Raw genomic sequence first — 57,671 nt, 5'->3', positions numbered from 1 at the left:
CACACGGGCAGCAGGTAGAACGCGCGGTGCTCGTCGCCCGGCGTGATCGTCTCGGCGCTCGACTCGCGCGCGTCCTGCACCAGGCCGCGGAAGAACCCGGTCGAGTCCTCCTTGGCGTGCTCGCCCTTCGCCGGCGGGAACATGCCGATCATCGAGATGTAGCCGCCGAACGGGATGGCCTTCACGCCGTACTCGGTCTCGCCGCGGCGCCGCGACCAGATCGTCGGCCCGAAGCCGATCATGTACTGGGTGACCTTGACGCCGAACAGCTTCGCCGGAACCAGGTGCCCGATCTCGTGCAGGCCGATCGACACGGCGAGGCCCACGGCGACGATCACGACGCCGATCACGAACGCGAGCACGGAATCCACCCGACGAGCGTACTGCCGGTTGCTCCGCGTGGGCTGAGCCCGCCGTCAGCCCTTCGCGATGCGCGCGCGAGCGGCGCGGCGGGCGGATGCCTCCGCCTCGGCGAGCGAGCCCACCGTGAGGGCTCCGTCGGAGGCCTCGTGCGCCTCGACGACCGTGCGCACGGTGTCGACGATGTCGGTGAACCGGATGCGCCCGGCGTGGAACGCCGCCACGGCCTCCTCGTTGGCCGCGTTGTAGACCGCGGGGTACTCGCCCCCCGCGCGGCCGACCTGCTTGGCCAGGGCCACGGCCGGGAACGCCGCCTCGTCGAGCGGCTCGAAGGTCCACGACTGCGCGCTCGTCCAGTCGAGCGGGCGGCCCACACCGCCGACGCGATGCGGCCAGTCGAGCCCGAGCGAGATGGGCAGGCGCATGTCGGGCGGCGAGGCCTGCGCGATCGTCGACCCGTCGATGAACTCGACCATCGAGTGCACGATCGACTGCGGGTGCACGACCACGTCGATGCGGTCGTAGTCGACGTCGAAGAGGAGGTGCGCCTCGATCACCTCGAGCCCCTTGTTGACGAGGGTCGCCGAGTTGGTGGTGACGACGAGGCCCATGTCCCACGTGGGGTGGGCGAGCGCCTCGGCCGGGCTGACCTCGTCGAGCTCCTCGCGGCGACGGCCGCGGAACGGACCGCCCGACGCCGTCAGCACGAGCCGGCGGACCTCGTCGGCGGCACCCGAGCGCAGCGCCTGGGCGATCGCCGAGTGCTCGGAGTCGACGGGCACGATCTGGCCCGGCCGCGCGAGGCGCGTGACGAGGTCGCCGCCCACGATGAGCGACTCCTTGTTGGCCAGCGCGAGGGTCGTGCCGCGCTCGAGCGTCGCGAGGGTCGGCGCGAGGCCGACCGAGCCCGTGATGCCGTTGAGCACCACGTCGGCGTCGACGTCGCGGACCAATTGCACGGCCTCGTCGATGCCGACGGCCGTGTGCTCGACGCCGAACGCGGCCGCCTGCTCGGCGAGCCGGGCCCGATCGGTGCCGACGCCGAGGCCGACGACCTCGAAACGGCGCGGGTTCGCCCGGATCACGTCGAGGGCCTGCGTGCCGATGGAACCGGTCGAACCGAGGATGATCACGCGCTTCACGCGTCCCACCTTAGGCCGGGCGCGGCCGGGCGCGATCGGCTCGGGCCGGGCGCGACCGGCTCGGGCGCGACCGGCCCCGGCGCGCTCACGGCAGCACGGCGACCGCGGCGGCGACGCGCCCGTTGCCCGGCACGTCGTGCACGAGCACATCGCGCCAGGCCGCGCCGAGCTCGGGGATGCCGCGCTCGAGCCGCACACGCGCGTCGCCGTCGGGTGCGCCGAGCTCGACGCGCGCGGGCTCGAGGAACGCCCCGTGCCCGAGGGCCCGGGCGAGCGCGGCCTTGCGCACCCACATCGCCGTGCGCAGCGCCGCCCGCTCGCCCTCGGGGGCGGCAGAGAGGCGCTCGAGCTCGCCGGGGTGGAACGCGGCCGCATCGACGGTCGCGCCCTCGGGGCCCGCCGCGCCGACCGCGACGCCGAGCCGATGCGTGCCGACGGCCGCGACGGCCAACCCGCCGTCGGCGGCCACGTCGGCGATCCAACGCCCGCCCGAGGGCGTCGCCGGGTAGTCCACGACGGGCACGCCGTGCCGGGCGCCGCAGACGGCGCACCGCATCTCGAGCTCCACGTCGCCCTCGGGGACGCCCGCCACCGTGCCCACGAGGCGCGCCAGGATCTGGGTCGTGGACGCGCCCCGGTCGACCGCGATCCTGGCGAGCGTCAGCCGGGGGGACTCGAGGGTCCACGTCCGCGCACCGGTCGCCTCGTCGACTCCGTCGAAGGCCTGCATGGGTCCATCCTCGCCGAAACGCCCGGATCTCCGATATGCCGGAGTTCGCATATCCCCGCGCGTAGCGTCGGAGGGTGAGCGAGATCGAGGCTGCCGCCGTCCCGAGCCCGCCGAAGCGACCGGGGCCGCTGTACCGCACCGTCAGGGGCATCCTGAAGCCGCTCGTGCACGTCGTCTACCGACCGACCATCCTCGGCACCGAGCATGTCCCCGCGCGCGGGCCGGTCATCCTCGCCTCGAACCACCTGTCGTTCATCGACAGCATCGCGATTCCGCTCACCGCCCCGCGCCCCGTGCAGTTCCTCGCGAAGTCGCACTACTTCACCGGCACGGGCCTCAAGGGATGGGTCTCGCGGACCTTCTTCGGCGCGATCGGCGCGGTCTCGGTCGAACGAGGCGCCGGTTCGCAGGCGCAGGAGGCGCTCGACCAGGGCCGACGCATCCTCGAGGCCGGCAACGCGTTCGCGATCTACCCCGAAGGCACCCGTTCGCTCGACGGGCGGCTCTACCGCGGCCGCACCGGCGTCGCCTGGCTCGCCCTCACCACGGGCGCCACGGTCGTGCCGGTCGGCCTCGTCGGCACGCAGGAGATCCAGCCCGTCGGCGCGAAACGGCCCCGCATCCGCCCCGTCACGGTCCGCTTCGGCGAGCCCCTCGACCTGTCGCACCACGGTCCGGCGACCTCGGGTCGCGCCCGCCGCGCGGCGACCGACGAGATCATGGCCGCGATCCACGCGCTGACCGGGCAGGAACTCGCGGGCACGTACAACGAGGCGCCGCCGTCGGGCACGCTCGCCAAGCTCGCCGACCGTATCGCCCCGCACGAGCGGGTCTGACCTGCACGAGCGGGTCTGCCGAGCACGAGCGGGTCTGACGGCCACGAGCCGGTCTGAGCGCGCCGAGGCCCTTGTTCGATTCCCAGCGCGACGTGAGGCTCTGCCGCTACGGTCGTCGGGTGGGAAAGACCTCGCTCGCCGCCGCCGTCGCCGCGACCGCCGCCGCGCTGCTGCTGGCCGTGGCGGGCTGCACCTCGCCGCCGCCGGCCGAGCGCGCGAGCGCCGGCGCGACCGCGAGTGAGCCGGCCGAGCCGCCGACCTCCGAGTTCGACCCCGGCTACATCGTCAGCGACGACAGCTTCTACAACGCCGACGCGATGGACGAGGCCCAGATCCAGGACTTCTTCGAGTCCGTCTCGTGCCGCCCCGACGCGGGCATCGCGTGCCTCGCCGACTTCCGCCAGACCACCGCCGACCAGCCCGCCGCCGGGCCCGGCCACTGCGAGGAGTACCGTGGCGGCATCCGCGAGCGCGCGAGCCGCATCATCGAGAAGGTCGCCGACGCCTGCGGCGTGAGCCCCGAGACGCTCATCGTGTTGCTGCAGAAGGAGCAGTCGCTGCTCACGCGCCCCAGCGAGCACGGCTACACGCGCGCGACCGGCTACGGCTGCCCCGACACCGCCGACTGCGACCAGAAGTACTTCGGTTTCTTCAATCAGGTGTACAACGCCGCGTGGCAGTTCCGGCAGTACACCGAGGAGCCCGACCGCGCATACCGCATCGGCACGATCGACGTTCGCTACAACCCCGACCAGGCCTGCGGCGCCTCCCCCGTGGTGATCGCCAACCAGGCGACCGCGAACCTGTACAACTACACGCCGTACCAGCCGAACGCGGCGACGCTCGCCGACCCCGATGCGGGCGACGGATGCTCCGCCTGGGGCAACCTCAACTTCTGGCGCATCTGGCATCGCTGGTTCGGCGACCCGACCGCCGAACGGTACCCGGGATTCCTGCCGGCCTGCACGCGGCTGATCGGCGGAGATCCCTGCCCCGAGGGCGTCGCGACGCTGCCGGCCGTGCCGGCGACCTGACCGCCCGGTTCACGCGGGCGCGACCTCGATCGTGGGCTCGTGCCGCACCGGGAACGCGACCGACGAGGCGATGAAGCAGAGTTCGGATGCCTCGGCGTGCAGGTCGGCCGCGCGCTCGAGCATCGACGCGTCGGCGACGAGCACGTGCGGCCGCAGCACGACCTCGACGATCGCCCCGCCGCCCCGCCCGTCCTCGCGCAGGGTCGCCGTCGCGGCATCCTCGTAGCCCGTGACCACGATGCCGTCGCGCGCCGTCACGTAGAGGTAGCTCAGCAGGTGGCAGTCGGCGAGTGCGGCGAGCAGCAGCTCCTCGGGATTCCAGCGCGCGGCGTCGCCGTGGAACGCCCGTGCGGCCGAGCCCTCGATGGCGTGCATCTTGCCGTCGGCGCGCACGACGTGGGCGCGGCCCGCCGCGCGCGGCGGGCGCGGCTCGCCCGTCCACTCCAGCTGCACCCGGAATACGTGCTCGCCTGGCGTCATCGTGCGCTCCCGTCGTTCGTGGTCGATTCTGCCGGTTGGCGGCCGCCCTGCCGGTTGCCCGCTCCGACGCGGCGATAGGCTGTGGGGATCATGACTGACACCACCGACGCGCAGGATGTCGCGGCCCCGGTCTACACCGTGGCCCAGGAACGCCGGATCGTGACCGAGATCCCCGGCCCGAGGTCGCGGGAGCTGCACGAACGCCGACGCGCCGTCGTCTCGGGCGGCGTCGGCAGCGCGCTGCCGGTCTACATCGAGCGCGCGAACGGCGCGATCCTCGTCGACGTCGACGGCAACCAGTTCGTCGACTTCGGTGCGGGCATCGGCGTGACCACGATCGGGCACACCGAGGCGAGCGTCGTGCAGGCCGCGGCCGACCAGCTCCAGGACGTGATCCACACCCTCTTCACCGTGACGCCCTACGAGGAGTACGTGCGCGTCGCCGAACTGCTCGCCCGGCACACCCCCGGCGGCTGGGAGAAGAAGTCGGTCCTCGTCAACTCGGGCGCCGAGGCGGTCGAGAACGGCGTGAAGATCGCCCGCAAGCACACGGGCCGGCGCGGCGTCGCCGTGCTCGACCACGCCTACCACGGCCGCACGAACCTCACGATGGCCATGAACTTCAAGGCGAACCCGTACGGCGCCGGCTTCGGGCCGTTCGCGGGCGACGTCTACCACGCGCCGAGCTCCTACCCCTACCGCGACGGCCTCTCGGGCGACGACGCGGCCGCGCGCACCATCGGCTACCTCGAGAAGATCGTCGGCGCCGAAGACCTCGCGTGCCTCGTCGTCGAGCCGATCCAGGGCGAGGGCGGTTTCATGGTGCCCGCCGACGGGTACCTGCCGATCCTGCAGCGCTGGTGCACCGAGCACGGCGTCGTCATGATCGCCGACGAGATCCAGAGCGGCATGGCCCGCACGGGCCGCTACTACGCCAGCGAGCACTTCGGCTGGGAGCCCGACCTCGTGCTCACCGCCAAGGGCATCGCCGGCGGCCTCCCGCTCGCGGCCGTCACCGGCCGCGCCGAGATCATGGACGCCTCGCACGCCGGCGGGCTCGGCGGCACGTTCGGCGGCAACCCCGTCGCCTGCGCCGCTGCGATCGCGGTGTTCGAGGCGATCGAGGCAGGCGACCTGCTCGCCGAGGCCGAGCGCATCGAGCGCGCGCTCACGAGCGGCCTCGAACGCCTCAAGGCCCGCTACGACGTGATCGGCGACATCCGCGGCAAGGGCGCGATGGTCGCGATCGAGGTCGTGCAGCCCGGCACCGGCGACACCACGAAGCAGCCGAATCCCGACGCCGTGTCCGCGCTGGTCGCGTACGCCGCCGAGCGCGGCGTGCTCTTCCTCAACGCCGGCACGTGGGGCAATGTCCTTCGGTTCCTGCCCAGCCTCGCCGTCAGCGACGTCCTCATAGCGGATGCCCTGCAGGTGCTCGACGATGGCCTCGCGGCCCTCGGCTGAGCCGTGGCCGGCACCTTCTCCGTCAGCGACGCCGTCGAACTCGCCGTGGTCGAACGCAATGGTTTCGTGGAATCCCGTCATGCCGGCTCGGCCATCGTGCTGGGCCCCGAGGGCGAGGTCGTGCGCGTGCTCGGCGACGTGCGCACCCCGATCTTCCCGCGCAGCACGCTGAAGCCGTTCCAGGCGGTCGCGGTCATGACCTCGGGCGTGACGCTCCGGGGTGAAGACGCCGCGATCGCCACCGCGAGCCACTCGGGCACCGCGGCGCACGTGGCGCTCGTCCGGGGCCTGCTCGCGCGCGCCCGTATCCCCGCCGCGGCCCTCGGCTGCCCGCCCGCGATGCCGATCGACTCCGCGGCGCGCGACCAGGTCGTGCGTGCGGGCACCGGCCGCGACCGGGTCTACATGGAGTGCTCGGGCAAGCACGCCGCGATGCTGCTCGCCTGCGCCGCCAACGACTGGCCGCTGCAGGGCTACCTCGGCCTGGAGCATCCACTGCAGCGCAAGGTGCTCGACGTGCTCGAGCGCTTCACCGGCGAGCGGCCCGCCGCGAGCGGTGTCGACGGCTGCGGCGCGCCCGTGCACGCGATCAGCCTCACGGGCCTCGCCCGTGGCATCCAGAAGCTGACGACCTCGCAGACGTCGTCCCCGTTCGCGTTCTTCCGTGAGGCGGCCGTCCTCACCGAGGCGGCGCGCGAGCACCCCTGGGCGGTCGGCGGTCCGGGCCGCCCCGACACCGTCGCGATGGAGCGCCTCGGGGTCTTCGCCAAGATCGGCGCCGAGGGCGTCATGGTGATGACGGCCCCCAACGGCACGTCGACCGCCGTCAAGGTGCTCGACGGCAGCCCGCGCGCGACGACCGTGATCGCCCTGCGCCTGCTCGCCGACTCGGGCGCGCTCGAGCACGATGCGGTCGACCAGGTGCAGGCCGAGCTCGACCTCTGGGTCATGGGCGGCGACCGACCCGTCGGCGAGATCCGGGCGACCGTCTGACGACGTCGTGAGCGGGGCGACCGCGATCGCGGTCGCCCCGCTCACGACGGCCGGGCGCGGCCCAGCGCTGCTCAGGTCGGCTCGGCTCGGCTCAGCGCGGCTCAGCCCAGCTTCGCGAGGCGCTTCGCTCGGGCCGCGCGTGAGACCTGTGCGGCGATCACGAGCACGATCGCGAACAGGAAGACCGCGGAGGCGATCACGTTCGCCTCGGCCGGGATGCCGCGCGACGCCGAGATGTACACGTACTTCGGGAAGGTCGAGACCGAGCCCGAGTTGAAGTTCGTGATGATGAAGTCGTCGAAGCTCAGCGCGAACGACAGGAGCGCGGCCGCGAGGATGCCCGGGGTCAGGAGCGGGAAGGTGACCCGCCAGAACACCTGCGACGGTGACCCGTACAGATCGCGACCGGCCTCCTCGAGTGCGGGGTCGAGGCTCGCGACGCGCGCCTTCACCGTCACCACGACGAAGCTGATGCAGAACATCGTGTGCGCGAGGATGATCGTCAGCATGTCCTTCGGCACGCCGACCGCCAGGAACTGGGCGGCCAGGCCTGCGCCGAGCACGACCTCGGGGGTCGCCATCGGCAGGAACAGCAGGAGGCTGATCGCCGAGCGGGCGCGGAACCGGTAGCGAACGATCGCGATCGCGATCATGGTGCCGAGCGTGGTGGCGATGAGGGTCGAGACCAGCCCGATCACGATGCTGTTGCCGAACGCCTCGCAGACCGCGCCGCCCTCGACGTTGCACACGTTCAGCCACTTGTCGAAGGTGAACCCGCGCCAGGAGATGTTCGACTTGATCGAGTCGTTGAACGAGAACACGAACGTGTAGACGATCGGGATCAGCAGGAACACGAGCGCGATGACCGCGTACGCCGGCAGGAGCCAGTCGCCGAGGCCGATGCGCCGCGGGCGCGCACCGCGGCGCCCGCCCGCGCGACGCGGACCGCCGTCGAGCTGCTGCTCCTCGGCGAGGCCGCCGAGCACCGCACCCGCCTGCACCTCACCGCTCACAGCAGGTCCTCCGTTCCGGAACGCTTCACGTACACGCCGACGATGACGAGGATCGCGGCCATCAGGATGATCGACAGCGCGGCCGCGGCCGGGTAGTTCAGCGTCACGAGGAAGTTCGCCTCGATGACGTTGCCCATCATCTGGGTGTCGGGCCCGCCGAGGAAGTCGCGACTGGCGTTGATGTAATCGCCCGCGGCGGGGATGAAGGTCAGCAGCGTGCCCGCGACGATGCCGGGCATCGACAGCGGCACGGTGACCTTGCGGAAGACGGTGAACGGGCTCGCGTAGAGATCCGAGCCGGCCTCGAGGTAGCGCAGGTCGAGCCGCTCGAGCGTCGTGTAGAGCGGCAGCGTCATGAACGGGATGAAGTTGTACGTGAGGCCGAAGATCACCGCGAACGGCGTGCCCGTGAAGTGGGCGTCGGGGGCGAGCAGCGACAGCGCCTTCAGCGACGTGATGATGAACGACTCGTCGGAGAGGATCTGCTTCCACGCGAGCGTGCGCAGCAGGAAGCTGATGAAGAACGGGGCGATCACGAGCACGAGCATGAGCCCCTGCAGCAGCGGCCATCGCCGCGCCGTGACGCCGATGAAGTACGCGAGCGGATAGCTGAACGCGAGCGCGAGCACGGTCGCGACGAGCGCGTACCCGAACGAGCGCACGATGTGCTCCCAGTACACGGACACCACGTCGACGTAGTTCTGCCAGTTGAACCCGTAGTCGTAGACCCCGATGTCGCCGAACTCGTTGGGCTGCTGCAGCGAGGTCAGCAACAGCGACACGAGCGGCGCGAGGAAGAACAGGATGAGGTACGCGATGCCGGGCAGCAGCAGGAACAGCGCGATGCGGCTGCGGCGACGGGGCGCCTGCGGCTGGGCTTCCGTGGTCGCGAATGCGGCGAAGGCCATTCAGCTCTCCCCGAGCTCCGCGACCAGCTCCTCGCGCGCCTGCACCGCGAGGGAACTCGTCGAGTCGTCGGCGGCGAAGCGGCCCTCGTCGGGTGCGAGGTCGGCCAGGCCGAAGCCGTGCTCGACGCTCCAGCCGATCCACACCTCGTCGCCGAGCGCCGCGACCGGACCGATGCCGATGTTCTGGGCGAACACGAGCAGGGTGCCGATGCCCGCGACCTCGACGAGGTACTGGGTGCTCACGCCCGAGAACGAGACGTCGATCACGCGGCCGGGCCCGAGCACGTTGCGATCGGATGCCTCGGCCGGCGCCTCTCGGTGCAGCGAGACCTTCTCGGGGCGGACCCCGACCGTGATGCGCCCGCGGTGCACCTGGGCGCGGTCGACCGGGACGACGACGCGGTGGCCGCCGGCGTCGATCGCGATCGACGTCGGGGTCGTGCCGACGACCTCTCCGGTCAGCAGGTTGGACTGGCCGAGGAAGTTGGCGACGAACGCGGTGCGGGGCAGGTCGTACAACTCGGCCGGCGCGCCCATCTGCTCGATCGCGCCCCGGTTCATCACGGCGACCGTGTCGGCCATGGTCATGGCCTCCTCCTGGTCGTGGGTCACGTGGAGGAAGGTCAGTCCGACCTCCTCCTGGATGCCCTTGAGCTCGAGCTGCATCTGCCGGCGCAGCTTCAGGTCGAGCGCGCCGAGCGGCTCGTCGAGCAGCAGGAGCGCGGGCCGGTTGACGATGGCTCGCGCGAGCGCCACGCGCTGCTGCTGGCCGCCCGAGAGCTGCTGCGGTCGGCGCTGGGCGAGGTGATCGAGCTCGACGAGCTTCAGCGCCTCGTGGGCGCGGCTCGTCGCGTCGCCGATGCGGCGGCGGCGCAGCCCGAACGCGACGTTCTCGATCACGGTCATGTGCGGGAAGAGCGCGTAGCTCTGGAACACGGTGTTGACCGGTCGCTGGTGGGCCTTCGTCGCGGTGACGTCGGCGCCGCCGATGAGGATGCGCCCCTCGGTCGGCTCCTCGAGGCCCGCCACGAGGCGCAGCGTCGTCGTCTTGCCGCAGCCCGACGGGCCGAGCAGGGCGAAGAACGAGCCCGCCGGGATCGTGAGGTCGAGGGATTCGATCGCGGTGAATCCGGGGAACCGCTTCTGGATGCCGACGAGTTGGAGGTCGGCGCCGCGCTCGGCGAATTCGCGTACGGCCATGTTCGGGGTCCGCGTCACGAGCCGAGCAGGATGCTCTGGAACTCGGCCTGGTACTTCTGTTCCTCGGCACCCGTCAGCGACCGGAAGATGTGCGCGGTCGAGAGCGTCTCCTCGTTCGGGAAGATCAGCTGGTTCTCGGCGAGTTCGGGGTCGATCTCCATCGCCGCCTCCTTCGCGCCGGCCACGGGCGTGATGAAGTTCACCCACGCGGCGACCTCGGCGGCGACCTCGGGCCGGTAGTAGTAGTCGATCAGCGTCTCGGCGTTGGTCTTGCGCGGGGAGCCGATGGGCACGAGGAAGTTGTCGTTCCAGAGCGTGCCGCCCGCCGACGGGATGGCGAACTCCCACTTGTCGCCCGCCTCGGCGTTGATCACCGTGATGTCGCCCGACCACACGATCGCCGCGAGGGTGTCCTCGCTCTTGAGATCCTCGAGGTAGGAGTTGCCCTTGATGTTGCGCACCTGTCCGCTCTCGACCTGCTCGCGGAGCAGGTCGATGGCAGCGCCGTACTCCTCGTCGCCCCAGTCGCCGGCGATGTCCACGCCGTTCTCGAGCATGATGCAGCCCATGGTGTCGCGCATCTCGGAGAGCACGCCGACGCGGCCCTTGAGCGAAGGGTCCCACAGGTCGGAGACGCTCGCGAGACCGCCGGGGATCGCCTCCTTGTTCCAGGCGAGGCCGGCGAAGCCGCCCTGCCACGGCACGGAGTGCGCTCGGCCCGGGTCGAAGTCGGGGTCGCGCAGCGACGGCACGAGGTTGGCGAGGTTCGGGATGTTGTCGTGGTTCAGCTCCTGCGTGTAGCCGAGGCGGATCCAGCGCGAGACCATCCAGTCGGTGAGGCACACGAGGTCGGCGCCGATGTCCTGGCCGAGCGCCAGCTGGTCTTTGACCTTGCCGTAGTAGGTGTTGTTGTCGTCGACGGCGACCTCGTAGTTGACGCTGATGCCGGTCTCCTCGGTGAAGCGCACGAGCGTCGGGTAGTCGCCGGCGTCGTCTTCGTCGATGTACGCCGCCCAGTTCGCCCAGTTGAGCGTCGCATCGGTCTTGGAGGCGTCGGCCGCCGCGGTGGGCTTGGCCTGGCCCCCTCCGCCCGAGCAGGCCGCGAGCGCGAGCGCGCCGAGGCCGGCGCCGCCGCCGGCGAGGAGGGTTCGGCGATTCAGCTGCGCCTTGCGGGCCTGGACGATCAGGGATCGGACGATCGGGTCCTGCGGAAGGGGCCGTACGGTCACGGGTGCTCCTATCGGGTTCGCCACACTGCGGGGGTGGGAAGATACTGCCACACTGCGTGATGCATTTCACGATTCGATATCTGATTCGTTAACTTCTGGGAACATTCGGCACTGATTCCGTGCGTCCGCGCGCCGAATCCACACGGAATCCTCCGTTCGGGCGTCACCCTCGCGGAGGCTCGCGCAGGCCCGGATGCGCGCTCCGATCGGGGCCCGCCGGGACGGCCGGGGCGGCCGGCCAAGCCCGGCGCACCGGAGCGGCCCCGGCTTCGAGCAGCCAGCACTGGGAGCGTCCGTCGTCGAGCAGCGGCGGCACCCGCCGGTCGCGCACGACCGCACGGTACTCGGCCGGGCCGCCGTGCACGACGAGCGGTCCGCGTTCGCGGATGCCGGCCAGCAGCGCCCAGTTCATCGCCCACGCGTCGCCGTCGCCGACGACGATCGGCGCTCCCCCGGCCTCGACCGCGGCAGCCGCGTGGCGGGCGGACGCTGGGTTCGCCCCGAGCTCGACGACCTCTCGCCCTGCGCCCGGCCGGAGCGCGGCAGCATCGGCGACGACCGAGTCGGTCACGACCGCGAGCGGCCGGTCGCTGGGCGGTCGGAGCGGGGCGACGGGCCGCTCGGCCGACGCCGGCGGCGGTCCGGTGCGCACGACCTGCACCCGGCCGCCGCGCCACTGGCCGGCCCCCGGCGGCTCGTCGGCCCGCCAGAGGTCGCCGACGCCGCCGGCGTGAACGAGCTCGCCGCGATTCGGGTGCCGCAGCAGCAGGGTCGAGGAGAACCCCTCGCGGATGCCGGAGCCCAGCGCCTGCACGCTCGTCGCCGAGGCCGCGAGGCGAAGGCCCGTCGCCCGTCCTTCGCGCAACAGCGCCTCAAGCGTCGCCGCGACGGCGTGGCGATGCTCCTCGGGCCACGCTCGGTGGCGCGAGTCGAGGTCGTCGGCGACGAGCAGCCGTGGGCCCGAGTACGCGGCCGCGCGGACCCTCGCGAGCTCCTCGTGGAGGCGGTCCCACTCTCCGCTTCGCGGACCGCCGAGCACGACCACCGCGTCACCGCCGTGTCGCGCGGCGAAGCTGCGGGCCACCGATCCCAGCGCGCCGGATCGTCCGCTGCCGGCACCGCCGACGACGAGGAGGTGGCCATCGGCCTCCGGATGCCACTGCGCGAGGCTCCGGCGCTGCCGCTCGGGCTCGTCGACCACGCCGAAGACGACGCCCCGGCCGGCCGCCGTCGTGTCGGCTGGGGTCGCCTCGGCATCGGTGCCGCGAACGCCCGCTGCGTCGGCGACGACGAGCTTCGCCAGATCGGCGGGCTCGACGACCCTCGGCAGCGGGTCGAGCCACGGACGGCGCGCGGGCGCACCGTCCGCCGCGGCTCGGATGCGCTCGAGCGCGCCGCTCGAGGTGAAGGCGGCCTGGAACTCGATCGGCCTGCGTTCGGCGGTCGCGAGCACCGCGCGGCCGGGCGACTCGGCATCGAGCGACGCGGCGGCGGGAGTGCCGATCACGGCGATGCTGTCGGCCCGGTCGAGGACGCGCAGCGACACCCGCACGCCGCAGTTCGCGGTCACCTGCTCGCGCACGACGCCGTTCGGCCGCTGCGCGGCCAGCACGAGATGCACCCCGAGGGATCGGCCCCGGGCGGCGATGTCGGCGATCACCTGTCCGACCTCGGGGAATCGGTCGACCATGGCCTGGTACTCGTCGATCACGATGACCAACCGCGGCAGCGCGACCTCGGGAGCGAGCGCGGCGATCTCGCGCGCGCCGGCGGCGCGCAGCACGTGCTCGCGGTGCCGCAGTTCCGCGCGCAGGCTCTCGACCGCCCGACGAGCCTCGGCCTCGTCGAGGTCGGTCACGATGCCGGCCACGTGCGGCAGGCCGCGCAGCGGCTCGAAGGTCGCACCGCCCTTGAAGTCGATGAGCAGGAACGCCGCGCGCTCCGGAGGGTGCGCCACCGCGAGGGCGGCGAGCCAGGAGATGAGGAACTCGCTCTTGCCGCTGCCGCTGGTGCCCGCGACGAGCGCGTGCGGACCCTCGCGGACCAGGTCGAGCTCGACGGATCCGTCCGCCCCGGGCGCGGAGGCGCCGACGACCGCGGCGAGCGAACCACGCCCGGCGGGGTCGGGCGCGGGCTGGGCCAGCGTCTCGAACGGTACCGAGCGGGGCAGCCGCGCAGCACCCGCCGCGAGCCCCGCGCGATCGGCGGCGGCCGACGCGGCGCTCGCCCAGGCCGACGCCTCCTCGATCGAGACGAGGTCGGGCACCAGCCGCCGACCGGCCGGAAGCCCGCGCTCGCGCTCCAGGACGCCGTCGCGCGGCGAGTGCAGCCGGAGGACGGTGCCAGCGCCGGGAGGCAACTGCGCCGCATCGGATGCCACGGCGACGAGCCATCCGTCGGAGTGGTCGGCGGCGGTGCGCGCGGCCGACGCCTCGTCGGATTCGATCACGTGCACCAGCGGGTCGCGGCCTCCGTGCGGAAGCCCGGCCGCCCAGGACCACTCGGGATCCTGGGGGAACCGGAACCCGACTCCCCCGGGCGCGCAGCGGGCCGCCAGCTGCACCACGACGGCGCGCGCGGCCGCGCGCGCGAGCAGGCGCGGGCCGACGATGCCGATGCCGGCGCCGGGTTCCACGGTGATCGGCGCCCGGTCGAGACGCCGCGCGAGCGCCAGCAGCTCGCGGTCGGCATCATCGACGGGCGTGCCCGTGACGCGGACGCCGCTGGCCGCCCGGCCCGTGCCGAGCACCACGGCGGCGGGTGCCGCCGGGCGCCAGAGCGCGCCCGGCGGAGCCGCGAGCGCGCGTCGCGCCGAAGGATGCAGCCGCCGGGCGTGTTCGAGCTCGCGGGCCTGCCGCCCGCCCAGCTCGTCTCGGAGCGCCGCGAGCGCGGACTCGCGGTCGCGCCGCGCGCGCCGCAGCCGTTTGGCGACCTGCCGCCTCGCGTCGAGCATCGAGGCGACGGCGACGATCGGGCCGAACGCCGCGAAGGCGAGCGAGAGCGGCGACCCGGTCACGAACCAGAGCGCGAGCGCACCCGCGACCGGCGCCAGGGAGGCGAGCACCGGGAAGCCCGGGCGCGGCTCGTCGGGCGGCGCCGGAGGAAGCGCGAGCGGGAGGTCGAGGTCGTCGTTCGGGTCCGGCATCCGATCATCCGACCGCATCCGCGGAGGTGACCGGCGTCGGGCCACCCGTTCCGTGGGCGCCGCAGGGCGGCCGCGACCTGTGCAGAAGCGGTGCGCGCGACCGGCTACTCGACCTCGAACGACTGGTCGGCGAGCTCCACGGTGCTGCCACGGGGCACCAGATAGCGGCGGCCCGGCTCGCAGCGGAGGGCCCCGTCGTCGGGTCGACGCACGATCGTGCCGTTGCCGGAGAACCGGTCGGCGATCCACAGCACACCGTCGTGCTCGCCGAACTCGAGATGCGTCTTGGAGACCGACAGCGTGCGGTCGCCGATCTGCACGAGATGGTCGAACTGCTCACCGGGTTGCGGCACCGGCCGGCGGCCGACGAGCCCGCTGCCCGAGACGGTGCGCGTCTCGCCGGTGCTGAACCGCAGCACGAACCGTGCCGGCGACGGCGTCGCGGCGGGTTCGGCGATCGGGTGGAAGCCGGCGACGGGCACGCTCACCACGCCCGTCGTGAGCGCCTTGCGATCGAGGATCTCGGTGTCGCCCGGTCGCGGGTCGCGCCGACGGGACTCGGGGGTCGCGCTCGTCGACGAACCGCACTCCCCGCAGAACATCGCCCCTTCGGGCAGGTCCGCGTCGCAGATCCGGCACCTCACTCGCGCGCTCCTCTCCGAGACACAGCGTAGCCGCCGAGCGATCCGAGCGAGACCGCGGCCAGCAGCGCCCGGCGTCGCCCCACCTCGGCCGCGAGCCGGCGCCGGAGATCGGTCACCGCGGCCCACACCCGATCGTCGTCCCCGTCGGCGGCCGCGCCCGGTCCGTACAGCGCCCGGTCGACCACGCCCGCCAGCACGATCGCATCGAGCCCTCCGATCGCGGCCGCCTGCTCGGCCCGCGTGCCCGGCGGGACGCGGAGCCCGTGGTCGGTCGCGGCATCCGCGAACTCCTGCCAGGCCCCTTCGATGCGCCGACCCGCCGAGTCGGCCCGACGCCGGATGCGCCTCCGCCGGGCCTTCGCGGCGAGGATGAACAGGAACGGGCTCGCGAGGACCGCCCCCGCGAGCACGATGAGGCCGAGCCATCCGACGATCCCGAGCAGCACCGCGATCCACGCGTCGTCGGCGTCGTCGCCGTCGTCGGGGGTGAGCGCGGGATCCTCGCCGAGGTCGTCGACCGGCGTGCGCTCCTCGGGGGGCGGCACGATCGACTGCGGCCGCGAGACCACCGTGGGGTCGTCGGGTTCGCGCTCCGGGATCTCGCGAACCTCGGGGTTGGGGTCCACCTGCACCCACGCGCCGCCGGCGTCCTGCACCTCGATCCACGCCTGCAGGTCGTCGCCCGTGAAGACGACGGCGTCACCCCCGTCGGCGGCATCCGCCGACCCGCGTGCGGGCCCCCCGGCATCCTCGTCACCGGGCAGGTAGCCCACGACGACGCGGGCGGGGAACCCGATCTCGCGGGCCATCAGCGCGGCGGCGACCGCGTACTGCTCGCCGTCGCCGACGATCGGCCGCTCCGCGACGAGGTCGTCGAGACGCTCCAGCGCATGTCCCGACCGGCTCGCCACCTCGCCCGCCTGGCCGTGGCTCACGTAGCCCTCGGCGTGGAGCGCGTCGACGACTGCCTCGAGCCGTTCGCCCGGCTCGCTCGACGCGGGCGCCCGGGCGGCGAGCCACTGCCGGAGCTGATCTGGCAGCTCGGGCGTCGGAGGCAGCACCGTCGTGCCGGGTTGCAGCGCCGCGAGGTCGGCGCGGGGCTCGGGCACCACCGACCAGGCCGTGAATGCGTCGCCCGACACGAGCCCGCCCCGCACCGCGCCGGTGCCCGTGACGTCGTTGAGCACGAAGCCGTCGGCGAGCGTCGCCGCCCGGGCACCGCTGAACTCGATCCGCTCGAGCAGCCCGGCGCCGGGCACCCAGACATCGTCGTAGCCGAGCACGTGCACGTCGAGCCGAGTCGGCTCGCCGGCGACCTCGCTGCGGTCGATCCGGTACGGCAGTCGCGTGAACCGCCCGGACAGCGCCCGGCCGTCGTCGCCGCCCACCGAATACACGATGCCGTCGTACGTGTCGAGTACGGCGAGGCGCAGGCCCGTCTCCGCGGGCAGCCCGCGCACCTCGAGCATCGGGCGGTCGTCGGCGGCCGGCCCGAAGGCGGTCCGGAATCCCGCGAGCGGACTGCGGAGGTCGCGGGGTTCGAACGGCGGCTGCAACTCGGAGCGGATCACGGTGCGCTGCGGGGTCGGCATCGCGATCGCGACGACCGACGCGCCGACCAGGGCGACGGCGAGGATCACGGTGGCGCCGACGACACGGCGCGCGTCGGCCAGGGCGACCTCGACGCGGCCTGCGGCGCCGGCGTCGATGAGCGCCCGGCGCCGGGCGATCGCGACGCGCACGAACCAGGCCACCGTCGCCGCGAGGAAGGCGAGCCCCGCTGCGGCCGCGAACTGCTCGTGCACGACCCCGAACGCGATGCCCGTCACGAACACGGCGGCCGGCGGCAGGGCGGCGGCGATCGGCACGCGGGTGCGCAGCGCGAGCGTCGCCGCGACGGCTGCGCCCACGAGCGTCGACAGGAAGACCGGCACGAGCAGCGCCTGGTAGGCGCCGACGGGTGGCGCGACCGTCACCAGTTCCTTCCACGAGAGCGCAGTCCCGGCGAGCAGGTCGACGAGGCCCGCAGGGGTGGGCAGCACGATGAGGACCGCGCGGCTCGGTACCGCCGCGGGAACGCCGAGGACGAGGAAGGCCGTCGCGATCGCCGTCGCGACGAGCCAGGCCGGCCAACGCCGCGACGCACCGGCCACGCCGATCGAGAGGCCCGCGAGCACACCGACGGCGGCGCACACGAGGAAGGCGGCGCTCTCGTAGATCGGCCACCACGGCACCAGCGCGGCGGCGAACATGAGGATGAGCAGGGCCAGCGTCGCGACCCGGCTCAGGCCCCCGCGGGCCGCGTACGAGCGGCCGTGCCCGCCCGGCCGACCCGGCCGACGCGGCGCGCCAGGCCGACCCGGCAGATCCGGCCCCACCGCCCCAGCCGGTGCCCGCGCCGACGCCGCTCGGGTGCTCATGCGACCGACGCCTGACGAGCCAGCATCGCCTGCAGGTCCTCGAGGTAGCCGATGCCGAACACGATCATGCCGCCCGCCTGTCGCACGGCGGCCTCGCCCTCGGGGGCGCAGCGGATGCCGATGGTCTCGACGTTGAGCGGCAGGCGCGCCGCGGCGGCGCGCAGCGGGGTCACCGGTCGAGCCGAACCCGTGACGAGGAACGCGAGCGAGACGCCCGACAACACCTCGGAGGCCGCTCGCGCGACCGCGGGCAGCGCCGCCATGCGCGGTCGCCGCTCGACGAGGCACATCGCGTCGAGGAGCCGGTCATGCGACACCGTGGGCAGCTCGCGGACGGGCGACCGCTCGCCCACCTCGCCGGGCACGATGAAGGCGAGCGAGCGCACGTCGCGCAGCGCGCGGGCGCCGAGCGATGCGGCGGCGCTCACCGCGAGCTCGAACTCCTCGTCGCTCGTGTACGCGTCGTGGTCGAGGTCGAGCAGCACGAGCAGCCGGCTGCGCCGGGTCTCCTCGAACTGGCGGACCATGAACGTGCCCGTCTTCGCGGAGCTGCGCCAGTGGATGTGCCGCCGGTCGTCTCCCGCCACGTACTCGCGAAGGGCGTGGAAGGCGATGTCGCTGGCCGTGAGGTCACGGGTGGGCGTGCCTTCGAGGTCGCGTACGAAGCCCGTGCTGAGCGTGGAGATCGGCACGGTGCGCGGATGCACGTGCAAGGGCGAGGCGTCCGACCACACGATCTCGCGGCGCACGATGCCGACCGGGTCGGCGCGCACCGTGCGCGCCGGGCCGACGGTCACGACGCCGCGGCGATCGGTGGGGATCGGCAGCCGCTCGTCGACGAGTCCGCCGCGCGGCAGGGCCGGAAGCACGCGCTCGATCACCCGATCGCCGACCGGCACCTCGATCTGCACGCCGCCGAAGCGACGCCGGCCGGGGTTCTCGGCGACGATGCGCGCCTCGGCGTGCTCGCCGACCGACACGCGCGGGGTCGGCAGCGTGAGCGTCACCCTCGACGCCCCCGTCCCGACCAGCCACAGCGCCCCGAGCGCCGCCACGAACGCGAGCCCGCAGCCGAGGGCGATGAGCTCCAGCCATCCGAGCGCGACGCCGGCGACGAGCGACAGGGCTCCGCAGGCCAGCACCACCCAGCCGGTCGGCATGACCACCTGCCGCGCCCAGGCGGCCGCACCGGCTGCGAACGACGCCGCCCGCCCGACGGCGCGCACCGCTCGCGCGATCACCGTCGCGAGCAGGCCCTGCCGCGCGGCATCCTCTGGGATCCCTCGGCGCGTGTGCGGGCTCACCTCACCCCGCCTGCCTCGCCGAGGGTGGCGGCGTCTCGATGAGCACCTGGGCGATCAGGTTGGAGGCGGTCACGCCGTCGAACTCCGCCTCGGCGTCGAGGATGAGCCGGTGCGCGAGCACGGGCTCCGCGAGCGCCTTGACGTCGTCGGGTACGACGTAGTGCCGGCCGCGGCCGGCCGCGTAGGTCTTCGCCGCACGGATCAGGCCGAGCGCTCCGCGCACGCTCACCCCGAGGCGCACCTCCCTGGCGGTGCGCGTGGCCTCGACGAGCCGCGAGACGTAATCGTGGATCGTCGGGTCGACGTGCACCGTGCGCGCGAGGTCGGCCATCTCCACGATCTGCGCGGGGGTGAGCTGCGGATGCACGATGTGCTCGTGGGCGCGCTGGTCGGCACCCTCGAGGATGCGGATCGTGGATGCGTGATCGGGGTAGCCGATCGAGCTGCGCATGAGGAACCGGTCGAGCTGCGCCTCCGGCAGCCGATAGGTGCCCGCCTGCTCGATCGGGTTCTGGGTCGCGATCACCATGAACGGATGCCCCACCGGATGGGTCTGCCCGTCGACCGTGACCTGCCCCTCCTCCATCACCTCGAGCAGGGCCGACTGGGTCTTGGGGCTCGCCCGGTTGATCTCGTCGGCGAGCACGATCGAGGCGAAGACGGGACCCGGGTGGAAGTCGAACCGCCCGGTGCGCTGGTCGTAGACGGTGACGCCCGTGATGTCGCTGGGCAGCAGGTCGGGCGTGAACTGCACGCGGTTGCTCGAGCCCGAGACCGACTGCGCCATCGCGCGCGCGAGCGAGGTCTTGCCGGTGCCCGGGACGTCCTCGAGCAGGAGGTGCCCCTCGCTCAGCAGCGCGGTGAACGCGAGTCGCACGATGCGGTTCTTGCCGAGCAGGACCTCCTCGACCGCGTCGACGAGCCGATCGAGATCGGCCGCGAAGCGGGTCGCATCCTCGGGGGTCATGCTCATACGGGGCTCCTCAGCGATCCGGACAGGTCAGCGGTTCCAGAACCTCGCGGTCACGCCGGCCACCTCGACATCCAACCAGACGCGGTCGCCGGGGCGCGCGCCCGGCACCTCGCACGAGCCGTGGCCGGTGCCCGCGCGTCCCGCCTGGTCGCCGTCGAGCCCGCAGCTGAACGAGGCGCGGAGGCCCCCGTTGTCGGGCTGGCCGGCCCACACCCAGCGGCGTTCGCCTTCGATCCACGCTCGCCCGGGCATCTGGAAGGTGAGCGACGGGCTCTCGCCGGCCGGTGTCGTGGCCGACCACGGTCCGCACGAGCCCCACGCGGCGCACCCCCGCACCTGGAAGTAGGCCGTGTCGCCGTAGGGGCGCCCGAGCAGTTCGCGCAGCCAGCCCGAGCCCGCGAAGGCGCGCGGCGCGCCGAGGTGCACGCCGTTGCGGTCGACCGAGACGATCTGCACGGTCGGCGCCGTGGTCTGCACGCCCGACACGTAGCGATCCCAGGTGCTGTCGCCGAGCCAGGCCATCTCGCTGGTCACCCCGGAGACGGGCGCCGGCGCATCGCGCACGACGGTGCCCGCCACGTCGGTGTGCACGCAGCCCGCGCGGTTGTACCCCCAGACGATGAACGAGTAGGTCGTCGCCTCGGCCGTCGTGCCCGTGAACTGCACGCTCGTCACCTCGGGCCCCACGCGAACGGAGGCCGCGACGCTGCCGCCGTTCGTCGGCGCCACGACGGTGCCCGGGGCCGGCGTCGTCACACCGCACGCCTGCGGTCCGCCGGGGGCTCCGGTCGCGCCGGGCACCAGCTGCTGCACGAAGTAGCCGCCGATCGCATCGCCGTTGCCGTCGAACGGCGACCAGACGACGGTCACGGCGCCGGCCGCGGGATCGGCCGCGACCTGGATGGCGCCCGCGATCGGCGCACCGAACGGCGTGCCGACCGCGCCGGCCGAGTTCCACGCCGTCAGCGCCGGGTACGCCTCGTTGCGCGCGCTGACCGACACGGGGACCTGGCCGCCGTTCGCGAGGGCCTGCGAGTCGACCGAGCAGAGGCTGCTCGTGCACGCGGCGCCGCTGGAGACCTCGGTCGCGACGCCGGCGACCGTGACGACGTAGGAGCGCACGGGGCTGCCCGAGCCCGGGTCGACCGGTCGCCACTGCACGCGCAGCCGCCCGTCGAGCGGGAGCGCCTGTACGCCGGCCGGCGCGCCGGGCACGACGTCGGACCACACCGCGCCGGCGACCTCGACGGCGTCGGAGAGCCCGATGGCGTTGCGCGCCTGCACGCGCACGAGCACGGCGGCGCCTTGGCCGTTGCCGCGGGTCGGCACCGCGCAGGTCGTCGTGGCGCAGTCGCTGCGACCGACGACCTCGCCGTCGACCGCGTCGACGAGTGTGATCTCGTAGCCCGAGATCGGCGCGTTGTTCGACGGCCCGGCGCCGAACGCCACGCTCAGCGAGCGGTCGCCGAACGCCGTGACCCGCGCGTCGGTGACCGGCTCCGGCCGGTCCTGCACCGAGATCACGACCGTGCCCCAGGCGTACCGGCTTGGGTCGCCCGTCGCGTCGGCGACCTGGTACTGCACCGTCGTGTTGCCGGGTCGCGCCGACTCCGAGACCGTGACCGTGAGCCTCGATCGGTCGTCGCTCGGGGTCACCCGGACCGCGCCCGACGAGCTCCCGGCCTCGGCTCCGCGCACGCCGATCACGCGCAGCGGCGTCTGCGGGAACGGATTGCCGACCTGGTCGTTCTCGAGCACGTCGATCACCGTGGTCCGCCCGCGGGCCGCGACCGCGTGATCGGGCACGGGCTCCGCGAGCGGTCGCGTCGACGGCACCACGCGCAGCTCGATGGTTCCCGGCGTGCCCTCGCCCGAGGCATCCGCCACGGCGACGCGCAGCGAGGCGCGCAGCCCGTGCGGTGCGTCGCCGTCGGCGCGCACCGTGAGCTCGTTGTCGTCATCATCGAAGTCCACCGTGAATCCCTCGGGTACCGGTCCCAGCGTGTACGCGAGATCGGATGCCTCGTCGCCGTCGCCGTCGGCGCGGCTCGTCAGGCGATCGAGGCCGAGGCGCTTCGACTGGTCGGGTTGCAGGTCGACGACGGCGCCGGTGAAGGCCGGCGGCAGGCCCTCGGCCGGACGCACCTGGATCGGGATCACGATGGTGCCGCTTCGCGCATCGGGATCGCGTGACGGGTCGCCGTCGGCGGCGACGAACGAGATCGACGCCGGACCGAAGTAGCCCGCCTCCGAGCGGAATCGCACGGTGTCCTCGTCGACCACCAGGTCGCCGCCGTCGCCGTGCGAGGCGAGCACCGACGAACGATCGGCGATCCGGACGGGCCGGCCGGACGCCGCGATCACGTAGTCGTCGAGGTCGAGCCGCACCTCCTCGCCGCTGTCGACGCGCACCGCCGGGGCATCCCGCCGCAACTGCGGCACGGCGTCGTCGCGGCCGGGCACCAGGATGAAGGCGGTCGCCGTGAGGGTCGGGTCGTCGGGGTGGCCGATCGTGAACGGCACGATGCGCCGGCGGTCCTGGATCTCGATCCTGACGTCGCCGCGCTCGCGGACCACGGCTCCGTCGTCGTAGCCGCGCACCAGGCCGACGCGCGGGCGCGACTGGGGCGCATCCGCGATGAACGTCGACTCGAGCACGTCCACGTCGACGTGGTCGCGTCCGACGATCTCGCTGAGGCCCAGCACGACGTCGGAGACCTCCGGTGCCGACAGCGGCGCGTCGGCGTCGGCGTCGATCTGGATGTACGAGGAGGCGGTCGCCTGCTGCTCGTTCCGGATCTCGTAGACGAACGAGTACCGGCCCTCGCGCGGCGGGACCTGCACGACCACCGCGTCGTCGACGACCTCGGCCTCCGCGTCGCCGGCGTTCGATTCGACGCCGACGATCGACAGCGGGCCGCCGTCGGGATCGGTGTCGTTGGCGAGGGCGCGCACGGCGACCGTCCGCCCGGGCCGCACGGTCAGCACGTCGCGCGACGCGACGGGAGCACGGGCGCCGTCGGGTCGCGGCGCGATGCCCACCCGCACGGTCGCGGTGGCGCGCGCGCCGAGCGCGTCCATCACCTCGTACCGGAAGGTGTCGGTGCCCGACGAGTACTCGCCCGCCGTGTACTCGAGCTGGTCGGCGCCCGTGGCCACGACGGTGCCCCGCTCGGGCACGCTCACCTGGCCGAGCAGCTGAACCGAGTCGCCGTCGGGGTCGATGCCGGTCAGCGGCACGGGGATGCGCACCGTCTCGCCGGCGAGTGCGCGCGCGGTCACCGTGGAGGGCACCGGCGGACGGTTCGAGGCCGGGTCGGCGTCGGTCACCGAGATCACGACGACCGCGCTCGCGTTCTGGCCGTCGGGACCGTCGACGCGGTACTCGGCGCGGTACTCGCCCGGCCGGTCGGGCGCGAGGTAACGCAACCGGTCGTCGGAGACGAACGCGAGGCCGCGCTCGGGCTGCGCGACGAGCTCGGGCGAGAGGGTGAGCGGGTCGCCATCGGGATGCTCATCGTTCGCGAGCACGGGGATGTCGATCACGTCGCCCGTGCGCACCGACGCGCGATCGTCCGCCGCGACCGGCGGCTGCGGGACGAGCGGCGGCGGGACGTCGATGATCGTGACGACGCCCTCGGCCTCGGCGAGCCCGTTGCTCACGCGGTAGCGCACCTCGGTCGACCCATGCTGGAGCGGACCGAACAGGGTCACCCGGATGACCCGGTGCTCGACGACCTCGGCGCGAACGCCGCCCTCGAGCGCGTCGTCGAGGCCGGTGAGCAGCAGCACCCCGCCGACCGGGTCGATGTCGGTCGCGAGCACGTCGATGTCGACCGCCTGCCCCGCGCGCACGAACGCCGTGTGCGGCACCGTGATCGGGGTGGTGTCCCTGGTGGGGGGCGCCTCCACCTCGATCCGGATCCGGCCGGTCACCGGTTCGACGCCGTCGGTGACGGTGTACTCGATGAGGTGGGTGCGCGCCACCGCGCTCTGGAACCGGAAGGTACCGCGGTCGAGGTCGGCCGTGATCGTGGCATCCGGCTTCGCGGGCACCGCGACGAGCGCGACCTGGCCCGTTCCGCCGCGCACGTGCCGGAGCGGCTCGATCGAGATCTCCTCGCCCGTCGTCGCGAGCTGGATGAAGGACTCGGCGACGAGGGCCACCCGGCCCGACGCCGGGACGTCGACCTGCAGCGCACCCGCACCCACGCCGCCCCGGCCATCGCTGACCAGCAGGCCCACCGTGCGCAGGCCGCCGGGCCCGGTCGCCTCGTTGAAGACGACGACGCCGTCGGCGCTCCAGGTCACCCGGTCGGGTCCGGCGACGGATGCCTCGGCGAGGAAGAACGGGTCGCCGTCGGGGTCGACCCATTCCCCGAGTGCGGGAACGGTGACCCGGCCGCCGGCGGACACGGTGGCCGCGGCATCCCGTCGCTGCTCGGGCGGCCCGTTCTCGTCGTCGGCCCTGACCTCGACGACGACGTTCGCCGTCGCGACGCCGGTTCGACCGTCGTCGATCGTGTAGGCGAAGGCGAACGAGCCCTCCGCCTGCTCGTCGAGCGTGAGCTGGAGCTCCTGCCGCTCGGAGACCACGTCGAGCCTCGCCCCGGGCGGCAGCGTGCCGTCGACGTTCGCGATCGCGAGCACGTCGTCGTTCGGATCGAAGTCGTTCAGCAGCACCGGCAGCAGCGTCGCCCGGCCGGGTCGCGCGCCGAACTCGTCGTCGACCGCGGTGGGCTCGGCCTGGGTGGTCTCGACCGTCGGCGCCGTGGCCGGGTCGTTGCGCTCGATCGTGCGATCGTCGCGGACGTCGGCCAGCAGCAGTTCCCAGTCGTCGATCACGCCGTAGTCGTCGGCGGCCGCCCAGCTGCGGCCGAGACCGGGTGCATCGAGCACGAGCGCGTCCCCGTTCGCGCGGAAGACGAGCGTCGCGGCCGCGCCGGCCCCGTCGAGCTCGACGATGCGCGGGCCGTCGCCGCAGTCGCGCGAGGCCGTGCCCTCGGCCCACGCCGCGTGCAGGCACTCCTCGTGCCGCACGGGCTGGGCCGGCGCGCCGGCGCGGCCGGCGACCGTGAGCTCGGGTCGGCCGCCGTCGAGCGGCACCTCGAGCAGCCCGCGTCGCGTGCCGATCGCGACGGCGTCGCCGGTCGTCGAGGGCGCCTGCAGCAGCGGGATGTCGCCCGTGGAGAGGAACGGCGCGAGGTCGACGGTCCGCCCGTCGAGGCTGAGCGCGACGGCCTCGGGGTCGTAGACCGCCCACCTCCCGGCGACCGACGTGATCTGCGGCGGCTCGCCGACCGCCTCGGGTTCGGCCGTCGGATCCAGCTGCCAGCGGCGCGTGACGGTCGTCGAGGCGGATGCCTCGACCTCGACGAGCTCCCCGGTCATCGGCCGGAAGGCGAACACGCGGCCGTCGTCGTCGACGCTCGTCACGGCCTCGGGGCCGAACGTCAGGTCGGGTTCGGCATCGGCGTCGAACTCGGCGAACTCGGAGATCGGCACGCTCCAGAGCCCGCCTGCCGAGGAGATGACGACCCGGGAGCCGCCGATCGAGACGGACGGATCCTCCGGCGGCACGGCCACCGTGTCGGTGATCGCGGCCGTCGCGGGGTCGATGACCGAGACCCTGGCGTTGTCGGCGTCGACGACGAGCACCGTCGCACCGCGTTGCACGACGTCGACGCGGCTCGCGTCGAGCTCGACGGCGGCGTTCAACTCGTGCACCATCGTGTTGGCCCGGCCGACCGCGTCGGCGTCCTCGTTGACGACCCAGACCGAGCCGTCGCCGAGGTCGACCTGTTCCGAGCGGTAGCCGTCGGACGCGATCGCGACTCCGCCGACCAGGGCGACCAGCGCGACGACGGCGGCGCCGGTGGCCACCGCCGATCTCCGGCCGTCGAGTCGGGGCGCGCGCATCAGGGCACCGGGCTGCCGAGATCGACGCACTCCTGCGGGCTCGCGGCGCCCGTGCGGCCGTCGCGACTGACGCTCACGCTCGCGCACACCTGGTCGCGGCCGGACGCATCGACCACGATGGCCGCCTCGCGCCGTGCCGGTTCGACGACGCCGTCGACCGTCACGAGGTAGCTGTCGCCGGCCGCGAGCCCCGGGTCGTCCCAGCCGAACTCGACGAGCTCGCCGTCGACCGACGAGCGCACCTCCGTCACCGTCGGAATCGACTCGGCCGAGCGCACGAGCAGGATCGTCACGGCCACGACGAGCGCGATGGCCACGACGGCCGCGGCGGTCACGAGCACGACCAGCCGCCGCCCCGACGCGCCTGCCTGGCGCGCGCCGGTCACGCCGTCGGCCGCCCGCGGCTCGGCGTGGTGCCCGGGCTGACCGGGCGCGTGGCCCCCGGCTGGTCGAGTGGCCGGGCGCCGGCGGCGCCGCGCGCCGCCGACCGACGCGATCGCGTGCTCGCCGCTCACCCGCGTGCGCTCGTCGACGTCGAGGCCCACTGCGGTGGCCCAGTCCTCGACCGTCACGTCGACCTCGGTCTGCGGAAGGCCCAGTCGCTCCTCGACGGCCTGCAGGTCGCGTGCGAACGCCAGCGCGCCGGGCTGTCGCTCCTCGGGCCGCCGACTCATCGCCCTGGCGAGCGCCGCCTCGAGCTCGGGCGGAACGTCGGCGCGCCCGGTCGGCGGCACCTTCGCGCGCTCGATCCGCGAGATGAGGGCGGTCGAACCGTTCTCGCCGCCCGGGATCTCGAACGGGCTGCGGCCCGCGAGCAGCGAGTACACGGTGGCGCCCAGCGACCACACCTCGCTCTCGACCGTGCCCGGCACCTCCTCGCGCAGCACCTCGGGCGCGGACCACGGGATGGACAGTCCCACGGCATCGGCCTGCTCGGATCGCCCGAGCGTCGCTGCGATGCCGAAGTCCGAGAGCACCGGGTGCCCGTACGCGGTGGTCAGGATGTTCGACGGCTTGATGTCGCGGTGCAGCACGCCCTGGCGGTGCGCGGCCTCGACCGCGCTGGCCACGCGCACGCCGGTGGAGAGGATCTCGCTCAGCGGCAGCGCGACCGCGCGGTACCGCTGCGCGAGCGTCGAGGAGCAGTACTCCATGACGAGGTAGGGGCGGCCGTCGGCGGCGACGCTCGCCTGGAACACGGTGAGGATCGCCGGATGGCTCGAGAGCTGCGCCATCAGGTTGGCCTCGGCCTGGAACATCTGGCGAACCTCGTCGTTGACGACCTCGGCGAGCAGCACCTTGACCGCGACGAGCCGCCGCGGCATGTTCTGCTCGTAGAGGAACACGTCGGCGAAGCCGCCCGAACCGAGGACTCGGACGAACGCGAAGCCCGGAAGGTTGGGCGGAGTGGACGGGAGTCGCCGCGACACGTTCCTCCATCGGGTCGGTCGGCGGGCGGAGCCCGCGCGTGCGCCCATTCTAAGGACGCCCGGTCCCGGCGGCACGGGATCGGTGCCGGATCGATGCGAAGCCGGCCGTCGCCTGCGGGTCGACGTCGCGCGGCGCTCAGCCGACGGTTGCCGTCGGCCGCGTCACCGCGATCACGTCGACCACGATGACCGTCACGTTGTCGCGGCCGCCGTTGCCCAGTGCGGCGTCGAGCAGGGCACGAGCCGCGGGCTCGGCCTTCGGGTTGGCGAGCAGGAAATGCCGGATCCCGTAGGAGGTGAGCTCCTTCGTCAGCCCGTCGGAGCACACGAGCAGCCGCATGCCGGGTTCGATCGCGATCGCCCGGTAGTCGGGCAGGGGCGCCTCGTGGAACCCGACCGCCCGCGTGATCACGTTCGCGTGAGGGTGACTGTCGGCCTCATCACGCGTGATCTGGCCGGCGTCGACGAGTTCCTGGACGATCGAGTGGTCGACGGTGAGCTGCTCGAGCACGCCGCCGACGAGCCGGTAGACGCGCGAGTCGCCGATGTTGAAGACGAGCCAGGCCGGTTCGCCGGAGATCGAGCCGAGGGCGGCGCCGGTGACCGTCGTGCCGCTGCCCTCGTCGGTCACGCCGGCGCCGCGGCCCATGTCCTGAACCGCGAGGCGCAACGACTGGTCGATCTCGGGCGTGCCGACGGCGTCGCGGCCGCCGTGCTCGGCGAGGCGCGTCACGACCGCCGCGCTCGCGAAGTCGCCCGCGGCGTGCCCGCCCATGCCGTCGGCCACGGCGAACACCGGCGGCTGGGCGACGAAGCTGTCCTCGTTGACCTCGCGGCGCAGGCCGGTATGCGTCATCGCCGACCACGCGAGCCGCACCTCGGCGCCGCCGGGCAGGGTCACCCGGAACCGGGTGTTGCCGTTGCCGATCTGCGTCACGCGGGGGCCTGCCTGTCGGGATGCGCCTGATCGTCCTGGGTCGGGAGGATCTCGACGATGGTATCGCCTCCGAGTTCGAGCACCGTGCCCGGCGCGACGACGATCGACTCGCCCGCGCGCATGCGCCGCGTGCCCGATCCGGTGCGCACGACCGTGCCGTTCGTGGAGCGCAGGTCGGTCGCGACGATGCGGCCGCCCTCGAGTCGCAGTTCGAGGTGGGTGGCCGAGAGCGCTCCGGTGCCGCCCTCGACGCGGATCAGCTCGACCGGCTCGGGCAGCGCGAGCGGCCGGCTCGGACGCCGGCCGATCAGCACCGGGACCGCGGATCGCCGCAGCTCGCCGCCGGCGATCCGGAACGCGATCGACCTCGCCGGTGCGGATGCCTCGGCGCCGGCGGCGCCACCGGCGTCGTCGCCGCGCGCCTCGGGGCTGGCGACCTCGGCGCCGGCCACCGCGTGCCATTCGACCGAGCGCGCGCGGAACCGGCGGGAGGGCTCGACCGGAGCGGCATCCGCATCGTCCATCGCATCGAGCGGCGCGCCGCTCGAGGAGACGCGCAAGGCGATCACGTCGCGGAAGTCGGCCAGGTGCCACGGCCGGATGCCGCTCGCGTCGAGCCGCCGCCGGCCGCCCGGCGAGGCGAGGTCGACCGCGGCGTCGCCGCGGACGACGGCGGTCACGGTGTCGCCGGTCGGCGGCCACCACATGAGCGCGAACGTCTCGACGCCGTCGGGGCCGAGCGGGATCCTCCCGACCAGGTCCTCGAGGTCGGCGGTCGGTCCGTTCGCCGCCTCGGTGAACGCGAGGGCCACGCGCGCCGGCGCGGGTGCGGCGAACGCGGCGATGAACCGCTCGCCGACGAACACCTCCCAGGCGGGCGAGCTCTCGGCGCCGGCCTCACGGGGTGCAGCCGTCGGAACCGCTGCTCGCACCTCGCCCGACACCATGCCGACCAGTCTGGCATCACGCGCGATCAGGCGCCGAGGAAGCTCATCACGTGCTTGACGCGCGTGTAGTCCTCGAAGCCGTACTGCGAGAGGTCCTTGCCGTAGCCGGAGTGTTTGAACCCCCCGTGCGGCATGTCGGAGACGAACGGGATGTGCGTGTTGATCCATACGCAGCCGAACTCCAGCCGCTTCGCGAGCCGCATCGCCCGCCCGTGATCGGCGGTCCACACCGACGCGGCGAGCGCGTACGGCACGCCGTTGGCGAGCGCGAGGGCCTCGGCCTCGTCCCGGAACGACTGCACGGTGAGCACCGGCCCGAACACCTCGCTCTGCACGACCTCGTCGTCCTGCCGGACGCCCGTCACGAGCGTCGCCTCGTGGAAGTACCCGCGCTCGCCCTGCCGGCGGCCGCCGACCGCCACCTCCACGTGGCCGGGGAGCCGCTCGAGGAAGCCCTGCACCCTGGCCAGCTGGTCGGCGTTGTTCAGGGGCCCGTAGAGCACGCCGTCCTCGCGCGGGCCGCCCGTGCGCGCGTGCGACCGGATGCGCGCCGTGAGCGCCGCGACCACCTCGTCGTGCACCGACTCGTGCACGAGGACCCGCGTCGCCGCGGTGCAGTCCTGGCCCGCGTTGAAGAAGGCGGCGGTGACGATGCCCTCCGCGGCGAACGCCGGGTCCGCGTCCTGGAAGACGACCGCGGGCGCCTTGCCGCCGAGCTCGAGGTGCACGCGCTTGAGGTCGTCGGCCGCGGCGCGCGCGACCTCCATGCCCGCGCGCACCGACCCGGTGATCGCGACCATCTGCGGGGTCGGGTGCTGCAGCAGCGCCGCTCCGGTGCCGCGGTCGCCGACGACGACGTTGAGCACCCCCGCCGGCAGGAACTCGGCGGCGACCTCGGCGAGCTTGAGGGTCGCGAGGGGCGTCGTGTCGGAGGGCTTCAGCACCACGGTGTTGCCGGCCGCGATCGCGGGGGCGATCTTCCACACGGCCATGTTCAGCGGGTAGTTCCACGGCGTGACCTGGCCGACGACGCCGATCGGTTCGCGCCGCACGTACGAGGTGTGGCCCGCGAGGTACTCCGCGGCGCCCCGCCCCTCGAGGTTGCGCGCCGCACCCGCGAAGAACCGGAGCTGGTCGACGGACTGATCGATCTCGTCGGCGACGAGGGACGCCCGGGGCTTGCCGGTGTCCTGGCATTCCAGGTCGGCGAACTCCTCGGCGCGTTCGGCCATCGCGTCGGCGATGCGGAACAGCGCGAGCTGCCGCTCGGCCGGGGTGGTGTCGCCCCAGCCGTCGAAGGCCCGCGAGGCCGCCGAGTAGGCCGCGTCGATGTCGGCGGCGATCGAGACCGGCGCGTGCGCGTAGACCTCCTCGGTCGCCGGGTCGACCAGGTCGATGCGGCCCTCGCCGCGAGCGTCGACGTACTCGCCGTCGACGAAGTTCCTGAGCGTGGGGACGGTCATGGGTGCTCCTCGTTCGGATGTCCGCGGCGCGGGCCGCGCCGGCGCGCCGTGCCGCCCATGCTAGGCGGGAATCGAGGCCAGGCGCGAGCTTTCGCCGTGGAATCCGTCGCGATTCACTGTGATCTCGACGGAATCCCTTGCGGGAGGCATCCGTCACTGTCAGAATCGTGGCCATGACGAACAACGGGCGTTCCGATCGACGGCCGGTGCACCTCGACGACGTCTCCAAGGCGATCATCGAGCAGCTCCAGGCCGACGGTCGTCGCTCCTATGCCGACATCGGCAAGGCGGTCGGGCTGTCAGAGGCCGCCGTCCGCCAGCGCGTGCAGCGGCTGACCGAGTCGGGCGTGATGCAGATCGTCGCGGTGACCGATCCGATGCAGCTCGGCTTCACCCGCCAGGCGATGATCGGCATCCGCGCCGCCGGCGACACGCTCAAGCTCGCCGAGCAACTGGCCGACATCCCCGAGATCGACTACGTCGTGCTCACAGCCGGCAGCTTCGACCTGCTGGCCGAGGTGGTCTGCGAGAACGACGACCAGCTCATCTCGCTGCTGAACACCCGGATCCGCAACCTGCCGGGCGTGCAGACCACCGAGACGTTCGTCTACCTCAAGCTGCAGAAGCAGTTCTACAACTGGGGCACGCGGTGACGCGCGCCCTGCCGAAGGGAAGATCATGACCGGCCCCTCCTACGACAACGCGGCCCTGCAGCAGCAGGCGAAGGACCACCTGTGGATGCACTTCGCCCGGCAGTCGACGATGGAGACGGGCGGTGTGCCCATCATCACGCGCGGCGAGGGCCACCACATCTACGACGCCGAGGGGCGCAAGTACTTCGACGGACTCTCCGGCCTGTTCGTGGTGAACGCCGGCCACGGCCGCAAGCGCCTCGCCGAGGTCGCCGCGAAGCAGGCCGAGCAGCTCGCCTTCTTCCCGATCTGGAGCTACGCGCACCCGTCCGCCATCGAGCTCGCCGACCGGCTCGCCGACTACGCGCCCGGCGACCTGAACCGAGTCTTCTTCTCGACCGGCGGCGGCGAGGCCGTCGAGACCGCGTTCAAGCTCGCCAAGTACTTCTGGAAGCTGCAGGGCCGGCCGACCAAGCACAAGGTGATCTCGCGCGCGGTCGCCTATCACGGCACGCCGCAGGGCGCGCTCGCGATCACGGGCATCCCCGCGATGAAGGAGATGTTCGAGCCGGTGACCCCCGGCGGCTTCCGCGTGCCGAACACGAACTTCTACCGTGCGGCCGAGGTGGGCGCACCGGCCGACGACATCGAGGCGTTCGGCATCTGGGCGGCCAACCGCATCGAGGAGATGATCCTCTTCGAGGGCCCCGAGACGGTCGCCGCGGTGTTCCTGGAGCCCGTGCAGAACTCGGGCGGATGCTTCCCGCCGCCCCCCGGCTACTTCAAGCGCGTCCGCGAGATCTGCGACCAGTACGACGTGCTGCTGGTCTCCGACGAGGTCATCTGCGCCTTCGGCCGCATCGGCCACATGTTCGCGTGCGACGCCTACGGCTACGTGCCCGACATGATCACGTGCGCCAAGGCGATGACCTCGGGCTACTCCCCCATCGGCGCGACGATCGTCTCCGAGAAGATCTACGCGCCGTTCGCCGAGGGCAACACGTCGTTCTACCACGGCTACACGTTCGGCGGTCATCCCGTCTCCGCCGCGGTCGCCCTCGAGAACCTCGACATCTTCGAGGAGGAGGGCCTCAACGAGCGCGTTCGCGAGAACTCGCCGCTGTTCCGCGCCGAGCTCGAGAAGCTGCTCGACGTGCCGATCGTCGGCGACGTGCGCGGCGACGGGTACTTCTTCGGCATCGAACTCGTGAAGGACAAGGCGACCCGCGAGACGTTCGACGACGACGAGTCCGAGCGGCTGCTGCGCGGCTTCCTCTCCAAGGCGCTGTTCGACGCGGGCCTCTACTGCCGCGCCGACGACCGCGGCGACCCCGTCATCCAGCTCGCCCCGCCGCTGACGATCGGCGTGCCCGAGTTCCAGGAGATCGAGCAGATCCTGCGGAGCGTGCTCACCGAAGCCTCGAACCGGCTCTGATGGGACGTGCCGCACGTCGCGAGGCGGATCCCGCCTCCGAGGCCTACCGGCGCGCCAGCTTCTGGCTCGACGACCTCGTCGCCTCGGGGCGCGATGCGCTGCGTCCGCGCAGCTCGCTGACCGCGAACGCGTGGTTCGACGTCTGCCTCGTCGGCGGCGGGCTCACCGCCCTCTGGACCGCGTACTCGCTCGCGAAGGCCGACCCGAGCCTGCGCATCGCGGTCCTCGAGCGGGAGATCGCCGGCTTCGGCGCGTCAGGGCGCAACGGCGGGTGGTGCTCGGCCCTGTTCCCGCGCTCGGCCGCCTCGCTCGAACGCGAGCACGGCTGGGAGGCCGCGGTCGCGATGCGCCGGGCCATGGTCGAGACGGTCGCCGAGGTCGGTCGGGTCACGGCGGCCGAGGGCATCGAGTGCGACTTCGCCGCGGGCGGCACCGTGCTGTTCGCACGGACCGAGGTGCAGCGATCGACCGCCCGAGCCGACGTCGAGGAGGCGGGCCGGTTCGGCGTCGACCGACTCGAGTACTGGGAACCCGGCACCGTCGGCCGCCGGTTCGGCGTCGAGGGCGCCGACGACCAGACGCCCGCGGCCGTCTTCGACCCGGCGTGCGCCCGCGTGCACCCCGGCAAGCTCGTGCGCGGGCTCGCCTCGGTCGTCGAGTCGCTCGGCGTCGCGATCTTCGAGCGCACCGAAGTGCTCGACTGGTCGGCCGGGCGGGTGCGATTCCGCGCGCTCGACGGCAGCGGCGCGACCGGCACCGTCTCGGCGCGCCAGGTGATCGTCGCGACCGAGGGGTACGGCGCCGCGCTGCCGCGCGTGAAACGGCGGATCCTGCCGATCTACTCCCTCATGATCGCGACCGAGCCCCTCGCCGACGACGTCTGGGACGAGATCGGCATCGAGCACGGCCAGACGTTCAGCGACTACCGGCACCTCCTCGTGTACGGACAGCGAACCGCCGACAACCGGTTCGCGTTCGGCGGCCGCGGCGCCCGCTACCACTGGGGCAGTCGCCTGTCGCCGGCCTCCGAGCAGGACGACCGGGTCTTCAGCCACCTGCGTGCGACCCTCGGGGAGCTGTTCCCCGCCGTGGGCGACGCGCGCGTCACGCACCGGTGGGGCGGCCCGCTCGGCATCGCCCGCGACTGGCACGCGACGGCGAGCTTCAATCCGAAGACCGGCGTCGGCTTCGCGGGCGGCTACGTCGGCGACGGCCTGTCGACCACGAACCTCGCCGGCCGCACGCTCGCCGACCTCATGCTCGGCCGCGACACCGAACTCACGCGGCTGCCCTGGACGAATCACCGGTCGCCCCTGTGGGAGCCCGAGCCGCTGCGCTTCGCCGGCGCGAACCTCGGCGTCATCGGCATGGGCCTCGCCGACGCCGAGGAACGCCTCACCCGTCGCCCCTCGTTCATCGCCCGCGCGATCGGGCCCCTCGTCGGCCACTGAGCGGCGCCGCGCCGTCGCCCCCGCCCCCCGGGCGGGCGACCGCGGCGAACGCCCACTCGGGCAGGGCGCCGGTGCCCAGGTAGGTCGTCAGCAACGCGGCCATCGGATGCCCCGGCGTCGCCTCGAGCGCGCGGTCGAGCAGCGCCCCGGCGACCGAACCCCGCCCGAGGCTCCACGCGAGCCACGCGGCGACGCACAACGCCCCCGCCCGGTGCTCGGCCGGCGCGGCCGCGGCGACGCGCCGGAACAGCGCGAAGCCGCACCGCACCCGGTCGACGTCGGGGCGGTGCGTCGACAGCCCGAGCAACAGGTCGCCGAGGAGTTCGGCGACCTCGCGGTGGGACGCATCCTGCCCGTCATCGAGGGGTGCCGCCGGGCCGTCGTCGAGTTCCTCCTCGGGAAGGTCGACGACCGCCTCGTCGAGCGCGACCTCGCCGAGCATGCGACCGAAGGCGATCTGCAGCATCATCGCGTCGCGGTACGCGGGTCGTCCCGCGAGGTGGGCGAGCCATCCGAGCGCGACCGCGTCGAGCGGCGCTCGGGCCTCCTCGCCCGCGAGCGCGAGCTCGATGCACTCGACCGGGTCGGCGAGGCCGCCGAGCCGCTCGAGGAGCGCTTCGCGCTCGCGGGCACGGGCCCGTCCGCCCCCGGCGCCTGCGTCCGACAGCAGGTGCACCACTCGCGCGACCTCGTCCGCCTCGGGGCGGTCGACGAGGGGCAACTCGCTGTCGGTGATGAGTTCGGCGAGGTCGGTCGAATCCGACGGATCGGCGGGGCCGCGCCGGCCACCCGCCTCCCGGTGCGAGGTGGCCGACTCGATCAGCGCGAGCTCGTACCCGTCAGGCGGCGCCGTGCGATCCCTGACCGACGCCCACGCGTCACCCGCGACGACGAAGCCGTCGCGGACGTGGAATCCCGCCTCCTCGGCGCGACGGATCGCGATCCGCAGCAGCGCGCGGGCACCGGCCCCGCCCCGACCGGCGAATCGCGCGTCGGTGTAGGCGATGGGCACTACCGCATCGACACCGTCGAGCCGGCACAGCATGCCGATGCCCGCGGTCACGACCGGTTCGCGATCGGCGGCCCGGCGGGGCAGATCGAAGCGGATCACGCCCGCGGTGCGGTTGCCGTGGAAGGCGACCCACACGAGCGATCGCCTCGGCCGGTAGCCGGCGAGCGTGGGGATGAGGGCCAGGAAGTCGTGCGCGGATTCGGCGCGGAGGATGGTGGTCATGCCCCGCAGCGTGGCCTCGCCGCCGGCCTCTGCGAGCGGCCCGCCCGCGCGGCGTGGAGCCATGCCCGTGAGCCGCGGCTGGGGAGGAGCACTGCCGCGGCCGCGGCGAGCTCTCCTGCACAACCGAGCGATCGCGGCAGGCCTCCCGCGATGTCCGATTCCCGCGAGCCGAGGTCGGTGGCCCGGCCTACGCTCGAATCATGACCGACGTGTTCCTGACCCGCATCGACAGCCCCATCGGGCGCCTCGAGATCCGTTCCGACGGCGAGGCCGTGACCGCGCTCACCATCGAGCGCGGCGGCTCGCTCCCCCACGACGACCTCCCCGACCGCTCCTGCCCCGTGCTCGAGACCGCGACCGCGCAGCTCGAGGAGTACTTCGCGGGCGCCCGCACCTCGTTCGACCTGCCCGTCCGGCTCACCGGCACGCCGTTCCAGCAGGCGGTCTGGGCAGAACTCGCCCGACTCGGCTGGGGCGAGGCGATCTCGTACGGTGCGCTCGCGGCAGCCGTCGGGCGGCCGGGCGCCGCCCGAGCGATCGGCGGCGCGGTCGGCGCCAACCCGGTGCCGATCATCGTCGGCTGCCACCGCGTGCTCGCCGGCGACGGGCGCATCACGGGCTACTCCGGCGGCGAGGGCGTACCCACGAAGCAGTGGCTGCTCGGCCACGAGGCGATCGGCTTCGCTGCGTGAGCGTCATCCCCCGACCCGAACTGATCCTGGGCGACGACGGACTCACGCGATGCGCGTGGGGCGCCGGCGACGCCGAGTATCGGCGATACCACGACGAGGAATGGGGCCGGCCGCAGCACGACCCCGTCCGCCTGTTCGAGAAGCTCTGCCTGGAAGGGTTCCAGGCCGGCCTCTCGTGGATCACCATCCTCCGCCGGCGCGAGGCGTTCCGCGAGGTGTTCCACGGCTTCGAGCCCGAGCGTGTGGCCGCCATGACCGAGGCCGACGTCGAGCGCCTGCTCGCCGATGAGCGGATCATCCGTCACCGAGGCAAGATCGAGGCCGCCATCGGCAACGCACGGGCGACCCTCGCACTCGACGAACCGCTCGAGGCGTTGCTCTGGAGCTTCGCACCCGACCCCGGCGGGCGCGAACGCCCCGCGTCCTTCGCCGACGTCCCGGCCGTGACCGCCGAGTCGACCGCGATGAGCACGGCGCTCCGCTCGCGCGGGTATCGCTTCGTCGGCCCCACCACGATGTACGCGCTGATGCAGGCATGCGGCATGGTCGACGACCACCTCACGGGGTGTTTCCGCGCGAGCGAAGCAGCCTGACGGGTGTCGCGAGGCGAGCGTCGCGCCGCGTGTGCGCGGCACGCGTGCGCGCCGCCCGCCGCGCCGCGCGCTATGCGACGAGTTCGAGCTCATGCGGCTGCGCGCCGGCGGCGTCCAGGCGGAAGCCCGCCGAGTCCGCCCAGGCGAGCAGGTCGCCCGTGGTCTCGAGCTGCGGACGGTGCTCGAGCAGCGCCCGCGTGAACAGGCCCTTCGCCCGCTTGTTGAAGTGATTGAGGGCTCGACGGCGCCCGGCGCCGTCCTCCGCCACGACACGGACGAACACCGAATCGGGCCGGGCAGGCGCCGGGCCGAGTTCGGCGTATCCCTCCGAACGGAGGTCGACGATCAGTCCCCCGCGCTCGGCGAGCACGCGCTCGATCGGCGCGCGCCAGCGCGCACGCAGGCGCTCCGGGCCCACGCGCGAGTCGTGTGAGAGCCGGTAGGCCGGGATCTCGTCCATCGCGCCGAGAAGGCCGAAGAGGGCCGAGTGCACGGCGACGCGCGATGCGGCGAACTCACGCGACGCGGCGTCGAGCGACGGAGCATCGAGCGCGTCGTAGAGCACCCCGGTGTACCGGTCCAGGGCCGGCATGCGGGGTGACGAGCGGATCGCGGCGTTCCGGGCGACTTCCGCCGACTGGCGCGGCCCGAGCCTCAGCGCACGCATCATCGCCGCCGGATCCGCCGCGAGGGCCGAGACATCCGCCACCAGTCGGCGCCGGACCGGCGTGAGCGAGGGGAACGACAGTCCCGTGAGGTCGAGGGCGCCGCCCTCGCCGCCGTCGCGCTTGGTCTCCGATGGCGGCAGGAGCAGGAGCACTAGGAGCCGATGAACGCGAGCGCCGCGTCCACGTTCTCTCCGAGGGTGCCGACGCTGTCGATGGTGACCCTCGGCAGCGAGGCGCACGGGCCGATCCACGGCGCGTAACCCTCGAGGCTCTGCTCGACGGCGCGCCAGGTGGTCTCCTCGAGGTGCGGAAGCCCGCGCTCGCGCTTCTCGAGACGACTGCGATGCACCGACTCGTCCGAGCAGACCACCTCGATCACGCGCAGGCGCGCCTCGGTCTCGGTGGCGAGGTCGCGCCACTGCAGGCGCGCGGCCTCACCCGCGTTCACGGCGTCGACGATGACCGTACGGCCGGCGTGGAGCTCCTTGCGGGCGATCTCCTCGGCGACCAGGTAGGCGGCGAGGCCGGTGGGCTCGTCGGCGTCGATCCCGGCCCGCAGGATCGCGGACTCGATGGGATCCACGGAGACGACCGTGGCGCCGAGGCGGGCGCCGACGATCTCCCCGATCGTCGACTTACCCGCACCCGGCAGCCCGGCCATCACGATGAGTTGGGTGACGCTCAGGTCACCGAACTGGCGGTCGATCGGCTGCTCCCCCGGCATCCGGACCCTCTCAGGAGAGGGCGGCGCGCGAGGCCACGACCTGCACGACGTCGGACTGCACGGAGAGGAAGCCGTCTTCGGCCGAGGCGGCGATCTTCTCGCCGCCGGGCAGCGTGACGCGCACCTCGCCGCCGGCGAGGATCGCGAGCATCGGCTCGTGACCCGGCAGGATGCCGATCTCGCCTTCGACGGTGCGCGCGACCACCATGGACGCCTCGCCCGACCAGACCTCGCGGTCGGCCGAGACGACGCTCACGTTGAGGGCGGCCATGCTCAGCCGTTCTCCTTCTGGATCCGCGCCCAGTTCTCCTCGACGTCCGAGATCGGGCCGACGTTGAAGAAGGCCTGCTCGGCGACGTGGTCGAAGTCACCGCGGGCGATCGCGTCGAACGACTCGATGGTCTCCTTCAGCGGGACGGTCGAACCCTCGACACCCGTGAACTTCTTCGCCATGTAGGTGTTCTGCGACAGGAACTGCTGGATGCGACGTGCGCGCGAGACGGTGATCTTGTCTTCCTCGGAGAGCTCGTCGACACCGAGGATCGCGATGATCTCCTGCAGCTCCTTGTTCTTCTGGAGGATCTGCTTGACCGTGGTCGCGACGCGGTAGTGGTCCTCGCCCAGGTAGCGGGGGTCCATGATGCGGCTGGTCGAGGTCAGCGGGTCGATCGCGGGGTAGAGACCCTTCGAGGCGATCTCACGCGAGAGCTCGGTCGTCGCGTCGAGGTGCGCGAAGGTCGTAGCCGGCGCCGGGTCGGTGTAGTCGTCGGCCGGCACGTAGATCGCCTGCAGCGAGGTGATCGAGTGGCCGCGCGTCGAGGTGATGCGCTCCTGCAGGATGCCCATCTCGTCGGCGAGGTTCGGCTGGTAGCCCACCGCGGAAGGCATGCGGCCGAGCAGCGTCGACACCTCGGAGCCCGCCTGCGTGAAGCGGAAGATGTTGTCGATGAATAGCAGCACGTCCTGCTTCTGCACGTCGCGGAAGTACTCGGCCATGGTCAGCGCCGAGAGGGCGACGCGAAGACGCGTCCCGGGCGGCTCGTCCATCTGGCCGAACACGAGGGCGGTCTTGTCGAAGACGCCCGCCTCCTCCATCTCGTGGATGAGGTCGTTGCCCTCACGCGTACGCTCGCCGACGCCGGCGAACACCGACACACCGCCGTGGTCCTGCGCAACGCGCTGGATCATCTCCTGAATGAGGACGGTCTTGCCGACGCCCGCACCGCCGAAGAGGCCGATCTTTCCACCCTGCACGTAGGGCGTGAGGAGGTCGATCGACTTGATGCCGGTCTCGAAGAGCTGGGTCTTCGACTCGAGCTGGTCGAAGGCCGGGGGCTTGCGGTGGATGGGCCAGCGCTCGGTGACCTCGATGGTCTCGCCCGGCTCGAGGTTCAGCACCTCGCCGATCACGTTGAAGACCTTGCCCTTGGTGACGTCGCCGACGGGGACGGAGATCGCCTCGCCGGTGTCGGTGACCTCCTGGCCGCGGACGAGGCCGTCGGTCGGCTTCAGCGCGATCGCCCGGACCAGGTCGTCGCCGAGGTGCTGGGCGACCTCGAGCGTCAGGACCATGGTCTCGTCGCCGAGGGTGATCTCGGTCTTGAGCGCGTTGTAGATTTCGGGGATCGAGTCGTGCGGGAACTCGATGTCGACAACGGGGCCCGTCACGCGAGCGATGCGGCCGACGGTGCCGGCGGTCGACGGGGCGACCGGCGCGGTTGCGGTGTCAGTCATTCTGCTTTCCCTTTTCCTGGAGTACTACTTTGCGGCGACGAGCGCGTCGGCGCCGCCCACGATCTCGGAGATCTGCTGTGTGATCTCGGCCTGGCGCGCGTTGTTCGCGAGGCGGGTGTAGTCGGTGATGAGCTTGTCGGCGTTGTCGGAGGCCGCCTTCATCGCCTTCTGCGTCGCGGCGTGCTTCGCGGCGGCCGACTGCAGCAGGGCGTTGAAGATGCGGCTCTCGATGTACACCGGGAGCAGCGCATCGAGCACCGTCTCGACATCGGGCTCGAACTCGTAGAGCGGCTGGACGGTGGCGTCCGGCTCCTCCACGCCCTCGACGACCTCGAGCGGCAGCAGGCGCACGACCTCGGGGGTCTGCGTCATCATGCTCACGAACCGGTTGTAGACGACGTGGATCTCGTCGACACCGCCGTCGGCCGCGTCGCGCAGGAACGCCTCGAGCACGGCCTCGGCGACCTCCTGCGCGAGATCGAACTCGGGCGATTCGCTGCTGCCGACCCACTGGCGCTCGAAGCCGCGCCGGCGGAACTGGAAGTACCCGACCGCCTTGCGACCGACGAGGAAGTACACGACCTCCTTGCCCTGCGAGCGGAGCAGCTCGCTGAGCTCCTCCGCCTCGCGCAGCACCTGCGAGTTGAACGCGCCCGCCAGGCCGCGGTCCGAGGTGAGGATCACGACGGCCGCGCGCTCGATCTTCTCGGGCTCGGTCGTCAGCACGTGCTCCACGTTCGAGTACGTCGCCACGGCCGAGACGGCACGGGTGATCGCGCGCGAGTAGGGCGTCGTGGATGCCACGCGGGCCTGCGCCTTCTGGATGCGCGAGGCCGCGATGAGCTCCATCGCCTTCGTGATCTTCTTCGTCGTCTGGGCAGTCTTGATCTTCTGCCGGTAGACCCGAAGTTGCGATCCCATGTCTCTCCTGTATCCCTGCGTCCGAGGTCAGCTCGTCGGGATCGCCTAGCGGCGACCCTTGACGATCTTCTCCTGGTTGACGTCCTCTTCGGCGATCGCCTCGAACTGCTCGGAGCCGACCGAGGCGAGCGGCTTGCCCTCGCCCGTCTGGAACTCGAGCTTGAACTGGTCGACCGAGGACTCGAGCGTCGCCACCGTCTCATCGGAGAGCACGTTGGTCTCGCGGAGGTCGGTCAGCACCGAGGTGTTGCGGCCGAGGTAGTCGAGGAGTTCGCGTTCGAAGCGCAGAATGTCTTCGACGGGGACCTCGTCGAGCTTGCCGTTGGTGCCGGCCCAGATCGAGACGACCTGCTCCTCGACGGGGTACGGGGAGTACTGCGGCTGCTTGAGCAGCTCGGTCAGGCGCGCGCCACGAGCGAGCTGGCGGCGGCTGGCCGCGTCGAGGTCGGACGCGAACATCGCGAACGCCTCGAGCGAGCGGTACTGGGCGAGCTCGAGCTTGAGCGTGCCGGAGACCTTCTTGATCGACTTGACCTGCGCGTCGCCGCCGACTCGGGAGACCGAGATGCCGACGTCGACCGCGGGACGCTGGTTGGCGTTGAACAGGTCGGACTGGAGGAAGATCTGGCCGTCGGTGATCGAGATCACGTTGGTCGGGATGTAGGCCGAGACGTCGTTCGCCTTGGTCTCGATGATCGGCAGGCCGGTCATCGAGCCCGCGCCGAGCTCGTCGCTCAGCTTCGCGCAACGCTCCAGGAGGCGCGAGTGCAGGTAGAAGACGTCACCGGGGTACGCCTCGCGTCCCGGCGGACGGCGCAGCAGCAGCGAGACGGCACGGTAGGCCTCGGCCTGCTTCGTCAGGTCGTCGAAGATGATCAGGACGTGCTTCGAGTCGTACATCCAGTGCTGGCCGATGGCCGAGCCGGTGTACGGCGCGAGGTACTTGAAGCCCGCGGGGTCGGAGGCCGGAGCGGCGACGATGGTGGTGTACTCCATCGCGCCGGCCTCTTCGAGCGCGCCCTTGACGCCCGCGATGGTCGAGCCCTTCTGGCCGATCGCGACGTAGATGCAGCGCACCTGCTTCGAGGGGTCGCCGCTCTCCCAGTTCGCCTTCTGGTTGATGATCGTGTCGATCGCGATCGCGGTCTTGCCGGTCTGGCGGTCGCCGATGATGAGCTGGCGCTGGCCGCGGCCGACGGGGATCATCGCGTCGATCGCCTTGATGCCGGTCTGGAGCGGCTCGTGCACCGACTTGCGCTGCATGACGCCGGGCGCCTGCAGTTCGAGGGCGCGGCGGCCCTCGATGCCGGTGATCTCGCCGAGGCCGTCGATCGGGTTGCCCAGCGGGTCGACGACGCGGCCGAGGTAGCCCTCGCCGACGGGCACGGAGAGGACCTCGCCCGTGCGGGTGACCTCCATGCCCTCTTCGATGCCGGTGAACTCGCCGAGCACGACGACGCCGATCTGGTCCTCTTCGAGGTTCTGGGCGAGGCCGAGCGTTCCGTCTGCGAAGCGCACGAGCTCGTTCGCCATCACCGAGGGCAGGCCCTCGACGTGGGCGATGCCGTCACCGGCGTCGGTGACGTACCCGACCTCGGTCTTCTGGGCCGCACCCGGCTCGTAGTCCCGGGCGAACTCCGAGAGAGCCGAACGGATCTCGTCGGGGCTGATGGAGAGTTCTGCCATTGCCATTTCCTTTTCTGAGGGCCAGGCCCTGTCCTGTACCGCTTGTACAGCTACTGGTGTGTCACGGCGCAGGACGCCGGTCGATGTCGTCCGGCGTCAGCCGGCAAGCTTCTGCCTCAGCGAGCTGAGACGGCTGGCGACGCTGCCGTCGATGACGTCGTCGCCGATCTGCACGCGGACCCCGCCGAGGACGGTGGGGTCGACGATGGTGTCGAAACGGATGCCCCGGCCGCCGGTGGCGGCGAGGTTCCGGCCGAGCCGCTCGAGCTGGTCGGCGGTGAGCGGGACGGCCGAGGTCACGGTCGCCACGTCGTAGCCGCGCTCGTCGGCGACCACGGTCGCCGCGTGCTTGAGCATCTCGCCGATGCGACGCCCGCGCGGCTGCAGCACCAGGTGCCGCACGATCACGACGGTCGCGGGCGAGGCCGAGCCGCCGAGCAGGCGCTCGACGAGTCGTTCCTTCGCCTCGGGCGCGCCGAGCTTGGACCCGAGCGCGAGCTCGAGTTCGGCGTCGCCCGCGACCGTGCGGTCGAAGGAGAACAGCTCGGCGTCGAGCTCCGCGGTGCCCGCGGCGGCCGCGGCGAGGCGGAAGCCGAGGTCTTCGAGCCCGGCGAGGAAGTCGCCCTGGCTCGACCAGCGGGCGGATGCCGCGCTGAGCAGCACGGCACGCGCTTCGGCGCCGATGCGGCCGCCGAAGACCGCCTCGACGAGTGCCCGCTTCTGGGCCTCATCGGCCTCGGAGTCGAGCAGCGCCGAACGCAGCTGCGAGGACCGACCGATCACCCGGGCTGCGGCGAGCAGCTCGTCGGCGGCCTGGAGGCCGCCGCCGCCGACGCCGGCGAGCGCGGCGCGGGTGCCGGCGAGGGCCTCCCTCGTTGCGCTACCCATGGATTACTTCGTCCCTCCGGTGGAGGCCTGCTCGGCCTCGAGTTCGGCGAGGAAGCGGTCGACGACCGCCTTCGCCCTCTGGTCGTCGGAGAGCGTCTCGCCGACCACGCCGGAGGCGAGGTCGATCGCGATCGTGCCGACCTCGGAGCGCAGCGACACGAGCGCCGACTGGCGCTCGGCGTCGATCTGCGCCTGGGCGCTCGCGGTGACGCGGGCGGCCTCGGTGACGGCCTGATCCTTCGCCTCGGCGACGATCTTCTTGCCGTCCTCGCGGGCGGTCTCGCGGATGCGACCGGCCTCGGCCCGCGCGTCGGCGAGCTGGGCGGTGTACTCCTCGAGTGCCGCCTCCGCCTTGCGCTGCGCCTCGTCGGCCTTCGCGATGTTGCCCTCGATGGCCTCGGCACGCTCGTCGAGCATCTTCTGCACGCGCGGAAGCACGAACTTCCAGAAGAAGACGAGGATGATCACGAAGCAGACGGACGACCAGATGATGTCGTACCACTCGGGGATCACCGGGCTGCGGGTCTCGCCACCTTCGGTCGCAGCGCTCAGAACTGCATGAAGCACGTTGGCCTCCTGGGTTGGGGCGGTCAGATCAGACGAAGATGAAGTACGTCGCGATGCCGATGAAGGCGAGCGCCTCGGTGAAGGCGATACCGATCCACATCAGGACCTGCAGTCGGCCGGCCAGCTCGGGCTGGCGAGCGACGCCCTCGATCGTCTTGCCGACGACGATGCCGACGCCGATGGCCGGGCCGATCGCCGCGAGGCCGTAGCCGACCGTCGCGATGTTGCCGTTGATCTCAGCGAGAACGGTGGTTGCGTCCACGTTGGGTTTCCTTTCCTAGGGATGTTCGGGCGGGTGCCCGGCTCAGTGCTCTTCTGCGACCGCGAGCTGGATGTAGACCGCGGTGAGGAGGGCGAAGACGTAGGCCTGGAGGACGGCCACGAGGATCTCGAACAGCGTGAACACGAAGCCGAAGGCCAGCGTGCCGACACCGAAGAGCGTGTACCAGCCGCCCGCCGTGAAGAAGAAGAACTGCGTCGCCGCGAAGAAGAGCACGAGCAGGAGGTGACCGACGATCATGTTCATCATGAGTCGCAGGGTCAGCGTGACCGGGCGGATGATGAAGGTCGAGATCAGCTCGATCGGCGTGACGATGATGTACACCGGCCACGGAACGCCCGACGGGAACAGGGAGTTCTTGAAGAAGTTCTTGGGGCTCTTCTTGACGCCCGCGTAGATGAACGTCACGTACGAGACGATCGCGAGCACGAGGGGCACGCCGATGACCGAGGTGCCGGCGATGTTCAGGAACGGGATGATGCCCGTGATGTTCATGAACAGCACCATGAAGAAGATGGTGGTGAGGATCGGCAGGAACCGCTTGCCGTCCTTCTTGCCGAGCAGGTCGTCGGCGATGTTCACGCGGACGACGTCGAGGCCCATCTCGACGAGGCTCTGGAAGCGGCCGGGCACGACGCGCATGCGGCGCGTGCCGAGCCAGAACACCAGGAGGAGGGCGGCGACCGCGACGAAACGGACCAGCATGATGCGGTCGATCTCGAACGGGGTGCCTTCGAAGAGCAGCGCTCCAGGGAAGAATTCGTCGATCGACGGCCCGTGGAATTCACCATCATCGGTTGCAGTCGGAACCAGCAGGTTCGCAGCGGTAGCTAGCAGCGCTATCTCCTGTTTCGGGGCGTGGAGCTCGGCTCTCGCGACGTCGAACATCGGAACACGGTTTCGCACACGCCGGAACGGGCGAAAACCGTAGGGGGATCGCCCATCACTCTAGCAAGACTTCTACGGCTGGACGAATTCACCGGAAGTCCTCCGCTTCACTCCTCCACGGGAGGCTTCGGCAGGTCGACGTCGCTCGCGTACGGAAGCCGCGAACGGGCCACGACGAGCACGTCGACGACGAGCGACGCGATGACGCCCGCGACGATGCTGAGGAAGAGCACGGTGCCGTTCAGCCACGGCGCGTCCCGCAGCACGAGGACGAGCACGATGAAGATCACGAACTTCAGGAGCCAGCCGCCGAGCACGATCCCGAAGAACGCGCCGACGAACACGTCGCTGCCCGAGAAGCGGTTGGCGAGCAGGATGCTCGCCGCCGTGATGCCCATGAACACGACGGCCATCACGGTGCCGACGAGGGCGCTCACGAGCCCGTCGACGCCGGCGAAGACGAAGCCGAGCACGGCCGACACGACGAGGATCACGGCGGCCAGGATGCCGCCCCAGGTGAGCGCCCGCCTGAGGACGGGGTTCGAGGTGGGGGTGCGGCTGGCGCCGGGCGCGTGGGTCATCGGGCTCCGTTCGGGGGTCGCGGAGATTGTACCGGCGCGGCCTCGGCATCGCCTGCGGGCTCGACGAGGTGCTCGTCGGCCGCGGCCAGCTCGTCGGCGCCGGCGAGGTGCGCGGCCTCGCCGCCCTCGACGGGCGCCTCCTCGGCCGCGACGGTGATCCGCTTGCGCCGCCCGAGCGGCGCGAGGGTGACGACCGCGCACACGACGAATCCGACGCCGATGAACGCGAGCGCCCAGCGGGCACTGGTGCCGAGGTACACGGGCAGCACATACGTCAGGAGGCATCCGATGCTCACGACGGCGGTCCACCCGTAGAAGATCAGCACCGCGTGCAGGTGCGAGTGGCCCATGTCGAGCAGGCGGTGATGCAGGTGCTTGCGGTCGGCCGAGAACGGCGACTTGCCCGCCCGCAGGCGGCGCACGACGGCGAGCCCGAAGTCGAGCAGCGGGATCACCAGCACCGCGAACGGCAGGATGATCGGGATGAAGGCGGCGAAGAGGTCTTCGATGCCGACGGCCGCCGGGTTGATCTGCCCCGTGACCGCGATCGCCGAGGTCGCCATCAGGAGGCCCACGAGCAGGGCGCCCGCGTCGCCCATGAACATCTTCGCCGGATGCCAGTTGATCGGGAGGAACCCCGCGAGGGCGCCCACCAGCACGACGGCGATCAGCGAGGCCAGGTTGAAGTAGTTGAACGGCGAGGTCTGCTGCACCAGCAGGTACGTGTACAGGAAGAACACGCCGTTGGCGATGAGGGCGACGCCCGTGACGAGCCCGTCGAGCCCGTCGATGAAGTTCACCGCGTTCATCACGAGCACGATCGCGAAGACGGTGACGACGGCGCTCATCCACGAGGAGCCGACCGAGATGCCGCCGATCGGCAGCGACACGATCGAGACGCCCTGCCACGCGACGAGCCCTGCGGCGATGAACTGCCCGGCGAGCTTGGTCATCCAGTCGAGATCCCACAGGTCGTCGGCGACGCCGAGGAGCACGATCATGAGCGCGGCACCCAGGATCGCGAGCACCTGCGCGGGGTTCTCGAAGATGATCGAGACGATCGCGAAGCGCGTCTGCGAGAGCGTCGAGACGAGCCACGCCGCACCGAACGCAGCGAGGATGCCGATGAAGATCGCGATGCCGCCGAGGCGCGGCGTGGGCCGCGTGTGCACGTCGCGGTCGCGGATCTGCGGGTACAGCTTGAACCGAAGGCCCAGCTTCCAGACGACGATCGAGCAGACGAAGGAGACGAAGGCCGCCAGCAGCGCGAGCGCGACGAAGAGGGTCATGAGTCGGATGCCCCTGCCGAGGCATCCGCCGCGTCGGCAACCGTCTCGCCGGCCGCCGTCTCGTCGGTCGCCGGGGCGCGCAACGCGGCCTCGCCGACGACCTCGACCAGCTGCTCGCGCGTGATCACGCCCGCGCGCACGATGCGGAGGTGGTCGCCGGTGGCGTCGACGATGGTCGACGAGAGATCGCCGGGGCGCTCCCCCACGGCCTCGTACGCCGTGCCGGCGGAGCCGCCGTCGAGGTAGACGGCGACCGAGTCGCCGAGCATCTCGGCCGCGCCCTGCGCGGTCGTCGCGGCGGGCCGGCCCGAGAGATTCGCCGACGAGACCGCGAGCGGGCCGGTCTCGCTCAACAGCTCGAGCGCGATGCGGTGGTCGGGCATCCGCAGGGCGACAGTGCCGCGGGTCTCGCCGAGATCCCATTGCAGCGACGGATGCGCGTGCAGCACGACCGTGAGCCCGCCGGGCCAGAACTCGCCGACGAGCGCCCGCACGGTGTCGGGCACGTCGCGCGCGAGCCCGTCGAGGGTCGGCACGCCCGGAATGAGCACGGGCGGCGGCGACGTGCGGCCACGGCCCTTCGCGTCGAGCAGCCGCTGCACGGCGGCCGGCGCGAACGCGTCGGCGGCCAGCCCGTAGACGGTGTCGGTCGGCAGCACGACGAGCTCGCCGCGGCCGATGGCACCGCGCGCGAGGCGCATGCCCGTGAGGAGGTCGGCGTCAACCGAGCAGTCGTAGATCGCAGTCATGACCGGTCGATTCTAGACCCCGGCCCTTGCCGGTTCCGGGAGGCATCCGTTCGCCGGCGGCCGGCCGCGACGGCGCCGCCGACGTGATCGAGCGGATGCCCCGTGGCGAGGCATCCGCTCGATCGTCGCGGTTCGAGTGCGCCGGACTAGCGGCGGCCGGCCTTGCGGCGGAAGAGCCACGCGCCCCACCAGGCCGCGAACGCGATGATCGCGAGGCACCAGCCGAGTGCCCACCATCCGGAATCCTCCATCGGCGTGCCCATCAGGAAGCTGCGGATCGTCTCGATGACCGGGGTGACCGGCTGGTTCTCGGCGATCCACTGCAGCCACTCGGGCAGCGTCTCGACCGGCACGAATGCGCTCGAGAGGTACGGCAGGAACAGCAGGATGAAGCCGTAGCCGCTCGCGGCGTCGGGGCTGCCCGCTGCGAGGCCGATCGCCGCGAACAGCCACGTGATCGCGAGGATGTAGAGGGCGATCATGCCGATCGCGCCGAGCCATCCCGCGAGGTCGGCCGTCGGGCGGAAGCCCACGAGCACCGCGACGCCGATGACGACGGCGGTCGCGAGGAGGTTGCGGACGACGCTCGCGACGACGTGCCCCGTGAGCACGGCGCCCGCGTGCAGCGGCATCGTGCGGAACCGGTCGATCACGCCGCTCGACATGTCGCGCGCGACGTAGAGGGCGGTCGAGCTCGCGCCGAACCCCGCGCACAGCAGGATGATCCCGGGCACGACGTAGTCGACGTAACCGCCCGACGGGTCGAGCGCGCCGCCGAACACGAACGTGAACAGCAGCATCAGCATGACGGGCAGCATGATCGCCATGAGCAGCGCCTCGCCGTCGCGCAGCGAGTGGGTGAGGCTGCGGCGGATGAACACGGCCTCGGCGGTGAGCGCGCCGAGGCGGGGCCTCGGCCGGAGCTCGTCGGAACGGACCGGGGCGGCGGGGCCGGCGGCGGTGATGACGGTCATGATCAGCCCTTCGATGCGATGAGGTCGGTGGCGGGGTTGCGGTCGCGGCCGTGGCCGGCCGCGGTGATGGCGAGGAAGACGTCGTCGAGGCTGGGTCGGCGCACGATGACGTGGGCGCCCGGCGCGGCGGATGCCGCGTGCCGGTCGAGCTCGTCGACGGCGGCGCGCAGGCCGTGGACGGTGCCGTCGGTCGGCAGCTCGGCGAGCACCTCGTCGTCGGGACCGCGCAGCTCGACGACGTCGCCGCCGATGCGGGCCTTGAGCTCGGCCGCGGTTCCCTCGGCGACGAGGCGCCCGCCGTCGAGGACGGCGATGCGGTCGGCCAGGCGGTCGGCCTCCTCGAGGTACTGCGTGGTGAGGAAGACAGTGGCCCCCGCGGCGGCGATCTCGGCGATCACGGCCCAGAGCTCGAGCCGGCTGCGCGTGTCGAGGCCCGTGGTCGGCTCGTCGAGGAAGAGGACGGGGGTCGGCACGACCAGGCTGAGCGCGAGGTCGAGCCTGCGGCGCATGCCGCCCGAGTAGGTCTTCACCGGACGCTTGGCGGCATCGACGAGGTCGAACCGCTCGAGCAGCTCGCCGGCGCGGGCCCGCGCGCCCTTCGCGTCGAGGCCCGACAGCCGGCCGAGCATCAGCAGGTTCTCGCGGCCGCTGAGCACCTCGTCGACCGCGGCCTGCTGGCCGGTGAGGCTGATGCGGGCGCGCACGGCGTCGGGCTCCGCCGTCACGTCGTAGCCGGCGACCCGGGCCGTGCCCGAGTCGGGCCGGACGAGCGTGGTGAGGATGTTGATGGTGGTCGTCTTGCCGGCGCCGTTGGGCCCCAGCAGCGCGAAGACGGAGCCTTCGGCGACGGCGAGGTCGAGTCCGTCGAGGACCGCCTGCCTGCCGAACCGCTTGCCGAGCCCGTGTACTTCGATGGCCGTCGTCATGGCCCACTCCATTCGTATCGTCTGCGTAACTGGCATACTGTTTAGGTGATGCACTGTGGTTTAAGTAATACACAGTTCTAGACTGTCGTCAACACCATTCGAGAAGCGGAGCCCCAGTGAGCGACGAGCGAGCCGACCCCGAACTGCCCCGCGCCGTCGCCCTCGCGTGGGGCGTGGCCGCGAATCCGCAACGCGGGCCCAAGCGGGAGCTCTCGATCGAGCGCATCGTCGACGCCGCGACCGAGATCGCCGACGCCGAGGGGCTCGGCGCCGTCTCGATGAGCCGCGTCGCCGCATCCCTCGGCTTCACGACCATGTCGCTCTACCGCTACGTCACGAGCAAGGACGACCTGATCCTGCTCATGCAGGAGAGCGCCAGCGAGGTGCCCGTGCCCGACGAGACCCACGAGCACGGCTGGCGCGAAGGCGTCACCGCGTGGGTGCTCGCGATCCGCGCCAATCACCGCGCGCACCCCTGGCTCGTCGACATCCCGATCTCGGGCGCGCCGATCACCCCGAACAGCCTCGTGATCGTCGACTGGTTCCTGCGCGAGGTGCGCGACCTCCCGCTCTCCGACGGCGAGAAGATGTCGGCGCTGCTGCTGGCGACGAGCTACGTACGCGCCACCAGCGCCCAGGAACGCGACCTCGGGGCCGCGGCGGCGGCACCCGACCGGGCGGACATCACCGGCGAGAACTCCTTCGCGGCGCTCGTCGAACTCGTCACCCCCGAACGCTTTCCGTACCTCAGCCCGCTGCTGGCCGCAGGCGGCTACATCGCCCCGCCCGGCACGGGCGACTTCGAATCCGACGACGACTTCGAGTTCGGGCTCGCGCGCATCCTCGACGGCATCGAGTACCACGTCGGCCGGGTCGAGTCGGGTGCGCCCGCGAGCCCGCCGGCCGACCTTCCGCCCCAGCTCGAACTCCCCCGAGACCCCAAGGTGCGCGAAGCGGCCAAGGCCCGTCGCGAGGCCGAGCGCGCCCTTCGCGAAGCGCAGAAGCGCGAGCGCGAGGCCGTGAAGCATGCCCTCGAACGCGAGAAGCACGCCCGCGAGAAGGCCCGGCAGAAGGCGCAGCAGGGCAAGTAGCCGAGTCGCGAGCCGCTCGCGTCGACGCCGCGCGAGGCCGGCGTCAGCGCAGGGCGGTGGTCGCCCGATCGCGCCCCAGCAGGTCGCGGTGGTGTGCGATCGCCCGCCAGCCGTCGTCGGCGAGCAGCTCGGCGACCGCGGCCGACTGGGTCTCGAAGTGCTCGATCACGAGCACCCCGCCCGGCCGCAGCAGGCGCAGCGCCCGCAGGGAGATGACGCGCACGACGTCGAGGCCGTCGGCGCCCCCGTAGAGCGCGACGGCCGGGTCATGGAGGTGCACCTCGGGGTCCTGGGGCAGCTCGGCGGCCGGCACGTACGGCGGATTCGACACCACGACCGCCACGCGCCCGTCGAGCTCCCGGAGCTCCTCGGCCAGGTCGCCGACGACGAGCTCGAGATTGCCGGCTCCCGACTCCTCGACGTTGCGCCGGGCCCACGGCACCGCCTCCGGCGAGCGCTCGACCGCCCAGACCCGGGCGTGCGGCACCTCGATGGCCAGCGCGATCGCGATGGCGCCGCTGCCCGTTCCGAGGTCGACCGCGATCGGCGACGGGTCGGCGTCCGCGCGCAGCGCGTCGATCGCGAGCTGGGCGACCTGCTCCGTCTCGGGCCTCGGGATGAAGACCCCCGGGCCCACGGCGAGCTCGAGCGCCCGGAACGGCGCACGCCCCGTGAGGTGCTGCAGCGGCTCGCGCGCGGCCCGGCGGGCGACGAGCGCGTCGAGCGTCGACGCATCCGTCGCCGTCAGCGTGTCGCCGATCACCAGCCGCGCGGCGACCCCGCCGCGCGAGAGGCCGAGCACGTGGCCGAGCAGAAGGTCGGCGTCGACCTCGGGGTCGGGCACCCCCGCTCCGGCAAGCGCGGCCACGGCCGCGTTGCGCGCCTCGCGCAGGGTCGGGCCCGGGGCATCCGTCGCTCGCGAAGTCACGCAATGGAATGTAACGCACGGTTCCGCGAAAGCCCGCCGCCATAGGCTGAGCCGAGTCCCGCAGACGACCCCGCCCGAAGAGGAGCCCCGCACATGGCACAGGTCTACGACAACATCACCCAGGCCTTCGGCGGAACGCCGCTCGTCCGCCTGAACCGCGTCACCGACGGCGCCGAGGCGACCGTGCTGGCCAAGCTCGAGTTCTACAACCCCTCGTCGAGCGTGAAGGACCGCCTCGGCGTCGGCATCGTCGACGCCGCCGAGGCGTCCGGCGACCTGCAGCCCGGCGGCACCATCGTCGAGGGCACCAGCGGCAACACCGGCATCGCGCTCGCCGCGATCGGTGCAGCGCGCGGCTACCGGGTCATCCTCGCCATGCCGGAGACCATGTCGGCCGAGCGCAAGTCGCTGCTGAAGGCGTACGGCGCCGAGCTCGTGCTCACGCCCGGCTCCGAGGGCATGAAGGGCGCGGTCGCGAAGGCCGAGCAGATCGCCGCCGAGACCCCGGGCGCCATCCTCGCCCGCCAGTTCGAGAACGAGGCCAACGTCGCGATCCACCGCCGCACCACGGCCGAGGAGGTGTGGAACGACACCGACGGCGGCGTCGACATCTTCGTCTCCGGCATCGGCACGGGCGGCACGCTCTCGGGCGTCGGGCAGGTGCTCAAGGAGCGCAAGCCCGAGGTGAAGATCGTCGGCGTCGAGCCGGCCGAGTCGCCCATCCTCAACGGCGGCGCCCCCGGTCCGCACAAGATCCAGGGCATCGGCGCGAATTTCGTGCCCGACGTGCTCGACCGCGACGTCTACGACGAGATCATCGACGTGAACATCGACCAGGCCGTCGCGACGGCGCGCCGCCTCGGCCGCGAAGAGGGCATCCTCGGCGGCATCTCGTCGGGTGCGACCGTGTACGCGGCGGTCGAACTCGCCAAGCGCCCCGAGAACGCGGGCAAGACCATCGTCGTCATCGTGGCCAGCTACGGCGAGCGCTACCTGTCGACGGTGCTGTACGAGGGTCTGCTTGACTGATCGGGTGCCGATCCTCAGAACCCTGAAGGAAGACCTCGTGACCGCCCGCGCCCACGACCCGGCCGCGCGCAGCGATCTCGAGGTCTTCCTCGCGTATTCGGGCCTCCACGCGATCTGGTCGTACCGGCTCGCCCACCGCGTGTGGGTCGCCGGGGCACGCCTTCCGGCGCGGCTGATCTCGCAGGTCACGAGGTTCCTGACGGGCATCGAGATCCACCCGGGCGCGACCATCGGCCGCCGGTTCTTCATCGACCACGGCATGGGGGTCGTGATCGGCGAGACGGCCGTCGTCGGCGACGACGTCATGCTCTACCACGGCGTGACGCTCGGAGGGAAGGCGCCGCGCAACACTCCCCCGGGCACGAAGCGCCACCCGACGCTCGAAGACGGCGTCACCGTGGGCGCGGGCGCGAAGGTGCTCGGCGATATCGTGATCGGCGCTTGGAGCGCCGTCGGTGCGAACGCGGTCGTCACGCACGACGCGCCAGCGCACTCGCTGCTCGTGGGCGTGCCGGCCGTGCCCCGGCCCCTGTCGTCGGCGACCGCCGACTCGGCGCGCGGCGTGCACGACTGGCACTGGCACATCTGACGGGCGCGACGCACGGGCGCGCCGGCCGCGCCGGAGGCGCGCCGCGCCGTGCACGATTCACTGGGCGGCGCGGTACCGCTCGACCGCGCTCAGCCCGGAGGCGAGGGCACCGAACAGCACGCCCGCGATCGGCCAGATGATCCAGGAGATGCCCCAGGCGCTGCCGAGGAAACTCCACGCGAGGAAGATCGCGACCACGAGCGGCCAGTAGAACGCGGCGATCACGCCGACGATGCTGCGCCGCTCATTGCCGGCGTACCCGGCGTACGCGTTGCTGTCGGTCTTCGTGAGGGTCTCGGCGACCGACTGCGCCCAGTTCGCCGAGATGAAGACGACGAGTCCCGTCGCGACCATGATGAGCGTACCGGCGACGGCGACGCCGATCCAGCTGCTCGTCACCGCGGGCTCAGCGAGCAGGCTCATCGCGAGCACCGGGGACGCGGCGAGGATCCAGAGCCCGATGGCGACCTGCAGTGCGGTCGCCCGCTTGGGCGCGAGCTCCGCAGCGAGTTCGTCCGCCCATCGGTCGACGCCGGGAACCCTCGTGAACTCACCCGCCGTGAGCCTGCGGAACCGGGCCAGCTCGTGGTCACGGCGCACGAGCATGAGCACGGCCGCGACGACGACGACCAGCAGGCACGCCAGTCCGATCAGCACTGCGTGGTCTTGTCCGAGCCCGATCGTTCCGCCCGTGCTGAGTGTCACGAGCGCGAGGAGCGGAGCCGGTGAGACGACGAACATCGCCACGGCCGCCGCGAGCCGCGGCTCGGTGCGGCGACGCGCCTCGGCGTACCGCTCGGCCTCGTCGTGCGTGACCGGCGCCGGAACGGGGCTCTTCGCCGGGCCCGCCACGGGGGTCGCCGTGGGCCCCGACATGGCCGACGACACCGGCGTGGACGCGGACGTTCGCGGTGCGATGTCGGCCGAGATGCCCAGTTGCGGTGCGACCTCATCCAGATTGCCGAACTCGGTGATGACCCGGCCGACCGCCTCGTTCTCGCTCAGCCCCGTGGCGAGGTAGCCGGTGTAGGCATCCTCCATCATGGCGTGCAGTTCGGCCTTGGCCTCGAGCATGCGCGGGGTCTGCGGGTAGGCGCTGAACATCGTCTCGAGATAGGCGGTGATGACGTTCATGCTTCGACTCCTTCGATGAACCGGTCGACGACGGATTTCGTATCACGCCATTCGGCGACCTTCTGCTCGAGATGCTCGAGCCCGTTCGCGGTGATCTGGTAGTAGGTGCGTGGCTTGCCCGACGCCGAGGCGCCGGCGTACGACGTGACGAGGCTCGCGCCTTCGAGGCGCTTGACCGCCGTGTAGAGCGTGGTCTGCTTGATCGTGTACTCGGTACCGGTCACGGCGTGGATCTGCTGCGCGAGCTCGTACGCGTACGACGGCCGCTCACGCAGCAGCGAGAGCACCATGAGATCGACGTAGCCGCGGATCGCGTCGGCGCTGATCACGGTGCCCTCCCGGTCGATGTCGCGGATATGTACGACCCTGAACGTACTACGCGTACCGTAGTACGTCAAGCGTGTTGGGTCGACGACGACATCGAGTCGATGTCCTGCGGGGGGGGTGCGGCGTGCGTCACCCGTCAGTGCGCACCGGCGTGTCGCGGTACGCCATGCGGTAGACACCGGTGCGACACCCCTCCGCACCTGATTCGCGGACTCGATCGACGGGCCGCGGGAGGGATCGAGGGACGGGTCAGGCCTGGTCGCCGAGGTCGGCCAGGCGGGCCTCCTCGTCGGCGCGGATGGCCGACTCGATGACGGGCTCGAGGGCTCCGTCCATCACCTGGTCGAGGTTGTACGCCTTGTAGCCGGTGCGGTGGTCGGCGATGCGGTTCTCGGGGAAGTTGTAGGTGCGGATGCGCTCGGAGCGGTCCATCGAGCGGATCTGCGACTTGCGTGCGTCGGATGCCGCGGCCGCGAGCTCCTCCTGCTGACGTGCGAGCAGGCGTGCGCGCAGGACGCGCATCGCCGCCTCGCGGTTCTGCAGCTGCGACTTCTCGTTCTGCATCGACACGACGATGCCGGTAGGTAAGTGCGTGATGCGCACGGCGGAGTCGGTCGTGTTGACCGACTGGCCGCCGGGCCCGCTCGAGCGGTACACGTCGATCTTGAGGTCGTTCTGGTTGATGTCGACCTCTTCGGGCTCGTCGACCTCGGGGAAGACGAGCACGCCCGTCGTCGACGTGTGGATGCGCCCCTGCGTCTCGGTCACGGGCACGCGCTGCACGCGGTGCACGCCGCCCTCGTACTTCAGGTGCGCCCAGACGCCCTGCGACGGGTCCGTCGCGTTCGACTTGATCGCGACCTGCACGTTCTTGTAGCCGCCGAGGTCGGACTCGTCGCGCTCGAGGAGCTCGGTCTTCCAGCCCTTGGACTGCGCGTACTGGATGTACATGCGCAGCAGGTCGGCCGCGAAGAGGGCGCTCTCGGCGCCGCCCTCGCCGCCCTTGATCTCCATGATCACGTCGCGCCCGTCATCGGGGTCGCGCGGGATGAGCAGTCGACGGAGCCTCTCCTGCGCCTCCGCGAGCGCCGCCTCGAGGGCCGGGACCTCCTCGGCGAAGGCGTCGTCCTCCTTGGCGAGCTCGCGCGCGGCCTCGAGGTCGTCGCCGGCCTGCAGCCAGGCCTGGTGGGCGGCGACGATCCTCGACAGCTCGGCGTAGCGCCGGTTCGCCTTCTTCGCACGCGCGGGGTCGGCGTGCAGCGCCGGGTCGGCGAGCTCGTTCTGGAGCTCGCCGTGCTCGGCGATCAGGGCCCGGACGGACTCGAACATCGACTCAGCGGTGGTCGGGCTCGTGGCCGTTGCCGCCCACGGGTGCCGACTTCTGCATGAGCAGGAGGAACTCGGTGTTCGACTGCGACTCGCGCAGGCGGCCGAGCACCGCCTCGAGCGCCTGCTGCGGCTCGAGGCCGGCGAGCGCACGACGCAGCTTCCACGTGATCTTCACCTCGTCGGGCGAGAGCAGCATCTCTTCACGACGGGTCGACGACGCGTTGACGTCGACGGCCGGGAAGATGCGCTTGTCTGCCAGCTGGCGCGAGAGTCGCAGCTCGGAGTTGCCGGTGCCCTTGAACTCCTCGAAGATCACCTCGTCCATCTTCGAACCGGTCTCGACGAGCGCGGTCGCGAGGATGGTCAGCGATCCGCCGTTCTCGATGTTGCGCGCGGCGCCGAAGAAGCGCTTCGGCGGGTACAGCGCCGACGCGTCGACGCCGCCCGAGAGCACGCGACCGGATGCCGGTGCCGCGAGGTTGTACGCACGGCCCAGGCGGGTGATCGAGTCGAGCAGCACGACGACGTCGTGGCCCAGCTCGACGAGGCGCTTGGCGCGCTCGATCGCGAGCTCGGCGACCGTGGTGTGGTCTTCGGCCGGCCGGTCGAAGGTCGAGGCGATGACCTCGCCCTTGACGGTGCGCTGCATGTCGGTGACCTCTTCGGGGCGCTCGTCGACCAGCACGACCATGAGGTGGACCTCGGGGTTGTTGATCGCGATGGCGTTCGCGATCTGCTGCAGCACGATCGTCTTGCCGGCCTTGGGCGGCGCGACGATGAGCCCGCGCTGGCCCTTGCCGATGGGCGCGACGAGGTCGATGATGCGCTGCGTGAGCTTGGTCGGCTCGGTCTCGAGGCGCAGGCGCTCCTGCGGGTACAGCGGCGTGAGCTTCTGGAAGTCGACGCGCGCGGCCGCCTCTTCGCCGGTCTGCCCGTTCACGGAGTCGACCTTGACCAGCGCGTTGTACTTCTGGCGGCTGTTCGCCTCGCCGTCGCGCGGCTGCTTGATCGCGCCGACGACCGCGTCGCCCTTGCGCAGGTGGTACTTCTTCACCTGGCCGAGCGAGACGTAGACGTCGCTCGGGCCGGGCAGGTAGCCGCTCGTGCGCACGAAGGCGTAGTTGTCGAGGACGTCGAGGATGCCGGCGATCGGGATCAGCACGTCGTCGTCGAGGATCTCGGGCTCGACCTCGTCGCCGACGGTGCCCTGACCGCGGCGCTTGCGGTCGCGGTATCGGCTGCGCCGACCGCCCTCGCCGTCGCCCTGCTGGTCGGCACGGCCCTGCTCGCCGCGGCCCTGCTGGTCGCCACGGCCCTGCTGACCGCCCTGGCGGCCCTGCGCCTTGTCGCCGGCGTCGGCACGGTCGCCGCGCTGGTCGTCGCGGTCGCCCTGGCGGCGTGCGTCGCCCTCGCCCTTCTGCACCTCGGCGCCCTTGGGTGCGCCGTCGGCCTTCTGGCCGTCGTGCTTCGGGGCATCGCCCTTCTGGCCGTCGCCCTTCGGGGCGTTGTCGCCCTTCGGCGCGTCGGCGCGCTCGCCGTTGCGCTCACGGTCGCCGCCGCGGCGACCGCGGTTGCGGCTGCGGCCCTGGCGGGGCTGCTCGGCCGGAGCCTCGCCCTCGGCGTCGGCCGGTGCGGCGTCTTCGGTGCGTGCCTGGCCGCCGGTCGCGGCCGCGAGCTCTTCGCGCACGGCGGCGCGCGCCGCCTCGCGGGCAGCCTCGTCGTTCGGGTCGGCGGCAGCGTCGGCCGGCACGAGCGAGACGC

General features: G+C 72.2%; 51 protein-coding genes (1 of these 51 running past the window's edge). 12 read left to right on the top strand and 39 right to left on the bottom strand.

All coding sequences use genetic code 11. The features are described 5' to 3' along the window. From GE115_RS16630 to GE115_RS16620, 3 genes are all read right to left on the bottom strand, one after another. Positions 1–371 carry the beginning of a M50 family metallopeptidase gene (locus tag GE115_RS16630; RefSeq protein ID WP_312855290.1) on the bottom strand. Its footprint begins 955 nt before the window's first position, so the window shows 371 of its 1,326 coding nt (coding positions 1–371); its start codon is at positions 369–371; its stop codon lies off the left edge, out of view. Positions 372–416: 45 nt separating this feature from the next. Beyond that, positions 417–1,502, bottom strand: coding sequence for a 1-deoxy-D-xylulose-5-phosphate reductoisomerase (dxr, locus tag GE115_RS16625; RefSeq protein WP_312855289.1), 1,086 nt, complete (start codon positions 1,500–1,502; stop codon positions 417–419). 85 nt (positions 1,503–1,587) lie between these two features. Further along, complete coding sequence (locus GE115_RS16620; protein ID WP_153685881.1) at positions 1,588–2,232, bottom strand: 4'-phosphopantetheinyl transferase family protein; 645 nt, start codon at positions 2,230–2,232, stop codon at positions 1,588–1,590. A gap of 83 nt (positions 2,233–2,315) precedes the next feature. Between GE115_RS16620 and GE115_RS16615 the strand changes: the two genes are divergently transcribed. Next, on the top strand, positions 2,316–3,068 hold the full coding sequence (locus tag GE115_RS16615; protein WP_312855297.1) for a lysophospholipid acyltransferase family protein: 753 nt from the start codon (positions 2,316–2,318) through the stop codon (positions 3,066–3,068). Positions 3,069–3,187: 119 nt separating this feature from the next. Beyond that, positions 3,188–4,102, top strand: a complete 915-nt coding sequence (locus GE115_RS16610; protein WP_216648859.1) for a hypothetical protein — start codon at positions 3,188–3,190, stop codon at positions 4,100–4,102. A 9-nt stretch (positions 4,103–4,111) separates the two neighbouring features. On the opposite strand, the gene GE115_RS16605 is transcribed toward GE115_RS16610, so the two are convergent. Next, entirely contained in the window at positions 4,112–4,582 is a 471-nt protein-coding gene (locus GE115_RS16605; protein WP_153685880.1) for an OsmC family protein, read from the bottom strand. Between the two features lie 90 nt (positions 4,583–4,672). Here GE115_RS16605 and gabT point away from each other — a divergent pair, with 90 nt between their 5' ends. Together gabT and GE115_RS16595 are read left to right on the top strand one after the other, a co-directional pair. Then, the gene (gabT, locus tag GE115_RS16600; RefSeq protein WP_153685879.1) at positions 4,673–6,046 is read left to right on the top strand and encodes a 4-aminobutyrate--2-oxoglutarate transaminase; all 1,374 of its coding nucleotides are present in this window, start codon (positions 4,673–4,675) and stop codon (positions 6,044–6,046) included. Positions 6,047–6,049: 3 nt separating this feature from the next. Beyond that, positions 6,050–7,039 carry an asparaginase gene (locus GE115_RS16595; RefSeq protein WP_312855288.1) on the top strand — a complete coding sequence of 330 codons (990 nt, stop codon included), beginning with the start codon at positions 6,050–6,052 and terminating at the stop codon, positions 7,037–7,039. Between the two features lie 101 nt (positions 7,040–7,140). Here GE115_RS16595 and GE115_RS16590 read toward each other — a convergent pair whose 3' ends face one another. The 14 genes from GE115_RS16590 to GE115_RS16525 all read right to left on the bottom strand — a co-directional run bounded on the left by GE115_RS16590 (position 7,141) and on the right by GE115_RS16525 (position 30,571). Beyond that, a complete protein-coding gene (locus tag GE115_RS16590) occupies positions 7,141–7,941 on the bottom strand; it encodes an ABC transporter permease (RefSeq protein ID WP_312855296.1) in 801 nt (266 codons plus the stop codon). Between the two features lie 107 nt (positions 7,942–8,048). Then, positions 8,049–8,960 (bottom strand): ABC transporter permease, encoded by a 912-nt coding sequence (locus GE115_RS16585; protein WP_153685878.1) that lies wholly within the window; start codon positions 8,958–8,960, stop codon positions 8,049–8,051. Then, complete coding sequence (locus tag GE115_RS16580; protein ID WP_153685877.1) at positions 8,961–10,160, bottom strand: ABC transporter ATP-binding protein; 1,200 nt, start codon at positions 10,158–10,160, stop codon at positions 8,961–8,963. Positions 10,161–10,174: 14 nt separating this feature from the next. Next, positions 10,175–11,389, bottom strand: a complete 1,215-nt coding sequence (locus GE115_RS16575; protein WP_312855287.1) for an ABC transporter substrate-binding protein — start codon at positions 11,387–11,389, stop codon at positions 10,175–10,177. 163 nt (positions 11,390–11,552) lie between these two features. Next, a complete protein-coding gene (locus tag GE115_RS16570) occupies positions 11,553–14,534 on the bottom strand; it encodes an FtsK/SpoIIIE domain-containing protein (RefSeq protein WP_153685876.1) in 2,982 nt (993 codons plus the stop codon). A gap of 104 nt (positions 14,535–14,638) precedes the next feature. After that, a complete protein-coding gene (locus tag GE115_RS16565) occupies positions 14,639–15,178 on the bottom strand; it encodes an FHA domain-containing protein (protein ID WP_312855286.1) in 540 nt (179 codons plus the stop codon). Then, a complete protein-coding gene (locus tag GE115_RS16560; protein WP_153685875.1) occupies positions 15,175–17,598 on the bottom strand; it encodes a transglutaminase TgpA family protein in 2,424 nt (807 codons plus the stop codon). Before GE115_RS16560 ends, GE115_RS16565 begins: the two co-directional genes overlap by 4 nt. Next, complete coding sequence (locus GE115_RS16555; protein ID WP_153685874.1) at positions 17,595–18,902, bottom strand: DUF58 domain-containing protein; 1,308 nt, start codon at positions 18,900–18,902, stop codon at positions 17,595–17,597. Before GE115_RS16555 ends, GE115_RS16560 begins: the two co-directional genes overlap by 4 nt. A 1-nt stretch (position 18,903) precedes the next feature. Then, a complete protein-coding gene (locus GE115_RS16550) occupies positions 18,904–19,875 on the bottom strand; it encodes an AAA family ATPase (protein WP_153685873.1) in 972 nt (323 codons plus the stop codon). 27 nt (positions 19,876–19,902) lie between these two features. After that, the gene (locus GE115_RS16545; protein ID WP_172979989.1) at positions 19,903–25,758 is read right to left on the bottom strand and encodes an Ig-like domain-containing protein; all 5,856 of its coding nucleotides are present in this window, start codon (positions 25,756–25,758) and stop codon (positions 19,903–19,905) included. Positions 25,759–25,793: 35 nt separating this feature from the next. Next, positions 25,794–27,224, bottom strand: coding sequence for a serine/threonine-protein kinase (locus GE115_RS16540; protein ID WP_312855285.1), 1,431 nt, complete (start codon positions 27,222–27,224; stop codon positions 25,794–25,796). Positions 27,225–27,360: 136 nt separating this feature from the next. After that, positions 27,361–28,161 (bottom strand): PP2C family protein-serine/threonine phosphatase, encoded by an 801-nt coding sequence (locus GE115_RS16535; protein ID WP_312855284.1) that lies wholly within the window; start codon positions 28,159–28,161, stop codon positions 27,361–27,363. Next, positions 28,158–29,108 (bottom strand): FHA domain-containing protein, encoded by a 951-nt coding sequence (locus tag GE115_RS16530; RefSeq protein ID WP_153685870.1) that lies wholly within the window; start codon positions 29,106–29,108, stop codon positions 28,158–28,160. The genes GE115_RS16535 and GE115_RS16530 overlap by 4 nt, the downstream gene beginning before the upstream one ends. 26 nt (positions 29,109–29,134) lie before the next feature. Next, the gene (locus GE115_RS16525) at positions 29,135–30,571 is read right to left on the bottom strand and encodes a gamma-aminobutyraldehyde dehydrogenase (RefSeq protein ID WP_153685869.1); all 1,437 of its coding nucleotides are present in this window, start codon (positions 30,569–30,571) and stop codon (positions 29,135–29,137) included. Between the two features lie 173 nt (positions 30,572–30,744). Between GE115_RS16525 and GE115_RS16520 the strand changes: the two genes are divergently transcribed. From GE115_RS16520 to GE115_RS16510, 3 genes are read left to right on the top strand one after another with little or no spacing between them, the layout of a single operon-like run. Further along, positions 30,745–31,224 (top strand): Lrp/AsnC family transcriptional regulator, encoded by a 480-nt coding sequence (locus GE115_RS16520; protein ID WP_153685868.1) that lies wholly within the window; start codon positions 30,745–30,747, stop codon positions 31,222–31,224. 25 nt (positions 31,225–31,249) lie between these two features. Beyond that, a complete protein-coding gene (locus GE115_RS16515) occupies positions 31,250–32,638 on the top strand; it encodes an aspartate aminotransferase family protein (protein ID WP_153685867.1) in 1,389 nt (462 codons plus the stop codon). Further along, the gene (locus GE115_RS16510; protein ID WP_153685866.1) at positions 32,638–34,089 is read left to right on the top strand and encodes an NAD(P)/FAD-dependent oxidoreductase; all 1,452 of its coding nucleotides are present in this window, start codon (positions 32,638–32,640) and stop codon (positions 34,087–34,089) included. Before GE115_RS16515 ends, GE115_RS16510 begins: the two co-directional genes overlap by 1 nt. Here GE115_RS16510 and GE115_RS16505 read toward each other — a convergent pair. After that, positions 34,052–35,323: a DUF4192 family protein gene (locus tag GE115_RS16505; protein ID WP_172979987.1), complete on the bottom strand. Its 1,272-nt coding sequence runs from the start codon at positions 35,321–35,323 to the stop codon at positions 34,052–34,054. The genes GE115_RS16510 and GE115_RS16505 overlap by 38 nt on opposite strands. A 200-nt stretch (positions 35,324–35,523) precedes the next feature. Here GE115_RS16505 and GE115_RS18635 point away from each other — a divergent pair, with 200 nt between their 5' ends. Next, a complete protein-coding gene (locus tag GE115_RS18635; RefSeq protein ID WP_153685864.1) occupies positions 35,524–36,015 on the top strand; it encodes a methylated-DNA--[protein]-cysteine S-methyltransferase in 492 nt (163 codons plus the stop codon). Between the two features lie 5 nt (positions 36,016–36,020). Continuing rightward, on the top strand, positions 36,021–36,608 hold the full coding sequence (locus GE115_RS18630) for a DNA-3-methyladenine glycosylase I (RefSeq protein WP_312855295.1): 588 nt from the start codon (positions 36,021–36,023) through the stop codon (positions 36,606–36,608). A gap of 70 nt (positions 36,609–36,678) precedes the next feature. On the opposite strand, the gene GE115_RS16490 is transcribed toward GE115_RS18630, so the two are convergent. The 15 genes from GE115_RS16490 to GE115_RS16420 all read right to left on the bottom strand — a co-directional run bounded on the left by GE115_RS16490 (position 36,679) and on the right by GE115_RS16420 (position 49,483). Next, positions 36,679–37,428: a YaaA family protein gene (locus tag GE115_RS16490; RefSeq protein WP_312855283.1), complete on the bottom strand. Its 750-nt coding sequence runs from the start codon at positions 37,426–37,428 to the stop codon at positions 36,679–36,681. Then, a complete protein-coding gene (locus tag GE115_RS16485; RefSeq protein ID WP_153685863.1) occupies positions 37,428–38,000 on the bottom strand; it encodes a P-loop nucleotide/nucleoside kinase family protein in 573 nt (190 codons plus the stop codon). The genes GE115_RS16490 and GE115_RS16485 overlap by 1 nt, the downstream gene beginning before the upstream one ends. 10 nt (positions 38,001–38,010) lie before the next feature. Then, the gene (locus GE115_RS16480) at positions 38,011–38,271 is read right to left on the bottom strand and encodes a F0F1 ATP synthase subunit epsilon (protein WP_153685862.1); all 261 of its coding nucleotides are present in this window, start codon (positions 38,269–38,271) and stop codon (positions 38,011–38,013) included. A 2-nt stretch (positions 38,272–38,273) separates the two neighbouring features. After that, positions 38,274–39,734 carry a F0F1 ATP synthase subunit beta gene (gene atpD / locus GE115_RS16475; protein WP_153685861.1) on the bottom strand — a complete coding sequence of 487 codons (1,461 nt, stop codon included), beginning with the start codon at positions 39,732–39,734 and terminating at the stop codon, positions 38,274–38,276. 24 nt (positions 39,735–39,758) lie between these two features. Continuing rightward, positions 39,759–40,655 (bottom strand): F0F1 ATP synthase subunit gamma, encoded by an 897-nt coding sequence (locus tag GE115_RS16470; RefSeq protein WP_153685860.1) that lies wholly within the window; start codon positions 40,653–40,655, stop codon positions 39,759–39,761. Positions 40,656–40,700: 45 nt separating this feature from the next. After that, on the bottom strand, positions 40,701–42,341 hold the full coding sequence (atpA, locus tag GE115_RS16465) for a F0F1 ATP synthase subunit alpha (RefSeq protein WP_153685859.1): 1,641 nt from the start codon (positions 42,339–42,341) through the stop codon (positions 40,701–40,703). A 96-nt stretch (positions 42,342–42,437) separates the two neighbouring features. Continuing rightward, positions 42,438–43,229, bottom strand: a complete 792-nt coding sequence (locus GE115_RS16460; RefSeq protein ID WP_153685858.1) for a F0F1 ATP synthase subunit delta — start codon at positions 43,227–43,229, stop codon at positions 42,438–42,440. A 3-nt stretch (positions 43,230–43,232) separates the two neighbouring features. After that, on the bottom strand, positions 43,233–43,796 hold the full coding sequence (locus GE115_RS16455; protein WP_312855282.1) for a F0F1 ATP synthase subunit B: 564 nt from the start codon (positions 43,794–43,796) through the stop codon (positions 43,233–43,235). Positions 43,797–43,824: 28 nt separating this feature from the next. Further along, on the bottom strand, positions 43,825–44,058 hold the full coding sequence (gene atpE, locus GE115_RS16450) for an ATP synthase F0 subunit C (RefSeq protein WP_022888426.1): 234 nt from the start codon (positions 44,056–44,058) through the stop codon (positions 43,825–43,827). Positions 44,059–44,100: 42 nt separating this feature from the next. Further along, positions 44,101–44,964, bottom strand: a complete 864-nt coding sequence (gene atpB, locus GE115_RS16445; protein ID WP_153685856.1) for a F0F1 ATP synthase subunit A — start codon at positions 44,962–44,964, stop codon at positions 44,101–44,103. A 107-nt stretch (positions 44,965–45,071) separates the two neighbouring features. Beyond that, positions 45,072–45,545 carry a Cg1360 family ATP-synthase-associated protein gene (locus GE115_RS16440; RefSeq protein WP_153685855.1) on the bottom strand — a complete coding sequence of 158 codons (474 nt, stop codon included), beginning with the start codon at positions 45,543–45,545 and terminating at the stop codon, positions 45,072–45,074. Beyond that, on the bottom strand, positions 45,542–46,834 hold the full coding sequence (locus GE115_RS16435; protein WP_153685854.1) for an MraY family glycosyltransferase: 1,293 nt from the start codon (positions 46,832–46,834) through the stop codon (positions 45,542–45,544). Before GE115_RS16435 ends, GE115_RS16440 begins: the two co-directional genes overlap by 4 nt. After that, positions 46,831–47,583, bottom strand: a complete 753-nt coding sequence (locus tag GE115_RS16430) for an L-threonylcarbamoyladenylate synthase (protein WP_153685853.1) — start codon at positions 47,581–47,583, stop codon at positions 46,831–46,833. Before GE115_RS16430 ends, GE115_RS16435 begins: the two co-directional genes overlap by 4 nt. A 146-nt stretch (positions 47,584–47,729) precedes the next feature. Beyond that, positions 47,730–48,557 (bottom strand): ABC transporter permease, encoded by an 828-nt coding sequence (locus GE115_RS16425; RefSeq protein WP_153685852.1) that lies wholly within the window; start codon positions 48,555–48,557, stop codon positions 47,730–47,732. 2 nt (positions 48,558–48,559) lie between these two features. Then, positions 48,560–49,483: an ATP-binding cassette domain-containing protein gene (locus tag GE115_RS16420; protein ID WP_153685851.1), complete on the bottom strand. Its 924-nt coding sequence runs from the start codon at positions 49,481–49,483 to the stop codon at positions 48,560–48,562. Between the two features lie 116 nt (positions 49,484–49,599). On the opposite strand from GE115_RS16420, the gene GE115_RS16415 reads away from it, so the two are divergent. After that, on the top strand, positions 49,600–50,574 hold the full coding sequence (locus GE115_RS16415; protein ID WP_312855281.1) for a TetR/AcrR family transcriptional regulator: 975 nt from the start codon (positions 49,600–49,602) through the stop codon (positions 50,572–50,574). Positions 50,575–50,617: 43 nt separating this feature from the next. Here the strand turns inward: GE115_RS16415 and prmC are convergent, their stop codons facing one another. Next, the gene (prmC, locus tag GE115_RS16410; RefSeq protein ID WP_312855280.1) at positions 50,618–51,502 is read right to left on the bottom strand and encodes a peptide chain release factor N(5)-glutamine methyltransferase; all 885 of its coding nucleotides are present in this window, start codon (positions 51,500–51,502) and stop codon (positions 50,618–50,620) included. Positions 51,503–51,595: 93 nt separating this feature from the next. On the opposite strand from prmC, the gene cysK reads away from it, so the two are divergent. Further along, positions 51,596–52,531 (top strand): cysteine synthase A, encoded by a 936-nt coding sequence (gene cysK / locus GE115_RS16405; RefSeq protein ID WP_153685850.1) that lies wholly within the window; start codon positions 51,596–51,598, stop codon positions 52,529–52,531. A gap of 4 nt (positions 52,532–52,535) precedes the next feature. Then, positions 52,536–53,120 (top strand): serine O-acetyltransferase EpsC, encoded by a 585-nt coding sequence (gene epsC / locus GE115_RS16400; RefSeq protein WP_312855279.1) that lies wholly within the window; start codon positions 52,536–52,538, stop codon positions 53,118–53,120. A 57-nt stretch (positions 53,121–53,177) separates the two neighbouring features. Here epsC and GE115_RS16395 read toward each other — a convergent pair whose 3' ends face one another. The 4 genes from GE115_RS16395 to rho form a co-directional block, all read right to left on the bottom strand. After that, positions 53,178–54,254 carry a permease prefix domain 1-containing protein gene (locus tag GE115_RS16395; protein ID WP_153685849.1) on the bottom strand — a complete coding sequence of 359 codons (1,077 nt, stop codon included), beginning with the start codon at positions 54,252–54,254 and terminating at the stop codon, positions 53,178–53,180. Then, a complete protein-coding gene (locus GE115_RS16390) occupies positions 54,251–54,583 on the bottom strand; it encodes a PadR family transcriptional regulator (RefSeq protein ID WP_312855278.1) in 333 nt (110 codons plus the stop codon). Before GE115_RS16390 ends, GE115_RS16395 begins: the two co-directional genes overlap by 4 nt. Positions 54,584–54,830: 247 nt before the next feature. Further along, the gene (gene prfA, locus GE115_RS16385; RefSeq protein WP_153685848.1) at positions 54,831–55,910 is read right to left on the bottom strand and encodes a peptide chain release factor 1; all 1,080 of its coding nucleotides are present in this window, start codon (positions 55,908–55,910) and stop codon (positions 54,831–54,833) included. 4 nt (positions 55,911–55,914) lie between these two features. Then, a partial coding sequence (gene rho, locus GE115_RS16380; protein WP_153685847.1) for a transcription termination factor Rho occupies positions 55,915–57,671 on the bottom strand: 1,757 nt, incomplete at its 5' end.

Source organism: Agromyces agglutinans, from assembly GCF_009647605.1.
In the GTDB taxonomy this organism is placed as follows: Bacteria; Actinomycetota; Actinomycetes; order Actinomycetales; family Microbacteriaceae; genus Agromyces; species Agromyces agglutinans.
This window is presented reverse-complemented; position numbering and strand designations above follow the sequence as displayed.

What these genes read in the sequence shown, in the direction of transcription:
- GE115_RS16395 (WP_153685849.1), bottom strand. Translation starts at nt 54,254, where the DNA reads ATGAACGTCATCACCGCCTATCTCGAGACGATGTTCAGCGCCTACCCG.
- GE115_RS16560 (WP_153685875.1), bottom strand. Translation starts at nt 17,598, where the DNA reads ATGAGCACCCGAGCGGCGTCGGCGCGGGCACCGGCTGGGGCGGTGGGG.
- GE115_RS18635 (WP_153685864.1), top strand. Translation starts at nt 35,524, where the DNA reads ATGACCGACGTGTTCCTGACCCGCATCGACAGCCCCATCGGGCGCCTC.
- atpA (WP_153685859.1), bottom strand. Translation starts at nt 42,341, where the DNA reads ATGGCAGAACTCTCCATCAGCCCCGACGAGATCCGTTCGGCTCTCTCG.
- GE115_RS16525 (WP_153685869.1), bottom strand. Translation starts at nt 30,571, where the DNA reads ATGACCGTCCCCACGCTCAGGAACTTCGTCGACGGCGAGTACGTCGAC.
- GE115_RS16530 (WP_153685870.1), bottom strand. Translation starts at nt 29,108, where the DNA reads ATGGTGTCGGGCGAGGTGCGAGCAGCGGTTCCGACGGCTGCACCCCGT.
- GE115_RS16485 (WP_153685863.1), bottom strand. Translation starts at nt 38,000, where the DNA reads ATGCCGGGGGAGCAGCCGATCGACCGCCAGTTCGGTGACCTGAGCGTC.
- GE115_RS16470 (WP_153685860.1), bottom strand. Translation starts at nt 40,655, where the DNA reads ATGGGATCGCAACTTCGGGTCTACCGGCAGAAGATCAAGACTGCCCAG.
- GE115_RS16480 (WP_153685862.1), bottom strand. Translation starts at nt 38,271, where the DNA reads ATGGCCGCCCTCAACGTGAGCGTCGTCTCGGCCGACCGCGAGGTCTGG.
- GE115_RS16620 (WP_153685881.1), bottom strand. Translation starts at nt 2,232, where the DNA reads ATGCAGGCCTTCGACGGAGTCGACGAGGCGACCGGTGCGCGGACGTGG.
- GE115_RS16585 (WP_153685878.1), bottom strand. Translation starts at nt 8,960, where the DNA reads ATGGCCTTCGCCGCATTCGCGACCACGGAAGCCCAGCCGCAGGCGCCC.
- GE115_RS16420 (WP_153685851.1), bottom strand. Translation starts at nt 49,483, where the DNA reads ATGACGACGGCCATCGAAGTACACGGGCTCGGCAAGCGGTTCGGCAGG.
- GE115_RS16550 (WP_153685873.1), bottom strand. Translation starts at nt 19,875, where the DNA reads ATGAGCATGACCCCCGAGGATGCGACCCGCTTCGCGGCCGATCTCGAT.
- GE115_RS16515 (WP_153685867.1), top strand. Translation starts at nt 31,250, where the DNA reads ATGACCGGCCCCTCCTACGACAACGCGGCCCTGCAGCAGCAGGCGAAG.
- GE115_RS16425 (WP_153685852.1), bottom strand. Translation starts at nt 48,557, where the DNA reads ATGACCGTCATCACCGCCGCCGGCCCCGCCGCCCCGGTCCGTTCCGAC.
- GE115_RS16505 (WP_172979987.1), bottom strand. Translation starts at nt 35,323, where the DNA reads ATGACCACCATCCTCCGCGCCGAATCCGCGCACGACTTCCTGGCCCTC.
- GE115_RS16510 (WP_153685866.1), top strand. Translation starts at nt 32,638, where the DNA reads ATGGGACGTGCCGCACGTCGCGAGGCGGATCCCGCCTCCGAGGCCTAC.
- GE115_RS16435 (WP_153685854.1), bottom strand. Translation starts at nt 46,834, where the DNA reads ATGACCCTCTTCGTCGCGCTCGCGCTGCTGGCGGCCTTCGTCTCCTTC.
- prfA (WP_153685848.1), bottom strand. Translation starts at nt 55,910, where the DNA reads ATGTTCGAGTCCGTCCGGGCCCTGATCGCCGAGCACGGCGAGCTCCAG.
- cysK (WP_153685850.1), top strand. Translation starts at nt 51,596, where the DNA reads ATGGCACAGGTCTACGACAACATCACCCAGGCCTTCGGCGGAACGCCG.
- atpD (WP_153685861.1), bottom strand. Translation starts at nt 39,734, where the DNA reads ATGACTGACACCGCAACCGCGCCGGTCGCCCCGTCGACCGCCGGCACC.
- GE115_RS16570 (WP_153685876.1), bottom strand. Translation starts at nt 14,534, where the DNA reads ATGCCGGACCCGAACGACGACCTCGACCTCCCGCTCGCGCTTCCTCCG.
- GE115_RS16460 (WP_153685858.1), bottom strand. Translation starts at nt 43,229, where the DNA reads ATGGGTAGCGCAACGAGGGAGGCCCTCGCCGGCACCCGCGCCGCGCTC.
- GE115_RS16580 (WP_153685877.1), bottom strand. Translation starts at nt 10,160, where the DNA reads ATGGCCGTACGCGAATTCGCCGAGCGCGGCGCCGACCTCCAACTCGTC.
- GE115_RS16520 (WP_153685868.1), top strand. Translation starts at nt 30,745, where the DNA reads ATGACGAACAACGGGCGTTCCGATCGACGGCCGGTGCACCTCGACGAC.
- GE115_RS16430 (WP_153685853.1), bottom strand. Translation starts at nt 47,583, where the DNA reads ATGACTGCGATCTACGACTGCTCGGTTGACGCCGACCTCCTCACGGGC.
- GE115_RS16440 (WP_153685855.1), bottom strand. Translation starts at nt 45,545, where the DNA reads ATGACCCACGCGCCCGGCGCCAGCCGCACCCCCACCTCGAACCCCGTC.
- GE115_RS16605 (WP_153685880.1), bottom strand. Translation starts at nt 4,582, where the DNA reads ATGACGCCAGGCGAGCACGTATTCCGGGTGCAGCTGGAGTGGACGGGC.
- atpB (WP_153685856.1), bottom strand. Translation starts at nt 44,964, where the DNA reads ATGTTCGACGTCGCGAGAGCCGAGCTCCACGCCCCGAAACAGGAGATA.
- gabT (WP_153685879.1), top strand. Translation starts at nt 4,673, where the DNA reads ATGACTGACACCACCGACGCGCAGGATGTCGCGGCCCCGGTCTACACC.